45 protein-coding genes (2 of these 45 only partly in view) are annotated in these 57,671 nt (G+C 67.7%); 31 read left to right on the top strand and 14 right to left on the bottom strand.

All coding sequences use genetic code 11. From position 1 onward, the window contains the following. The 12 genes from ACZK5G_RS12415 to ACZK5G_RS12360 form a co-directional block, all read left to right on the top strand. On the top strand, positions 1-605 hold the 3' portion of the coding sequence (locus ACZK5G_RS12415) for a NarK family nitrate/nitrite MFS transporter (protein WP_478463528.1). It extends 814 nt beyond the left edge of the window; 605 of the gene's 1,419 nt are visible here — the last part of the coding sequence; its start codon lies off the left edge, out of view; its stop codon occupies positions 603-605. Between the two features lie 72 nt (positions 606-677). Further along, positions 678-4,421: a nitrate reductase subunit alpha gene (locus ACZK5G_RS12410; RefSeq protein WP_478463527.1), complete on the top strand. Its 3,744-nt coding sequence runs from the start codon at positions 678-680 to the stop codon at positions 4,419-4,421. Beyond that, complete coding sequence (narH, locus tag ACZK5G_RS12405) at positions 4,421-5,965, top strand: nitrate reductase subunit beta (protein ID WP_049401269.1); 1,545 nt, start codon at positions 4,421-4,423, stop codon at positions 5,963-5,965. Before ACZK5G_RS12410 ends, narH begins: the two co-directional genes overlap by 1 nt. Beyond that, positions 5,965-6,645 carry a nitrate reductase molybdenum cofactor assembly chaperone gene (narJ, locus tag ACZK5G_RS12400; protein ID WP_478463525.1) on the top strand — a complete coding sequence of 227 codons (681 nt, stop codon included), beginning with the start codon at positions 5,965-5,967 and terminating at the stop codon, positions 6,643-6,645. The genes narH and narJ overlap by 1 nt, the downstream gene beginning before the upstream one ends. Further along, complete coding sequence (gene narI, locus ACZK5G_RS12395; protein ID WP_010485313.1) at positions 6,642-7,349, top strand: respiratory nitrate reductase subunit gamma; 708 nt, start codon at positions 6,642-6,644, stop codon at positions 7,347-7,349. The genes narJ and narI overlap by 4 nt, the downstream gene beginning before the upstream one ends. A 3-nt stretch (positions 7,350-7,352) precedes the next feature. After that, a complete protein-coding gene (locus ACZK5G_RS12390) occupies positions 7,353-8,252 on the top strand; it encodes a peptidylprolyl isomerase (protein WP_478463523.1) in 900 nt (299 codons plus the stop codon). A 23-nt stretch (positions 8,253-8,275) separates the two neighbouring features. After that, positions 8,276-9,607 carry an MFS transporter gene (locus ACZK5G_RS12385; protein ID WP_014037437.1) on the top strand — a complete coding sequence of 444 codons (1,332 nt, stop codon included), beginning with the start codon at positions 8,276-8,278 and terminating at the stop codon, positions 9,605-9,607. A 194-nt stretch (positions 9,608-9,801) separates the two neighbouring features. Further along, positions 9,802-11,016, top strand: coding sequence for a coproporphyrinogen III oxidase (locus ACZK5G_RS12380; protein WP_478463521.1), 1,215 nt, complete (start codon positions 9,802-9,804; stop codon positions 11,014-11,016). An 11-nt stretch (positions 11,017-11,027) separates the two neighbouring features. Beyond that, positions 11,028-11,804 carry a helix-turn-helix domain-containing protein gene (locus ACZK5G_RS12375; protein WP_285303378.1) on the top strand — a complete coding sequence of 259 codons (777 nt, stop codon included), beginning with the start codon at positions 11,028-11,030 and terminating at the stop codon, positions 11,802-11,804. A 19-nt stretch (positions 11,805-11,823) separates the two neighbouring features. Then, on the top strand, positions 11,824-12,567 hold the full coding sequence (modA, locus tag ACZK5G_RS12370; protein ID WP_049423005.1) for a molybdate ABC transporter substrate-binding protein: 744 nt from the start codon (positions 11,824-11,826) through the stop codon (positions 12,565-12,567). A gap of 3 nt (positions 12,568-12,570) precedes the next feature. Then, entirely contained in the window at positions 12,571-13,254 is a 684-nt protein-coding gene (modB, locus tag ACZK5G_RS12365; protein ID WP_006371078.1) for a molybdate ABC transporter permease subunit, read from the top strand. Beyond that, entirely contained in the window at positions 13,244-13,912 is a 669-nt protein-coding gene (locus ACZK5G_RS12360) for a sulfate/molybdate ABC transporter ATP-binding protein (protein ID WP_478463518.1), read from the top strand. The genes modB and ACZK5G_RS12360 overlap by 11 nt, the downstream gene beginning before the upstream one ends. 332 nt (positions 13,913-14,244) lie before the next feature. Here the strand turns inward: ACZK5G_RS12360 and ACZK5G_RS12355 are convergent, their stop codons facing one another. Genes ACZK5G_RS12355 through ACZK5G_RS12330 form a run of 6 tightly spaced genes read right to left on the bottom strand, consistent with a single transcriptional unit; the run spans position 14,245 to position 20,392 of the window. Then, positions 14,245-15,045 carry a class I SAM-dependent methyltransferase gene (locus ACZK5G_RS12355; RefSeq protein WP_478463517.1) on the bottom strand — a complete coding sequence of 267 codons (801 nt, stop codon included), beginning with the start codon at positions 15,043-15,045 and terminating at the stop codon, positions 14,245-14,247. Further along, the gene (locus ACZK5G_RS12350) at positions 15,042-15,818 is read right to left on the bottom strand and encodes an ABC transporter ATP-binding protein (RefSeq protein WP_478463515.1); all 777 of its coding nucleotides are present in this window, start codon (positions 15,816-15,818) and stop codon (positions 15,042-15,044) included. Before ACZK5G_RS12350 ends, ACZK5G_RS12355 begins: the two co-directional genes overlap by 4 nt. Next, positions 15,815-16,828: a FecCD family ABC transporter permease gene (locus ACZK5G_RS12345; RefSeq protein ID WP_478455564.1), complete on the bottom strand. Its 1,014-nt coding sequence runs from the start codon at positions 16,826-16,828 to the stop codon at positions 15,815-15,817. Before ACZK5G_RS12345 ends, ACZK5G_RS12350 begins: the two co-directional genes overlap by 4 nt. A 2-nt stretch (positions 16,829-16,830) precedes the next feature. Beyond that, complete coding sequence (locus tag ACZK5G_RS12340; protein ID WP_248857791.1) at positions 16,831-17,868, bottom strand: ABC transporter substrate-binding protein; 1,038 nt, start codon at positions 17,866-17,868, stop codon at positions 16,831-16,833. Beyond that, positions 17,865-18,407: a DUF2478 domain-containing protein gene (locus tag ACZK5G_RS12335; protein ID WP_248857790.1), complete on the bottom strand. Its 543-nt coding sequence runs from the start codon at positions 18,405-18,407 to the stop codon at positions 17,865-17,867. The genes ACZK5G_RS12340 and ACZK5G_RS12335 overlap by 4 nt, the downstream gene beginning before the upstream one ends. Before the next feature lie 2 nt (positions 18,408-18,409). Next, a complete protein-coding gene (locus ACZK5G_RS12330) occupies positions 18,410-20,392 on the bottom strand; it encodes a TonB-dependent receptor plug domain-containing protein (RefSeq protein WP_478463514.1) in 1,983 nt (660 codons plus the stop codon). Between the two features lie 182 nt (positions 20,393-20,574). Between ACZK5G_RS12330 and ACZK5G_RS12325 the strand changes: the two genes are divergently transcribed. Continuing rightward, entirely contained in the window at positions 20,575-21,381 is an 807-nt protein-coding gene (locus tag ACZK5G_RS12325) for a TOBE domain-containing protein (protein ID WP_180848229.1), read from the top strand. Positions 21,382-21,732: 351 nt separating this feature from the next. On the opposite strand, the gene ACZK5G_RS12320 is transcribed toward ACZK5G_RS12325, so the two are convergent. From ACZK5G_RS12320 to ACZK5G_RS12305, 4 genes are all read right to left on the bottom strand, one after another. Then, positions 21,733-23,262: a diflavin oxidoreductase gene (locus ACZK5G_RS12320; RefSeq protein WP_478463512.1), complete on the bottom strand. Its 1,530-nt coding sequence runs from the start codon at positions 23,260-23,262 to the stop codon at positions 21,733-21,735. Continuing rightward, positions 23,259-23,687 (bottom strand): PAS domain-containing protein, encoded by a 429-nt coding sequence (locus ACZK5G_RS12315; protein WP_032128130.1) that lies wholly within the window; start codon positions 23,685-23,687, stop codon positions 23,259-23,261. The genes ACZK5G_RS12320 and ACZK5G_RS12315 overlap by 4 nt, the downstream gene beginning before the upstream one ends. A 228-nt stretch (positions 23,688-23,915) precedes the next feature. Further along, positions 23,916-24,230: an AzlD family protein gene (locus tag ACZK5G_RS12310; RefSeq protein ID WP_032128129.1), complete on the bottom strand. Its 315-nt coding sequence runs from the start codon at positions 24,228-24,230 to the stop codon at positions 23,916-23,918. Continuing rightward, positions 24,227-24,958 (bottom strand): AzlC family ABC transporter permease, encoded by a 732-nt coding sequence (locus tag ACZK5G_RS12305; RefSeq protein WP_014037422.1) that lies wholly within the window; start codon positions 24,956-24,958, stop codon positions 24,227-24,229. The genes ACZK5G_RS12310 and ACZK5G_RS12305 overlap by 4 nt, the downstream gene beginning before the upstream one ends. Before the next feature lie 129 nt (positions 24,959-25,087). On the opposite strand from ACZK5G_RS12305, the gene ACZK5G_RS12300 reads away from it, so the two are divergent. From ACZK5G_RS12300 to ACZK5G_RS12230, 15 genes are all read left to right on the top strand, one after another. Continuing rightward, complete coding sequence (locus ACZK5G_RS12300; protein WP_005409896.1) at positions 25,088-25,552, top strand: Lrp/AsnC family transcriptional regulator; 465 nt, start codon at positions 25,088-25,090, stop codon at positions 25,550-25,552. 693 nt (positions 25,553-26,245) lie between these two features. Continuing rightward, positions 26,246-26,926: a TonB-dependent receptor gene (locus ACZK5G_RS12295; protein ID WP_478463511.1), complete on the top strand. Its 681-nt coding sequence runs from the start codon at positions 26,246-26,248 to the stop codon at positions 26,924-26,926. Between the two features lie 16 nt (positions 26,927-26,942). Continuing rightward, entirely contained in the window at positions 26,943-27,473 is a 531-nt protein-coding gene (locus tag ACZK5G_RS12290; protein WP_032128154.1) for an RNA polymerase sigma factor, read from the top strand. A gap of 69 nt (positions 27,474-27,542) precedes the next feature. Continuing rightward, positions 27,543-28,523, top strand: a complete 981-nt coding sequence (locus ACZK5G_RS12285) for a FecR family protein (RefSeq protein WP_478463509.1) — start codon at positions 27,543-27,545, stop codon at positions 28,521-28,523. A 58-nt stretch (positions 28,524-28,581) separates the two neighbouring features. Beyond that, positions 28,582-29,133, top strand: coding sequence for a hypothetical protein (locus ACZK5G_RS12280; protein WP_032128125.1), 552 nt, complete (start codon positions 28,582-28,584; stop codon positions 29,131-29,133). Positions 29,134-29,253: 120 nt separating this feature from the next. Then, positions 29,254-29,838, top strand: coding sequence for a hypothetical protein (locus tag ACZK5G_RS12275; protein ID WP_478463508.1), 585 nt, complete (start codon positions 29,254-29,256; stop codon positions 29,836-29,838). Positions 29,839-29,895: 57 nt separating this feature from the next. Then, positions 29,896-30,333 (top strand): type II secretion system major pseudopilin GspG, encoded by a 438-nt coding sequence (gspG, locus tag ACZK5G_RS12270; protein ID WP_110712520.1) that lies wholly within the window; start codon positions 29,896-29,898, stop codon positions 30,331-30,333. A 9-nt stretch (positions 30,334-30,342) separates the two neighbouring features. Then, on the top strand, positions 30,343-31,248 hold the full coding sequence (gspK, locus tag ACZK5G_RS12265) for a type II secretion system minor pseudopilin GspK (protein WP_478463507.1): 906 nt from the start codon (positions 30,343-30,345) through the stop codon (positions 31,246-31,248). Beyond that, entirely contained in the window at positions 31,245-32,408 is a 1,164-nt protein-coding gene (gene gspL / locus ACZK5G_RS12260; RefSeq protein ID WP_478463506.1) for a type II secretion system protein GspL, read from the top strand. The genes gspK and gspL overlap by 4 nt, the downstream gene beginning before the upstream one ends. Continuing rightward, positions 32,405-32,932, top strand: a complete 528-nt coding sequence (gene gspM, locus ACZK5G_RS12255) for a type II secretion system protein GspM (protein WP_201116371.1) — start codon at positions 32,405-32,407, stop codon at positions 32,930-32,932. Before gspL ends, gspM begins: the two co-directional genes overlap by 4 nt. Then, positions 32,929-35,310, top strand: coding sequence for a type II secretion system secretin GspD (gspD, locus tag ACZK5G_RS12250; protein WP_478463505.1), 2,382 nt, complete (start codon positions 32,929-32,931; stop codon positions 35,308-35,310). The genes gspM and gspD overlap by 4 nt, the downstream gene beginning before the upstream one ends. Next, positions 35,307-36,740 (top strand): type II secretion system ATPase GspE, encoded by a 1,434-nt coding sequence (gene gspE, locus ACZK5G_RS12245; protein ID WP_478058307.1) that lies wholly within the window; start codon positions 35,307-35,309, stop codon positions 36,738-36,740. Before gspD ends, gspE begins: the two co-directional genes overlap by 4 nt. A 7-nt stretch (positions 36,741-36,747) precedes the next feature. After that, positions 36,748-37,947: a type II secretion system inner membrane protein GspF gene (gspF, locus tag ACZK5G_RS12240; protein ID WP_012511252.1), complete on the top strand. Its 1,200-nt coding sequence runs from the start codon at positions 36,748-36,750 to the stop codon at positions 37,945-37,947. Positions 37,948-38,164: 217 nt separating this feature from the next. Then, positions 38,165-39,334: a substrate-binding domain-containing protein gene (locus ACZK5G_RS12235; protein WP_180847664.1), complete on the top strand. Its 1,170-nt coding sequence runs from the start codon at positions 38,165-38,167 to the stop codon at positions 39,332-39,334. Between the two features lie 186 nt (positions 39,335-39,520). Then, complete coding sequence (locus tag ACZK5G_RS12230) at positions 39,521-51,895, top strand: filamentous haemagglutinin family protein (RefSeq protein WP_478463503.1); 12,375 nt, start codon at positions 39,521-39,523, stop codon at positions 51,893-51,895. Positions 51,896-52,275: 380 nt separating this feature from the next. On the opposite strand, the gene ACZK5G_RS12225 is transcribed toward ACZK5G_RS12230, so the two are convergent. Genes ACZK5G_RS12225 through gspH form a run of 3 tightly spaced genes read right to left on the bottom strand, consistent with a single transcriptional unit; the run spans position 52,276 to position 53,692 of the window. Beyond that, on the bottom strand, positions 52,276-52,890 hold the full coding sequence (locus ACZK5G_RS12225; protein ID WP_478463502.1) for a prepilin-type N-terminal cleavage/methylation domain-containing protein: 615 nt from the start codon (positions 52,888-52,890) through the stop codon (positions 52,276-52,278). Continuing rightward, a complete protein-coding gene (gene gspI, locus ACZK5G_RS12220) occupies positions 52,887-53,237 on the bottom strand; it encodes a type II secretion system minor pseudopilin GspI (protein ID WP_285303020.1) in 351 nt (116 codons plus the stop codon). The genes ACZK5G_RS12225 and gspI overlap by 4 nt, the downstream gene beginning before the upstream one ends. Positions 53,238-53,245: 8 nt before the next feature. Beyond that, positions 53,246-53,692 carry a type II secretion system minor pseudopilin GspH gene (gspH, locus tag ACZK5G_RS12215; RefSeq protein WP_478463500.1) on the bottom strand — a complete coding sequence of 149 codons (447 nt, stop codon included), beginning with the start codon at positions 53,690-53,692 and terminating at the stop codon, positions 53,246-53,248. A gap of 116 nt (positions 53,693-53,808) precedes the next feature. Between gspH and ACZK5G_RS12210 the strand changes: the two genes are divergently transcribed. Continuing rightward, on the top strand, positions 53,809-54,261 hold the full coding sequence (locus ACZK5G_RS12210; RefSeq protein WP_478463498.1) for a hypothetical protein: 453 nt from the start codon (positions 53,809-53,811) through the stop codon (positions 54,259-54,261). Positions 54,262-54,391: 130 nt separating this feature from the next. On the opposite strand, the gene ACZK5G_RS12205 is transcribed toward ACZK5G_RS12210, so the two are convergent. Beyond that, positions 54,392-54,727: a hypothetical protein gene (locus ACZK5G_RS12205; protein ID WP_049399766.1), complete on the bottom strand. Its 336-nt coding sequence runs from the start codon at positions 54,725-54,727 to the stop codon at positions 54,392-54,394. 201 nt (positions 54,728-54,928) lie between these two features. Here ACZK5G_RS12205 and ACZK5G_RS12200 point away from each other — a divergent pair, with 201 nt between their 5' ends. Beyond that, positions 54,929-56,545, top strand: coding sequence for a ShlB/FhaC/HecB family hemolysin secretion/activation protein (locus tag ACZK5G_RS12200; RefSeq protein ID WP_478463497.1), 1,617 nt, complete (start codon positions 54,929-54,931; stop codon positions 56,543-56,545). A 38-nt stretch (positions 56,546-56,583) separates the two neighbouring features. Beyond that, on the top strand, positions 56,584-57,671 hold the 5' portion of the coding sequence (locus tag ACZK5G_RS12195) for a DUF2341 domain-containing protein (RefSeq protein ID WP_478463495.1). 697 nt of this gene lie beyond the right edge of the window; only the first 1,088 of its 1,785 coding nucleotides appear in the window; it begins with the start codon at positions 56,584-56,586; its stop codon lies off the right edge, out of view.

The following is a 57,671-nucleotide window of genomic DNA, read 5'->3' as shown; positions in this document are numbered from 1 at the left end:
TCGGCTCCTACATCGGTTTCTCGGCCGGCTTCCCGATGCTGGTGAAGAGCCAGTTCCCGGATGTGAACCCGCTGGCCTACGCCTTCATCGGCCCGCTGCTCGGTGCACTGATGCGCTCGGTGGGTGGCAGCATGGCCGACCGCTGGGGCGGCGCACGCCTGACTTTCTGGGTGTTCGCGCTGATGATCGCCGCCGTGTTCGGCGTACTGCACTTCCTGCCCAGTCACGGCCAGGGCGGCAACTTCCATGGCTTCCTGCTCAGCTTCATGGCGCTGTTCGTGCTCAGTGGCATCGGCAACGGCACCACCTTCCGCATGATTCCGGTGATCTTCCGCACCCTGCATGAGCGCTGGTCGGCCAACGACAACGCCGAGGGCAAGGCCACGGCCGCGCACCAGGCCAGCATCGAATCGGCCGCGGTGGTCGGCTTCTCCGGTGCGATCGGCGCCTACGGCGGTTTCTTCATTCCCAAGAGCTACGGCTCGTCCATTACGTTGACCGGCAGCCCCGACATGGCGCTGTACGGATTCGTTGTTTTCTATGTCACCTGCCTGGCCGTGACCTGGTGGTGGTACTACCGGCGCGGTGCCGAGACACCCTGCTGACGACATGAAAACGCACCGCAGCCAGATGACACACACAGCCACGATGCCGATGTCCGCAAAGGGAGATCCCCGATGAGTTATTTCCTCGATCGCTTGCAGTTCTTCAAGCGTGACCCCCAGACCTTTGCCGATGGCCATGGATTTGCCAAGAGCGAGGGCCGCGACTGGGAAAACAGTTACCGCGCACGCTGGCAGTACGACAAGATCGTACGATCCACCCACGGCGTGAACTGCACCGGCTCCTGCAGCTGGAAGATCTACGTCAAGAACGGCCTGGTCACCTGGGAAACCCAGCAGACCGATTACCCGCGCACGCGCCCGGACCTGCCCAACCATGAACCGCGTGGCTGCCCGCGTGGCGCCAGCTATTCCTGGTACCTGTACAGCGCCAACCGTCTGAAGTACCCGCTGATCCGCGGCACGCTGCTGCGCCTGTGGCGCGAAGCGCGCAAGAGCAAGGCCCCGGTCGATGCCTGGGCCAGTATCGTCGAGGACAAGGAGAAGGCGCGTTCGTACAAGACCCGCCGCGGCATGGGCGGCTTCGTGCGCCTGCAGTGGGAAGAGGCCAACGAGATCATCGCCGCCTCCAACCTGTACACGGTGAAGCAGTATGGCCCGGACCGCGTGGTCGGCTTCTCGCCGATTCCGGCGATGTCGATGGTGTCCTATGCAGCCGGTGCGCGTTACCTGTCGCTGCTGGGCGGCGCCTGCCTGTCCTTCTATGACTGGTACTGCGATCTGCCGCCGGCCTCGCCGCAGATCTGGGGCGAGCAGACCGACGTGCCCGAATCGGCCGACTGGTACAACAGCCGCTACATCATCGCCTGGGGCTCGAACGTGCCGCAGACGCGCACGCCCGATGCGCACTTCTTCACCGAGGCGCGCTACAACGGCACCAAGACGGTGGCGATCTGCCCGGACTATTCCGAGCTGGCCAAGCTGACCGACCACTGGCTGCACCCCAAGCAGGGCACCGACGCGGCACTGGCCTTTGCCTTCGGTCATGTGATCCTGCGCGAGTTTCATGTGGATTCGCCCTCGCAGTATTTCCAGGACTACTGCCGCCAGTACTCGGACATGCCGATGCTGGTGCGCCTGCAGCGTCGCGACGATGGCCGCCTGGTGGCGGGTCGCTTCCTGCGTGCCAGTGAGCTGGGCGGGCTGGGTGAAGCCAACAACCCGGACTGGAAGACCTTGGCCTACGACGAGAACAGTGGCCAGATCGTGGTGCCCAATGGCTCCATCGGTTTCCGCTGGGGTGAGAAGGGCCGCTGGAACATCGAAGAGAAGGCCAGCAACGGCGCCGACACACGCCTGCGCCTGAGCTTGTCCGACGCCAACGACGGCATCGAGGCGGTGAGCTTCCCGTACTTCGGTGGCATTGAAAGCGATGGCTGGACCGCTGCACCGGCCGAAGAAGTACTGGACCGCAACATTCCGGTGCGCCGGCTGGCCACGGCCGACGGCGGCGAGACGCTGGTGGCCACGGTCTACGACCTGCTGCTGGCCCAGTACGGCGTGGACCGTGGCTTTGGCGGCGGCAACGTGGCATCGAGCTTCGATGACATGGTGCCGGGCACGCCGGCGTGGCAGGAGCGCATCACCGGCGTGTCGCGCGCCGAGGTGATCGAGATCGCCCGCGAGTTCGCGCGTACCGCCGACAAGACCCATGGCCGTTCGATGATCATCGTCGGCGCGGGCATGAACCACTGGTTCCACAACGACATGAACTACCGCGGCCTGATCAACATGTTGATCATGTGCGGCTGCGTGGGCCAGACCGGTGGCGGCTGGGCGCATTACGTGGGCCAGGAAAAGCTGCGCCCGCAGACCGGCTGGCAGCCGCTCGCGTTCGGCCTGGACTGGAGCAAGCCGCCGCGCCACATGAACGGTACGTCGTTCTTCTACTTCAACACCGGGCAGTGGCGCTACGAGAAGCTGCAGGTGGACGAGCTGCTGTCGCCGCTGGCCGATGCCCGCAAGTACGGCGGCAGCCTGGCCGACCTGAACCTGCGCGCGGTGCGCATGGGCTGGCTGCCGAGCACCCCGCAGCTGGACCGCAACCCGCTGCAGCTGGTACGCGAGGCCGAAGCGGCCGGCGTGGCCCCGGCGGACTACGCGCTGGGCAAGTTCAAGGACGGCTCGCTGGACTTCGCCTTCGCCGACCCGGACGCCAGCCAGAACCACCCGCGCATGATGTTCATCTGGCGCTCGAACCTGCTCGGTTCCTCGGGCAAGGGCCACGAGTACATGCTGCGGCACCTGCTGGGTACGCGCCACGGCCTGCAGGGCAAGGACCTGGGCGAAATGGGCGCAGTGAAGCCGCAGGAGGTGAAGTGGCGCGACGAGGCGCCGGAAGGCAAGCTGGACCTGCTGGTCACGCTCGACTTCCGCATGTGCACCACCGCGCTGTACTCGGACATCGTGCTGCCGACGGCCACCTGGTACGAGAAGGACGACCTCAACACCTCGGACATGCACCCCTTCATCCACCCGCTGTCGAAGGCGGTGGACCCGGCCTGGGAATCGCGCAGCGACTGGGAGATCTTCAAGGAAGTTGCCCGCACCGTAAGCGAAATGGCGCCCGGTGTGCTGGGCGTGGAGAAGGACCTGGTGCTGGTGCCGACCCTGCACGACACCCCCAACGAGCTGGGCATGCCGTTCGGCGTGGCCGACTGGAAGAAGGGCGAGTGCGAGGCCATTCCGGGCCAGACCATGCCGTCGATGACGGTGGTGGAGCGTGACTACCCGAACCTGTACCGCAAGTTCACCTCGCTCGGCCCGCTGCTGGACAAGCAGGGCAACGGCGGCAAGGGCATGAGCTGGGACACGAAGCACGAAGTCGAATTCCTCGGCAAACTCAACCACACCGTGCACGACGAGGGCGTGAGCCAGGGCCGTCCGGCCATTTCGACCGCGATCGACGCGGCCGAGGTGATCCTGCACCTGGCACCGGAAACCAACGGCCACGTGGCAGTGAAGGCGTGGGAATCGCTGGGCACGTTCACCGGCCGCGAGCACACCCACCTGGCGGTGGGCAAGGAGCACGAGGCGATCCGCTTCCGTGACATCCAGGCGCAGCCGCGCAAGATCATCTCCTCGCCGATCTGGTCGGGCCTGGAGGACGACAACGTCAGCTACAACGCTGGCTACACCAACGTGCACGAGCTGATTCCGTGGCGCACGGTGACAGGTCGCCAGCAGTTCTACCAGGACCACGAGTGGATGATCGACTTCGGCGAGGCCTTCATGGGCTACCGGCCGCCGGTCAACACGCGCACGGTGGAGCCGCTGCTGAACCAGCGCCCGAACGGCAACAAGGAGATCGTGCTGAACTGGATCACGCCACACCAGAAGTGGGGTATTCACAGCACCTACAGCGACAACCTGATCATGCAGACGCTGTCGCGCGGTGGCCCGATCGTGTGGATCAGCGAGGACGACGCACGCAGCGCCGGCATCGTCGACAACGACTGGATCGAGCTGTTCAACGTCAACGGTGCGATCGCCGCGCGTGCGGTGGTCAGCCAGCGCGTGATGCCGGGGATGGCGATGATGTACCACGCCCAGGAACGCATCATTAACGTGCCGGGCTCGGAGATTTCCGGGACCCGTGGCGGCATCCACAACTCGGTGACCCGCATCGTGCTCAAGCCCACACACATGATCGGCGGCTACGCGCAGCTGGCGTACGGCTTCAACTACTACGGCACGTGCGGCACCAACCGCGACGAGTTCGTGATCGTGCGCAAGATGGACAAGGTGGATTGGCTGGATGGTGAAAGCGTTCCTGCAATGGCCAAGGAGGTGGTGTGATGAAGGTCCGTGCACAGATCGCGATGGTGCTGAACCTGGACAAGTGCATCGGCTGCCATACCTGCTCGATCACCTGCAAGAACGTCTGGACCTCGCGCGAGGGCGTCGAGTACGCCTGGTTCAACAACGTGGAAACCAAGCCGGGCATCGGTTACCCGAAGGAATGGGAAAACCAGGACAAGTGGAACGGCGGCTGGGTGCGCACCCGCGCCGGCAAGCTGGTGCCGCGTGCCGGTGGCCGCTGGCGCATGCTGGCCAAGATCTTCGCCAATCCGGATCTGCCGCAGATCGACGACTACTACGAGCCGTTCGATTTCGACTACCAGAACCTGCACACCGCCAAGGACAGCCAGCACCAGCCCACCGCGCGGCCGCGTTCGCTGATCAGTGGCGAGCGCATGCAGAAGATCGAGTGGGGCCCGAACTGGGAGGAGATCCTCGGTTCTGAGTTCAGCAAGCGCTCGCGCGACTACAACTTCGACCAGGTGCAGAAGGAGATCTACGGCGCCTTCGAGAAGACCTTCATGATGTACCTGCCGCGCCTGTGCGAGCACTGCCTGAACCCTGCGTGCGTATCGGCCTGCCCGTCGGGTGCGATCTACAAGCGCGAGGAAGACGGCATCGTGCTGATCGACCAGGACAAGTGCCGCGGCTGGCGCATGTGCGTGTCGGCGTGCCCGTACAAGAAGATCTACTACAACTGGAAGAGCGGCAAGTCGGAGAAGTGCATCTTCTGCTACCCGCGCATCGAGATGGGTGAGCCGACCGTGTGTTCGGAAACCTGCGTGGGCCGCATCCGCTACCTGGGCGTGATGCTGTACGACGCCGACCGGATCGCTGAGGCCGCCTCGGTGGCCGCCGAGAAGGACCTGTACCAGGCCCACCTGGATATCTTCCTGGACCCGAATGACCCGGCGGTGATCGCCGCCGCGCGCGCCGAGGGCATCCCGGACAGCTGGCTGGATGCGGCCAAGCAGTCGCCGGTGTACAAGCTGGCGATCGACTGGAAGCTGGCGCTGCCACTGCACCCGGAATACCGCACGCTGCCGATGGTCTGGTACGTACCGCCGCTGTCGCCGATCCAGTCCGCCGCCGAACGTGGCCGCGTGGGCATGAGCGGTGAGCTGCCGGACGTGGCCTCGCTGCGCATCCCGATGCGCTACCTGGCCAACCTGCTGACGGCCGGTGACGAGGCGCCGGTGGTGCGTGCGCTGGAACGGCTGATGGCCATGCGTGCCTGGCGCCGTGCCAAGAACGTGGACGGCGTGGAAGACACCGCAGTGCTGGAGCAGACCGGGCTGAGCATCGCCCAGGTGGAAGAGATGTATCGCTACCTGGCCATCGCCAACTACGAGGACCGTTTCGTGATTCCGACCGGCCACCGCGAGTATGCCAACGATGCCTTCGGCGAGCGCGGCGGCTGCGGCTTCACCTTCGGCAACGGCTGCAACGGTGACAGCCCGGCCGATCTGTTCGGCCAGCGCAAGAGCACCACCTTCGTGGTGGACAAGGGTCCGAACCATCGCCGCAAGGAGGTGGTGTGATGAGCGTACTCAAGCTGATTGGTGTGCTGCTGGATTACCCCCGCGAAGAACTGTGGCAGCACGGCGAGGAACTGCTCGCCGCCTGCGACGACCCGGCGCTGAACACCGCCCGCCGCCAGCAGCTGCGCAGCTTCGTGCAGCAGCTGCTGGCTACCGACGCGCTGGATGCGCAGGCGGCGTGGCTGGCCAGTTTCGACCGCGGCCGTTCGATGAGCCTGCTGCTGTTCGAACACATTCATGGCGAGTCGCGCGACCGCGGCCAGGCCATGGTCGATCTGGTCGAGACCTACCGCCGCAACGGCTTTGAACTGGATGCACGCGAGCTGCCGGACTACCTGCCATTGCTGCTGGAGTTCCTGGCCCATCGCCCCGGCAGCGAGGCCCGCGAGTGGCTGCATCACATCGGCCATATCGCCGGGATGCTGGCAGCGCGTGCCGCCGAGCGTGAGCTGCCGCACCGGGTGCTGTTCGAGATCCTGGTCGAAGCCGGTGACGGCAAGGCCGATCTGCAGGCGCTGCGCCAGCGTGCCAGCGAGGAAGTCCGCGACGATACCGACGAGGCCATGGACCGCTTGTGGGAGGAGGAGGCGGTGCGTTTCGGCGCCGAAGCCCCCGCCGAAGACTGCAAGCCGCCCGTGCGTTCGCCGGCCCGTCCTTCGCATCGAGAGGTCCAGCCATGAGTTACTCCCTGCATCAATTCGCCTTCCAGTACTACCCGTACATCGCCGTGGCGGTGCTGCTGATCGGCAGCTGGGCCCGCTACGACAAGGCCATGTATACCTGGCGCACCGGCTCCAGCCAGATGCTGTCGGACAAGGGCATGCGGATCGGCAGCAACTGCTTCCACATCGGCATCCTGGCCATCCTCGGTGGCCATCTGGTCGGCCTGCTGACCCCGCATGCGGTGTACGAGCACTTCATCACCTCGTCGCAGAAGCAGATGCTGGCGATGGTGGTCGGTGGTGTGTTCGGCGCGCTGTGCTTCATCGGCATCAGCATCCTGTTGGTACGCCGCTTGTTCAATGCGCGGGTACGGGCCACCGGCAGTTTCGGTGACACCCTGGTGCTGGTGCTGCTGTTCGCACAGTTGTGCCTGGGCCTGTACAGCATCCGCATCTCGTCCGGCCACCTCGACGGTGGAGTGATGGTGCAGCTGGCCGAATGGGCGCAGCACATCGTGACCTTCCGCGCCGGTGCCGCCGACTACATCGAGGGCGTCAGCTGGGTCTACAAGATGCACATCTTCCTGGGCCTGACCCTGTTTCTGATCGCGCCGTTCACCCGCCTGGTGCACGTGTGGAGCATTCCGATCAGCTATCTGTGGCGGCCCTACCAGGTGGTGCGCCGCCGCCAGGCCACGCTGCGCTACGGTCCGCGGGAGTAAACCATGGGCAGCCTGCCGAAATTCCTGCCGATCACCGTGATCGACTCCGCCGCACCGGTGCCTGCCGAGGCGCATTCGCATCACCACGACGCGGCAGAGCAGGGGCCGCGCTCGCTCGGGCAGCCGGCACCGTCCCGGCTGTTCGTGGACGAGACCGCGATCAGCGAGGCCGATATCGCCCGCGAGATGCAGCACCATCGGGCGATGCGCCCGGAACAGTCGCGTGCCGAGGCGGCCCGGGCGCTGGTGGTGCGCGAGCTGCTGCGGCTTGAAGCGCAGCGGCTGGGCCTGCAGGTGCCGCAGGGCAGCCAGGTGAGTGACGAGGAAGTGCTGATCCAGCAATTGCTGGAAGACGCAATCGAAGACCGCGTGCCGACCGATGAGGACTGCCGCCGCTACTTCGAGCAGAATCCGGAGCGCTTCCGCTCGCCCGATCGCGTGCGCCTGCGCCATATCCTGCTGGCCGCGCCGGCCGACGACGTGGCCGGGCGCTTCGCCGCACGCACCGAAGGCGAGCGGCTGGTCGGACTGCTGAAGGAATCACCGCACCTGTTCGCCGATTTTGCCCTCCGCCATTCGCGCTGCCCCTCCAGCAGCGAGGGCGGCGACCTGGGCTGGTTGCAGCGCGGGCAGACCACGCCGGAGTTCGACCGCCAGGTGTTCCGCCTGCGCGAGGGCCTGGCGGGATTCCCGGTGGAATCGCGCTGGGGCTACCACGTGGTCTGCGTCGATGCTCGCGAGGAAGGCCAGCCACAGCCGTTCGAGGCGGTGCTGCCACAGCTGCGTGATTACCTGGAGCTGCAGGTGCGGCAGCGCGAGGTGCAGGCCTACCTGCTGCAGCTGCAGGAACGCTACCCGGTGCGCGGGCTGGACGAGATCGACGCCGAAGCGGATATCGGCTGACCCCCATTGAACGAGGAGACCCCATGAACCAGGCTCTTGCCCCCGCCAGTGCCGGGCAGCAGCAGCGTGCGCTGTGGCTGAGCACGTTCGCCTTCACCGTGTGCTTCGCGGTGTGGATGATCTTTTCAATCATCGGTATCCAGATCAGCCAACAGCTCGGTTTGAATGACACCCAGTTCGGCCTGTTGATCGCCACGCCGGTACTGACCGGTTCGGTCAGCCGCGTCTTCCTCGGCATCTGGTCCGACCAGTTCGGTGGCCGCAAGGTGATGGTGCTGGTGATGCTGTGTGGCGCCGTGGCCACCTGGATGCTGACCTATGCGCAGACCTACACCCAGTTCCTGATCGCCGCGCTGTGCGTGGGCATCGCCGGCGGCAACTTCTCGGTGGGCGTGGCCTACGTGTCGAAGTGGTTCCCGGCCAGCAAGCAGGGCACCGCGCTGGGCATCTTCGGTGCCGGCAACATCGGCTCGGCGGTGACCAAGCTGTTGGCGCCGCTGGTGATGGTGGCCGCGGGTTGGACCATGGTTGCCAAGGTCTGGGCGGTCGCGCTGGCCGTCACTGCGGTGCTGTTCTTCCTCTTCAGCAAGGAAGACCCGTCGCTGGAGCAGCGCCGCCGCGAGGGCGTGAAGCCGGTTCCGTTCGCCGAGCAGATGGCGCCGCTGAAGAACCTGCAGGTGTGGCGGTTCTCGCTGTACTACTTCTTCGTGTTCGGCGGTTTCGTGGCGCTGGCGCTGTGGCTGCCGCACTATCTGGTGGGCGCCTACGGCATGGACGTGGGGCACGCCGGCATGCTGGCGGCGTGCTACTCGATCCCGGCCAGCCTGTTCCGCGTGGTCGGTGGCTGGATGTCGGACCGGATGGGCGCGCGCCGGGTGATGTACTGGACCTTCGGTGTGTCGGCCATCTGCACCTTCCTGCTGGCCTACCCGGATACCGAGTACGTGGTGAAGGGCATCCACGGCCCGATCCACTTCCATCTGGCCATCGGCGTGGTGATGTTCACCGTGCTGGTATTCGTGCTGGGCTTCTTCATGTCGCTGGGCAAGGCGGCGGTCTACAAGCACATTCCGGTGTACTACCCGCAGCACGTGGGTGCGGTGGGCGGTGTGGTCGGCATGATCGGCGGCCTGGGTGGCTTCATCCTGCCGATCGTGTTCGGCGCATTGAACGATGCCGTGGGCATCTGGAGCAGCTGTTTCATGCTGCTGTTCGTGCTGGTGGCGGCTGCACTGGCGTGGATGCACTTTGCGATCCGTCGCATGGAACGCCGTCACTTCCCGCAGATCGACCGCGAGACCGACCTGCCCGAAGCCATTGATGCGGCCGCCGCCGAGCGGGTGCGCGGTAGGTGAATGGGGTTGCCGGCCAGCGGCCGGCACTACCGGAACGGTGCGCGGTGGGTGGAGGGGGTTGCCGGCCAGCGGCCGGCACTACCGGGTAGCGGGCGAAAGGGTAGTGCCGGCCGCTGGCCGGCATGAACCCACCGATGCGCCACGCTTGATTTCAATCAGGGCCACGCGAAGAGGAACGCCCGAAGATGTGTGCCATGAGCTTCCACGTCGATGAGAGTGAGGACACTGCGCTGCAGGCGGCATTGCTGCGGCAACCCCGGTATGTGCTGTTTCCGGCGGCTGACCAGTTCAGCACCGGGTTTGGCGAAAGCGGCTGGCGTGCCGCCGTGCGTGCCAGCAACGAGCACCTGATCCCGCGTGGCTTGACGCTCGGCTTCCAGGCCGGTCGTGGCGGGCGCGATGTGCCGCCGCAGGCGTATCTGGACACCTTGCTGCTGGCCCTGCAGCTGCAGGCCGATGCCCTGGCCGAGGACCGCGAAGTGGTGGCGATGGTGTTGCAGCTGGGATTGGCGGAGACATTGCCGCCGCCGCAGCTGGGCCAGCTGCTGGACGCCGTGCCGCAGCACCTGCGCACGGTGGCGCGGCCGCAGGTGGAAGTGCGGCTGGACGCCGGCAGCGCGCTCTCACCGGCGCAGCTGCGCGCGGTGGGTTGCACCCGCCTGAACGTGATCGACCGTGCCGATGCGCCGGGGCCGACCCTGCTGGCACAGGCGCGGCAGGTCGGCTTCACTGCGCGCTACTACCAGCTGCGCGTGCCCGCCAGTGAGGACACCGGTTTCATCGAGCGTCTGCATGAGGTGCTGGCCGAAGCACCCGAGCGCATCCTGTTGCCAGCGCCGTGCGCATTGCCACGGGATCCCTCGGCGGCCCACTGGCTGCAGGCCTGGCGCCTGCTGCGCGCAGCAGGCTACGAACCGATCGGTGGTGACCACTACCAGCGCGGCGACCTGCCGAACCCGCATGGCCCGGGCGATGGCCAGCGTCATTGTGACCTGGCCGGCGTGCCACGCCGCGACCGCAGCGATTTCATCGGGCTTGGCCTGTCCGCCTGCAGCCAGATCGGCGAGGTGTTCTACCGCCTGGAGGACGAGCTGGGCGAATGGCGGGCGCGATTGCAGTCCGGTCACATGGGCGTGGCCGCGGGCCTGATCCTGTCCGAGGACGAGCGGATGGCGGCCGAGGTGGCACAGAGCATCGCCTGCGACCATGCCCTCGATGCGGCCGCCTTCGAGTGGCGTAATGATGAACCCTTCGAGGAATGCTTCGCCGAACAGCTGCCGGCGCTGTCGCCGTTGCTGGCGCGCGGCTGGGCGCAGTGGGATGCACGCGTGCTGCGGCTGGCCGAAGAAGGGCGGTTGCTGTGGCGTATGATGGCCGCATGCTTCCGGCCGGCGGCCGCCATCGCTTGAGTCCTGCCCCGATGTCTTCAACTCCGCCTTCCCAGGGCCGCCTCGGCCGGGCCACGCCGAACCCCGCCGCCGCCGATGATGGCGACGCGCTGCACTTCTGCAGCACCTGTGCGTTTTCCGATGCCTGCATGTCGCAGGGTTATGACAAGACCGCGCTGGGCGACCTGCACGTGCTGGTCGACCACGTCGGCCCGTTCCATGCGGGTGACTACATCTTCCGCGCCGGTGAATCGTTCGATTCGATTGCTGCAGTGCGCGCCGGCATGGTCAAGACCTTCGTTGACGACAGCCAGGGCAACGAGCAGGTGCTGGGCTTCAGCCTGCCGGGCGAGGTGATCGGCCTGAACGCGATCCACGGGTCGCGCTTCCCCTGCAATGCGGTGGCGCTGGACACCGTGCACCTGTGCCGCATCTCGTTCCCCAAGCTGAGCCTGCTGGCCACGCGCATGCCGGGGCTGCAGGCCAAGCTGTTCAGCCTGCTCAGTGCGGAGATCGGCAAGGTCGCCACGCTTGCTGCCAACCACCGTACCGAAGAGCGCATGGCTGCGTTCCTGCTCGACATGTCCGAGCGTTACGCGCGGCGTGGTTTTTCCGCCACGCGCTTCAACCTGACGATGGCGCGTACCGAGATTGCCAACTACCTGCGGATGGCGCCGGAAACCGCCAGCCGCGTGCTGCGTCGCCTGAGCGATGATGGGATCATCGCGGTGAAACAGCGTGAGATCCTGCTGCTGCAGCCCGAGCGCCTGGCGGTGCTGGCGGTGGCCGACGAATCCGATCCGAACTGAACCTGGCCGGGAGCCGACGATGAAACGCGCTGGACTGTTGTTGCTGGGACTGCTGGCCACGCTGCCGGCCTGGGCCGCCGAGCTGACGGTGTCGGCGGCATCGAGCCTGACCGAGAGCTTCCGTGAACTCGGCACCGCCTATGAGAAGGCACACCCGGGAACCAAGGTCGATTTCAACTTCGCCGCGTCCGGCGTACTGCTGCAGCAGATCAGCCGCGGCGCGCCGGTGGATGTGTTCGCGTCGGCCGATGAAACCACGATGGACCAGGCCCAGCAGCAGGACCTGCTGGCGGCCGGCACCCGCGAGGTGTTCGCGGTGAACGCGCTGTGGGTGGTGGTGCCGCCGCAGGCCAAGGCTGCGCCGCGTACCTTGAAGGACCTGGCCGGTGCCGGTGTGCAGCGCATCGCACTGGGCAACCCGGACAGCGTGCCGGTCGGCCGCTATGCCAAGGGCGCGCTGGAAGCAGCGGGCCTGTGGCCGTCGGTGCAGGGAAAGACCATCACCACGCAGAACGTGCGCCAGTCGCTGGATTACGTGGCGCGCGGTGAAGTGGACGCCGGCTTCGTCTATGCCACCGATGCGCAGGCAATGCCCGACCGCGTGCGCCGCGCTTTCGCGGTGCCGGTGGCGGGGCGCATTGCCTATCCGCTGGCGGTGACCAAGGCCAGTACGCAACCGGCTGAAGCCAAGCGCTTCACCGCCTTCGTGCGTTCGGCACAGGGCCAGGCGATCCTGGCCAGGCACGGGTTCGGCAAGCCCTGAGGCATGGATCTCGACTGGAGCGCACTGGGGTTGTCGCTGAAGGTGGCCGGTTGGGCCACCGCGATCAATCTGGTGCTGGGCGTGGCACTGGGCGCGCTGCTGGCGCGTCGGCGCTTTCCCGGCCGTGAGCTGCTGGATTCGCTGCTGACCCTGCCAATGGTGTTGCCGCCGACGGTGCTGGGCTATTACCTGCTGGTGCTGATCGGCCGTAACGGACCGATCGGTGCGTGGTTGCAGTCGTGGTTCGGCATCAACCTGGTGTTTACCTGGCAGGCGGCAGTGATCGCTGCGGCGGTGGCCTCGCTGCCGCTGGTGTTCAAGCCGGCACGCGCGGCGTTCGAGGAAGTGGACGGACAGCTGGAGCAGGCCGCACGCACGCTTGGTGTGTCCGAAGCGGCGGTGTTCTTCCGCATCACGCTGCCGCTGGCCTGGCGCGGCATCCTCGCCGGCCTGCTGCTGGCGTTTGCACGTGCGATGGGCGAGTTCGGCGCCACTTTGATGGTGGCGGGCAGCATTCCGGGCCGCACGCAGACGCTGTCGATCGCCATCTACGAGGCGGTGCAGGCTGGGCAGGACGGCAAGGCCAATGCGCTGGTGATCCTGACCTCGGTGGTCTGCATCGTGATCCTGCTGCTGGCCGCACGGCTGGTGGGCGGGCGTCGCCGGGAGCTGCGTGATGTGGCTTGACCTGCAGGTGCAGCGTCGGCTGCAGGCGGCCGGCCAGGATTTCGTGTTGGACGTATCGCTGCAGTGCACGCAGCGGCAGGTGGTGCTGTTCGGGCCCTCGGGCGCGGGAAAGAGCCTGACGCTGAAGGCGGTGGCCGGGCTGCTGCGGCCGGGCCAAGGTCATGTGCGGCTGCAGGGGCAGACCCTGTTCGATGCGGTCACCGGTGTGGATCTGCCGCCGCAGCGCCGCCGGCTGGGCTACGTGTTCCAGGATTACGCGCTGTTCCCGCACCTGAGCGTACGCCAGAACGTGGCGTTCGGTCTGCAGAAGGGGTGGTTGAATCCGAGGGCTGGCCAGCGCTTCGATGCGGTGGAGCAGTGGCTGCACGCATTCCGCATCGACACGGTCGGTGATCTTCTACCGTCGCAGGTCTCCGGTGGCCAGCGCCAGCGCACTGCACTGGCACGCGCCCTGGTGACACAGCCGCAGGCGCTGCTGCTGGATGAGCCGTTCTCCGCGTTGGACCATGATCTGCGCCAGCACCTGCGCCAGGAGCTGGAGACCGTGCTGGACAAGACTGGTATTCCGTTGCTGTTGATCAGCCACGATCCGCAGGATGTAGCCATGTTCGGCCAGCAGGTGGCACGCGTCGTCGACGGCCGCATCGTCGGCGATTGACCCGTGCTGGGCGCACTGGCGATGGTGGGTTACATCTGATGGTAGTGCCGGCCGCTGGCCGGCAACCATGGAATCCGGAGCAGCCGGCCAGCGGCCGGCTCTACCGGTTCAGGAGTTCCGCGACGCACGGGCAATGGATGGCCATATCTGATGGTAGTGCCGGCCGCTGGCCGGCAGCCATGGAATCCGGAGCAGCCGGCCAGCGGCCGGCTCTACCGGTTCAGGGGTTCCGCGACGCTCAGGCGATGAATGGTTGCATCTGATGGTAGTGCCGGCCGCTGGCCGGCAACCATGGAATCCGGAGCAGCCGGCCAGCGGCCGGCTCTACCGGTTCAACCGTTCGTCGCCCACTGGATGAACGCCCAGCGTCGCGTCGGCGCCATGCCGAAACGATGCTGGGGTGAGCGGGCATGCCATGCGCGCACGCGTGCTTCCTCATCCGCATCCAGCGCACCGAACAGTTCCACTGCCTGGCGCACCAGGCCATCGGCATCCTGTGCGACATCACGCACTGATTCGGGCAGGTAGTCGACCTGCGGCTCGCGCCCCATGTCCAGCAGCATGTTGATCGGGTAGCGATGGTCGGGCATCGGCACCCAGTCACGGCCAAGCAACTCGGCCAGCTCCGGTACGCCGGCACGAGGGCCGGTGGCGAAAGTAATACAGGCGCGCTGGCGGGCGTGCGCATCCAGCCTGCGCAGCGCAGCCTCCAGATCCGGCACCATCAACGAGCGCGAGGCAATGGCCAGATCGCAACGTGGCACGTCGTGCCAGTCGTCGGTCCACGACAGCGCCCACGGCGTGATGTTGGGAATGCCGTCGCGGGTGATCGCGGCGCGCAGGCCGTCGAGCATGCCGGTGCTGTAGTCGAGCGCGTGCACGTGGCCGACCTGCGTGGCGATTGGCAGGCTGAGCAGGCCGGGGCCGCAGCCCACGTCCAGCACCGTGGCTATGCCACTGAGATCAAGGCGGGCGAGGAGCGCCTCACTGTAGTCGTCGTGGCGGCGCTTCCAGCTGGACTGTGCGGCCCGTGCATCCCAGGCACTGGCCGGCTTGGCCTGGAAGCCGCAGGCCTGCAGGTGTTGGAGGTAGCGTGTGCTGTGGTCGATCGGGGTCGGTAGGGGTGTACTCATAGTGGCGTTCCAGAAGCGGGCAGGGCGGCGGCTACGCGTGCGGCATCGACGCCATACAGGGTGGCGAGGCGTTCGGGCGTTGCGACCTCACGGGCAGGACCGAGCGCCTGCAGGCTGCCGGTGGACATCAACGCGATGCGGTCGGCCACCTGCAGCGCGTGCTGCGGTTGATGGGTGGACAGCAGCACGCCGATGCCACGGTCGGCCAGGCGGCGCACGGTGTCGAGGATGCGCAGCTGGTTGCCAAAGTCGAGGCTCGCGGTGGGCTCATCCATCACCAGCAGTTGCGCCTGCTGGGCCAGTGCGCGCGCAATCAGCACCAGCTGGCGCTCACCACCACTGAGCGTAGTGACGGTGCGTTCGGGCAGCGCCTGCAGGCCCAGTTCGCACAGGCAGTCATCGGCGATGGCCTCGTCGGTGCGGCCAGGTGCGGACAGCAGGCCCAGGTGCGCGGCGCGGCCCATGGCCACCACCTCGCGCACGCGCCAGGCGAAGGGCAGTGGCGCGGCCTGCGGCACGTACGCCATGCGGCGGGCACGGGCGGCGCGATCATGCGCGCGCAGCGGCGTGCCCTGCAGGTCCACTTCGCCGCGTACGGCAGGCAGCAGGCCGAGCAGGGTGCGGAACAGGGTGGTCTTGCCACAGCCGTTCGGACCAAGCAGGCACAGCACCTCGCCGGGCTGCACAGACAGTGCAAACTGCGCGCCCAGTGCCACGCCGGCATGGCCGATGACCAGACCACGGGCTTCCAGAAGCGGGGCCGCCGCATTCATGGGCGACGCTCGCTGCGTGCCAGCACCAGCAGGAAACACGGCACGCCGACGAAGGCGGTGAGGATGCCGAGTGGCAGTTCGATCGGCGCCAGGGTGCGCGCCAGCGTATCGGCGGCAAGCAGGAAGCTGGCGCCAAGCAGCAGGCTGGCCGGCAGCAGGCGGCGGAAATCAGCACCGACCAGCAGCCGCGCGATATGCGGAACCACCAACCCGACCCAGCCGATGATGCCGGCGAGTGACACCGCTGCCGCCGTGCACAGCGTGGCGGCGGCAATCAGCGTCCAGCGCAGCGGGGTGACCGCCACGCCCAGTGCGCTGGCCTCCTCGTCGCCGAGGCCCAGCAGGTTCACCCGCCAGCGCAACAGCACCAGCGGCAACAGCCCGATCAGCAGCAATGGCGCGGTGACCTTGAGGTCGTCGATCACCACCGCGTTCAAGCCACCCAGCAGCCAGAAGGTGATCGACGGCAGCTGCGTGTACGGATCGGCCAGCAGCTTCAGCAGCGAGATGCCGGCGCCGAGCAGCGCCGACACCGCGACGCCGGCCAGCACCAGCACCAGGACCGGATCGTGCCGCCGCACCAGCGCTGCCACCAGGCAGACCAGGCCCACGGCCCCAAGCCCACCGGCGAAGGCGATGCCCTGCACCAGCAGCATCGGCAGGCCGAGGAACAGCCCCAGCGACGCACCGAGGCCCGCGCCGGCCGAGACGCCGAGGATGTCCGGCGACACCAGCGGATTGCGGAACATGGCCTGGTAGGCGGCACCGGCTGCCGACAGTACCGCGCCGATCAGCATGGCCGCGAGCACGCGTGGCAGGCGGATGTGCCAGAGCGCGGCCTGCACTGCGGGCGCGCTGGGTTCGCCGATGCCGAACAGCTGCCAGCCGATGGCCTGCAACAGCGCCGCCGGGCGCACCGGAAACTGGCCGACCGAGAACGCCAGCAACAGCATTGCCAGCAACAGGCTCCAGCCACCGGCATGCCAGGTCCAACGTGGAAGCGTTCGCATGTTCAGGCGTTCGCATCCAGGCTGCGTGCAAGCGCGGCGGGCAGTGGCTGGCCCCACAGCAGCTGATGCAGCGTGCCGATGCGGTCACGCAGCGCGGCCGGGGCCAGCGCGGGGACTGCGCCCGGATGCAGCCTGGACAGCAGCCAGGGCAGGCCGGGCAGGCGGTTGACACCGGGCGGACCATCCAGCCATCCGAATGGCAATACCGGTGCGCAGTGCAGGCGGCGCTCGCGCACGGCACGCAGGGCGCGCCAGCGCGGGTCCTGTGCCGCCTGCGCGGCGAAGCCAGCATCCTGGGTCAGGATCACGTCCGGATCCCAGGCCAGCAGTTGTTCGAACGACACCCGGGCAAGGCCCCCGGCGCCGGCACTGGCAGCCACGTTGCGGCCGCCACAGAACTCGATGACTTCGGTGTTGATCGAGCCGGACAGACCGCTTTCCAGGCCATCGCTGCCACGCCCGTAGTACACGGTGGGCCGCGTCGCAGCGGGACGCGTCGCCAGCACCTCGTGCACCAGTGCCAACTGCGCCTCCGCCGCCTGCGCCAGTGCTTCGCCACGTGCGGCAACGCCCAGCAGCCGGCCGACGTGGCGCAGCTGCGCCGGATGATCGGGCAGACGGCCGGCAATCAGCTCGAACGGAATCGCGGTCTGCTTCCAGACCCGCTCGGCCGAGTCGCGGTAATTGGCATCGAAGTCACCGGCATCCAGTACCAGGTCCGGCTGCATCGCAAGCAGGCGTTCAAGGCTGACCGTGCTGCCGCGCCCGCCCAGGCGACCGACCACCGGCAGCGTGCGCAGCGACGCCGGCAGCTGCGCCAGGGCTTCGGGCGATACCTTCATCGGCCAACCGAGCAGACGTTCGGGTGCCACGGCGGCGAGCAGTACCGCAGCCGGCGGACCGGCCGCGAACACGCGCTTGGGCGTGGCCTTGGGCGCACCCAGCCGCAGCACGCGCTGCGCCGGCATCGCCAGCAACTTGGCATTGACGACCAGCAACGGTGCCAGCGCGAATGCCTGCAGCAGGGCGCGCCGCCTCATGCGGCGGCCTCCGGCGCGGTCCGGCAGGCATCCCACCAGGCCTGCAACGCCGCGTCATCGGCGGGCAGCTCGACGGCCATGCCGCCGGTGAACTGGCGCCACGCTTCGAGGTAGGGCAGCTTCACCGCGGTCAACAACGGGATGCCGGCCAGCATCAGCGCCAGCAGCTCATCGGCCATGCCGCCGCCTTCCGATTCCAGCGTGCCGAAACGGTTGGCGATGACCAGCGCGGCGTGGTCCTGCAACGCGCGGCGCAGCACCACGCTGGCATCGGCGATGCCGCCCGGGTCCAGGTTGCAGCCACAGGAGGCCGGGCCCAGCGCCTGGCTGATCGGGAAGCGTGAGCCGGGATCGGTCACGTCCATCAGTGCCATGCGCTTGTTGCCGTTGGCGATGGGTTCGTGCGGCAGGTGCACCAGCCCGCGCACGCGGTGGCCGGCGGCCAGCTGGCGTGCGGCGAACGCGGCCAGAAGGGCATCGGGCTCGCCGCTGTGGTCATGCACGATCGCGGCAATGCGCGGGGCCTGTATGGCGGTCATGCTCAGAACCTCCAGTTGGCGTTGGCAAACCAGGTGCGGCCCGGCATCGGGTAGCCGTCGGCCAGTTCGTACCATTTGTCACCGATGTTGCGCACGCCGAGGTCGAAATCCCAGGCCTCGCGCGGGCTCCAGCTGGCCTTGAAGCCGGTGATGCCATAGCCGGGCAGGTCACGTACCGGGCGTGCGGCATCGGCGTAGCTGACCTTGCGGCCCTGTTCGGCTTCCAGCGTGGCCTGCAGCTTCAACTGCGGCAGAAGCTGCCAGCCCAGCGCCATGAACAGCCGTTGGCGCGGACTGTCGAGCAGGGCCACGCGGCGGTCTTCCAGGTTGGTGCGGCGCAGCCAGGTGTAGCTGGTCTGCAGGTCCCAGTCGTCGCCGATGCGCTGGCGCAGGCCCAGTTCCACGCCCTGGTGGCGGGCCTTGCCGATGTTCTGCGCCTGGTTGCAGGTGCTGCCACCACATTCGCGCGAGGCCACCACGGCATTCTGGATCAGGTCATCGATGCGGCTCTGGAAGAGGGCGGCCTGCAGTTGGCCACCGTCCCACCAGCGGCCACGCAGGCCGATTTCGAAATGCGTGGCATGTTCGGCCTTCAGGTCCGGATTGGGCAGCGCCGCACCCATGCGCGCCGAGTAGCGGTCCTTGATGGTCGGGAAACGCGTGCGCCGCGCGGCGCTTGCGTACCACTGCTGGTCCGGCGCCAGCTGCTGCACGTACTCCAGCACGGCGTTGGTGGCATCGGTGCTGCCGGTCGGCCAGAAGTACACGCGCTTGGCGTCGCGGCGGTCATGGCCGATACCCACGCGCAGGTGCGAGGTGTCGGTCAGCGCGATGCGGTCCTCGATCGCCACCGAAGTGGTGACATCACGGAAGTCCTTGGTCGGCGAGTGCGGGTTGCGCTCGCTGTGCTGGTCTTCCTTGTAGTGGATCGCGAACTGCAGTTCCTGGCGCGGCAGCGCCGTCGTGGCCAAGGTCACCGAGCCGCCCACGGTGCGGTCATCGTAGATGCTGGGGAAGCTGCTGTTGTCCATCGCCACCTGGTAGCTGCCGTCGGTGTAGGCGTCCAGGCCGTTGCCATAGGTATCGCGGTAGACGCGGGTGCGCAGCGTGGTGTGCTCACCCAGGCGGGTGTTGCCGATGAAGTACAGGCTGTCCTTGTCCCACCACGGCCAGCGCCAGTAGCGGATGCCGCTGCGCGCGGTGCCGGTGTAGACCGGGTTGTCCTTCTCGCCGTCCTGGCGCGCGTAGCCGATTGCGTACTCGTCGCCCTCGCGCGGGGTGTAGCCCAGCTTGAACGACAGGCGATGGTCGTCGCGCGAGGCGTTGCGCCGGTCCTTGCCGGTGTCGGTGGGTACGCGCTTGTAGTCGACGAAGCCCTTCGGCAGCGGGAACTCATCGGCCTTCAGGATCGACGCACCGAGCTGGAAGTACCAGTCGCCACGACGCCCGCCGAGGTTGACCGCCGCCTTGCGCTCGCCGCCATCGGCGATGCCCAGCCGCACGTCGCCTTCCAGCGGGCGCTCGGGGCGGCGGCTGACCAGGTTGATCGCACCGCCGAGGATGTTCGGTCCGTACAACAGCGAGGCGCCGCCGCTGGCGACCTGGATCTCGGCCAGGTCGAAGGTGGTGAAGCGGCCGAAGTCCACGTAGCCGTCATAGGGCACGTACAGCGGGATGCCGTCGAGGAACACCGGCACCTGGCGCGCATCGAAGCCGCGCAGGTAGACCATGTCCTCGTTGCGCGAGTTGCGCGCCAGGCTCACGCCCGGCAATACGCTGACCGCATCACCGACCGTGTTGCGGTCGAGCTGCTGGATGCGTTCGGCGTCGAGGCTGCGTTCGGCCACGGTGGGCGACGTGCCGCGCTCGGCATGCACGTCGATCGTGCCCAGGGTGAACACCGGCGGCGAGGCCGTGTCGGCCGCGGTGGCGGCAAGCGGGAGCAGCAGGGCGGACAGGGGTAGAACGAAACGACAGGTACGCATCCTCGCGAGTCCTCGGGTTCGTTATATCCAAGATGATATAACGGTTGGCAGGGGTCAACTTGATGACCGACCCGGGGATTCTCGGCGCTGGCCGGCACGGCCACCTTGATCGATATCAAGCACGGTGCAGGGCGGTCACGCCGTACACTGGCCGCTCGCGCGAACGCAGGGATCGAAGCACGATGAGTGAGGCCGAGCCGCCGTTGGAGCTGCAGGGCAACCTGTGGCTGAGCATTGCCGGGCAGAGCGTGGGTGGCCGCGGACGCTTCGCGCTGCTGGGCCTGATCGATGCGTGTGGCTCGATCAGCCAGGCCGCCAAGCGCATGGGCATGACCTACAAGAACGCCTGGGACGCGGTGGACGCGATGAACACCGCGGCCGGCGAACCGCTGGTCGCGCGCAGCGTGGGCGGCCGTGGTGGTGGCGGTGCGCGACTGACCGAGCGCGGCCACCAGCTGATCGCGCGGTTCGAGGAGGTCGAGCGCGCGCACCGTACGTTCCTGCAGTCGCTGCAGGCCACCCCCGGGCTGGACGAGGATCTGGCCCTGATCCGGAGAATCGGCATGATCACCAGTGCACGCAACCAGTTCCACGGCCGGGTCAGCGCGCTGGCCACCGGCGCGGTGAATGATGAAGTGCAGATCGAAGTGGCACCGGGCCTGGCGCTGGTGGCCACCATCACCCATGGCAGCGTGGAATCGCTGGGGCTGGCGGTGGGCGTGCCGGCCTATGCGCTGGTGAAAGCCTCGTCGGTGATCGTGGCGCAGGGCGAGGGCGCGCGCTACTCGGCGCGCAACCAGTTCACCGGCACGGTGGAGCGGATCACCGAGGGCGCGGTGAATGACGAGGTGGTTGTGGACATCGGCCATGGCTGCAGCGTGGTGGCGGTGATCACCCGCGCCAGTACCGCAGCGCTGGAATTGCGCGAAGGCAGCACGGCAACAGTACTGTTCAAGGCGTCGAGCGTGATCGTGGGCGTGCCGATGTAGAGCGGTCTGGTAGTGCCGGCCGCTGGCCGGCAGCTTCATGGTGCGAAGCGCAGCCGGCCAGCGGCCGGCTCTACCGATCCAGGGTTCGTGCGGTCCAGTGGTGATGGATCAATACAACTCGCAGTGCGTGCGGCCTTCGCCCCGCAGCGCGTCCCAGTGCCCCTCGCCACTGGCGGTGATCACCCGCGCCAGTACCGCAGCGCTGTTCAAGGCGTCGAGCGTGATTTTGGGCGTGCCGATGTAGAGCGGTCTGGTAGTGCCGGCCGCTGGCCGGCAGCTTCATGGTGCGAAGCGCAGCCGGCCAGCGGCCGGCTCTACCAATCCAGCGTTCGGGCAATCCAGTGGAATGGATCAATACAACTCGCAGTGCGTGCGGCCTTCGCCCCGCAGCGCGTCCCAGTGCCCTTCGCCACTGATGGCATCGATGGCCTCGCGCACCGCGCTTTCCAGGTGGCTCTTGTTGCCGCACAGGTACAGATGCCCACCGCGGGCCAGTACATCGCGCACGTCATCGCCGCGCTGCTGCAGCACATGCTGCACATAGACCTTTTCGGCGCCGTCGCGCGAGAATGCAGTATGCAGGCCGGCCAGCACGCCTCGCGTGTGCCAGTCCTGCAGCTGTTCGCGGTACAGGTAATCGTGCTGGCTGTGCTTCTCGCCGAACACCAGGTGCACTTCGCGCGCGCAGGCGCTGGCCTGCAGCTCCTGCATCAGCCCCATCAACGGTGCGATGCCGGTGCCGGTGCCGACCAGCAACAGGGGGGCTTCGCCGGTATCGGGCAGATGGAAGCCGGGGTTGGAGCGGCAGTACACACGGGCATGGTCGCCACCGTGCAGCAGGCTGCCGGTGGCTGTGCCAACGCGCTCGCGGCCGCGCAGGGTGTAGCGTACTTCGCGCACGCACAGGCTCAGCTGGTCGTTGCAGGGGTGCGAGGCAATCGAATAGGCGCGCGGCAGGCGCGGTGACAGCAGCTCGTGCAGGCGGGCCAGCGGCACGCTGTCCGGGGTAGCGTGGTCCTGCAGCACGTCCAGCAGGTCCAGCCCGTGCAGGTAGGCTTCCAGCTCGCGTTTCTGGCTGACCTTCAGCAGGCCCTTCAGCAGCTCGCTGCCGCCGAGCCTGGCCAGTTCGCGCAGCACGCTCTTGCTCAGCAGGCGCAGCTCGCGGTCATGCAGGGCGGCCACGGCGGCGGTGTCGCCATACCAGGCGGCCAATGCCTGCAGCAGGGCAGGGTCGTTCTCGGGCACCACGTGCAGGGTGTCACCGGCGCGATACGCCATGCCACTGCCGGCGATATCCAGCTGCAGGTGCCAGGCGGCCGGGTCGCTGCTGTTCAAGCGGCGGCGTTCGAGAATGGGGGCGGCAAAGGCATTGTCTTCGCCATAGGCGGTGACCTGAAGGCGCAGGTCGTGGCCAGCGTTCACGTCGCCGTCCAGCACCTGGCCCAGCACCGGCTGCCATTGCTGGAAGAACTGCTCATAGCCCAGGTCGGCATCCACGCGGTGCAGCAGCGGCTGCGCCTGGCGCTCGCTCAGCGCGGCATCCAGCGCCTTGGTGAAGCCACAGAAGCTCGGGTAGCCGGTGTCACCGAGGCCGAATACTGCATAGCGCAGGCCGCTCAGCGTTGGGGTCTGGCGCAGCGTTTCGAAGAACCGCTCGCCGTTGGCCGGCGGTTCGCCATCGCCGAACGAGCTGGAGATCGCCAGCAGCACGTCGCCGTGGCCGAGGCTGGCCACGTCGATGTCATTGAATGCAAGCACCTGCGGCGCGTGCGGCTGCAGGTCCGCGCCCAGGCGCTGGGCCAGGGCGCGGGCATTGCCCGACTCGGACGCGAAACCCACCAGCAGGCGGCTGAAGGGCGTACTGGTCGGGAGGGCGTTCACGCGGCCTCGTAGAAGTCGTCGAACTTTTCCTTGCTGAACTCGACCAGGTCGTAGTTCTGCATCAGATCGTTCACCACGCGGCGGATGCTGATGTACGAGGTGATGTTGCCCTCGGCGTCGAACAGCGGCTGCACGGTGGTGTCGACCACGTAGAGCACGCCGCCCTTGCCGAGGTTGGGCACGATGCCGGTCCAGGTCTTGCCGGCCTTGATGGTGTCCCACATGTCCTTGTAGACGGCCTTGGGCACGTCCGGGTGGCGCACGATGCTGTGCGGCTGGCCGATCAGTTCCTCGCGGGCGAAGCCGGTGAGCGTGCAGAACAGGTCGTTGGCGTAGGTGATGTTGCCCTGCAGGTCGGTGGTGGAGATCACCATGACGTTCTGCATGGCGTTCAGCAGCTGGGCGTTGTCGGGGGTGTAGCTCATCGCAGGGTCCTTGTGGATGCCGGTAACGCCGGCGTGTTCGGGTCCTGCATAGAAATACGCCCGCACGGCGGCGGGCGGTTTGACATTGATCAAGTGGATGGCGGGATCGACTGCGACCGGGTGTCGCAGGGAGAATCTCTGTAGAGCTGAGCCCATGCGCGGCTCATGCGGCAAGCGGGAATGCCAGCAGTCGAGCATGGGCTCGGCTCTACAGGAACGGCGAGCGCGTCAGCCCATCAGATAGCGCAGTACACCCGCCGAGACCACGCCGATCAGCACGGTCGGCAGCATCGACAGCCGCGTGGCGGCCAGCAGGGTGATCGCCAGCGCGGCGAGGTCGGCGGGCTTGTCGGCGACGAAGTCGGGCGCGATCACCGAGATCAGCACGCAGCCCGGCGCGGCTTCCATCACCGTTACCGCGCGCTTGCTCAGTGTGCGGTTGCGCAGCGCGAGGAAGCCGATGATGCGGGTCAGGTAGGTGGCAGCGGCCATCAGCACGATGGTCAGCACCGAGGTCCAGTGGATCAGTCCGTTGAAGATCATGCCGCGTCCTCCGCCAGCAGCCAGGCTGCGGCCAGGCCGGCCAGCGCGCCGCTGGCCACGTACCAGGCGCCGGGAACCAGCAGGTAGGTGGCCGCGGCCACCACCAGGCTGACCAGCCACGGACGCGCTGCTTTCATGCCCTGCCACATGCCGCGCAGCAGCACCAGGAACACGGCCGGGAAGGCCATGTCGAAGCCGTAGGCGTGGATGTCGCCCAGCATCGGCCCAACGATCGCGCCCAGCGCGGTGCAGGCGACCCAGACCGTATACAGGCCTGCCGACACGCCCAGGTAATAGGCCAGGCTGAAGCCGAGCGCGCGGCGGCGCGCATCGGCCACGCCCATCGCCCAGCTCTCGTCGCACATGAAGAACAGCGCCGGCAGCACGCGGCGGCGCGGCAGGTGCTGCAGCAGCGGGGCCAGGCTGGCGCCCATCAGCAGGTGGCGGCTGTTGACCAGCGCGGTGATCGCCACGATCAGCGCGATATGCGGCGGCGAGGTCCACAGTTCGACGGCGGCGAACTCCGAGCCGCCGGCGAAGTTGAGGCCGGTCATCAGCGGCACTTCCAGGGCGCTCAGGCCTTTCTGCGCGGCCTGAGCGCCGAGCACCAGGGCGAACGGAATGAAGCCGATCATCACCGGCACGGCGGCGCGCAGGCCGCGCAGGAATTCGGCACGCGGCGCGGTATCGCAGGTGTCGGGCAGGGGGAGGGTGGTACGGGCGTCCATGGAACGGCACAACGAGGTGGGGGGGGGGGCCATGCTAGCGGTCCAATCGCGAAATCGGGTTGCGTTGATGCCATTCGATTCGGGAATATTGAGATTCCATGCGGCCAAGGTCGCCAAAGGTGAAATTCCATGCAGTACCAGCTCGACAACCTCGATCGCCGCATCCTCGATGCCCTGCAGCGTGATGGTCGCCTGCAGAACCTGGAGTTGGCCCGGCAGGTGGGCCTTTCGCCCTCGGCCTGCCTGCGGCGGGTGCGGCTGCTGGAGGAGGGCGGCTACATCGACCGCTACGTTGCCCTGCTGAATGAGGCCAAGGTGGGCCGTGGCTTCACGGTGTTCGTGCGGGTCTGGCTCCGCGGGCAGGACGAGGACACCACCAATCACTTCATCAACAGCATCAAGTCTTTCCCGGAAGTGCTTGAATGCCATCTGATGGCGGGCGACTGCGACTTCCTGCTGCGGGTGGCGGTGGCGGACCTGGATGCTTACCGGCAGTTCCAGATGCAGCACCTGAACCGGATTGCCGGGGTGCAGAACACCAAGACCGAGATTCCGATGCAGCGGATCAAGCAGACGACCCAGTTGCCGCTTTGAGGGATGGGGGTTCCGGCCGGGTTGCACCCGGCACCCGCGGTAGTGCCGGCCGCTGGCCGGCAACGTCAGGAGCAACAGCAACGGCAGGCCTACTGAGGGATGGCGGGGTGGGTCCGGTTGCAGGGGACGCTGCAAGTCCCCCTCCGGGGCCCGGCCCAGCCGCTGGCGGCTGTGCGTTCGGGCGCTTGCGAAGCAGTGCTTCGCAAGCAAAGCGCCCTCACCCATGTAAGCTCGGTCGCCGCTTGCTCGTGTGCGCAGTCCTGCGCACACGGCAAGACCGGGGTTGGGCGTCCTGCCCAACCCGCCGGGCGCATGCGCCCGACCCATGCGGCTCACGCCCCCGCAACCGGACCTACCCCGCCTTCGACAGATTTCCGCGATTTGTCGGAACGGCATGAGCCGCTCTTGGTGGGTGTCGACCTTGGTCGACACGTTTTGGTCGGCACGGGGTCGGATCCCGTTGCTGCGCAACGGGCTCTGACCCCACGCCTGGAGGACATGGTCTGTTCGATTCGTTGATGCCTGATCCGTGACTGGCTCCAGGAAGGCTGGCCCGACGGTTGGCCGTGGGCAGCGGTCATCGCAATGACATCTGGCCCCGGTACGGTTTGAGCCCGCTTGCTGGTCGCGCGCGGGCCGGGGTTCCGGTCGTGGCGCGCGTCCACTGCAGCTGCTGTCGCTGCCGAGGGTCATGTGTTCTACGTCAGGGGGCTGAATGGACACCATGCGGTCAGAACTTGGAAGGTGGCCATCGCCGCATGGCTGCTGCTGTCCTTTGCCGCTGTGGCGCAGGACGGTGTTCATGCCTACGACATCCCTGCGCAGCCGCTGGAGCAGGCGGTCGAGCGCTTCAGCGTCATCAGCGGGTGGTCGGTGATGTACCCGGGCGATCTTGCCGCCGGCCGTAGCAGCCATGCGCTGCGCGCCAGCCTTGCGCCGCTGCCTGCCTTGCAGATGCTGCTGCAGGATTCCGGTATCGAGGCCGAGGTGATCGGCGAGCAGCGTGTGGTGCTGCGCCGGGGCACGCCTGCGGCAGCCGAACCCGGTATTGGCGCCGAGCTCCCGGATGCCGAGCGTCGGCGCCGCTATGGCGGCCTGCAGCAGCGGCTGCGTGCGGCGTTCTGTGACGACCCCGAGATCGCGCCCGGCCGCTATGCCGCAACGCTGCGCTTCCGCGTCGACGGCGAGGGCCGGGTGCAGCAGCCCGAGCTGCTGTCGGGCAGCGGAAGTGCCCGCCGCGATGCGCGCCTGCTTCAGGCGCTGCAGGGCCTGGTGCTGGCGCGCGATGCCGCTGCGCTGCCGCAGCCGGTGACCCTGCAGATCCGACCTTCCGGCACCGACCACGACTGTGGCCGGCGCTCGCCCCTTCCATGACTTCAAGGATTCGAACATGAGCAACGGTACGGCTGGGGCAGTTGACCTGATGGACCACCTTCTGGGGGCCTACGACGAGCTGAAGCGCCGGCTGGTGCGCAAGCTGGGCTCGGAGGAGCTGGCCGGCGATGCGCTGCAGGACACCTGGATGCGCCTGAGTGCGCGCCGTGACCGCCTGGATGCGGTGCAGAACCCCGCGGCCTACCTGCTGCGCATGGCGATGAACACGGTGATCGACCGCCAGCGTGCCGACCACCGCCTGCTGAGCCTGGAAGAGGTGGATACGCTGATGGAGATGGCCGACCCGGCACCGGGCCCGGCGCAGGCGGCCGAACTGGATTTCGCGCTGGAAGACATGGTCGGCCTGCTGCAGCGCATGCCCGAGCGCCGACGCCGCATCCTGCTGGCGATCCGGGTCGATGGCCTGCAGCAGCGCGACGTCGCCGACCAGCTGGGCGTGTCGCTGCGGCTTGTGCAGCGCGAGCTGAAAGCGGCCCAGGACTACCTGGCCGAGCGCAGCGGACAGGGGCGTCAGGTGCGGTTCTGAGCGACGGCATCCGTCTACACTTTGACGCCGAGCAGAACCCCGCAGCGTGCGGGTCCGGCATGAGCCCCCATGGATCCTGACGATCGCCCGCAACGCCCGCTGGATGCCGTCGAGCGTCAGGCTCACGCGTGGGTGGTGCGGCTGACCTCGGGCGAGGCCACCGCCGCCGATGGGCGCAGGTTCCGCGAGTGGTGCGAGGCTGACCCGCGTCATCGCGAAGCATTCGGCCGTGCGCGCCGGCAATGGGAGCGGGTACGCCTGGCCGGCGAACAGCTGCCCGCCGCTGCGCGCCAGCCGGTCGCGCCGACGCCGTCCCAGCGCTGGAGCCGGCGCGCCTTCCTGGGCGCCGCGATTGCCGCACCGGCCAGTCTGGTGGTGGTGGCGGCGATCCGCCCGCCGTTGGGGCTGTGGCCCTCGGTGACGGCGATGGCGGCCGATTTCCACACCGGCACCGGTGAACGGCTGCAGATCGCGCCCTTGCCGCAGCTGAAGATCGAACTGGATACACAGAGCAGCCTGCGCCGTCGTTCGGACACGCTAGGCGAAGGCTTCGAGCTGGTGCAGGGCCAGGCCGCGATCGAAACCCAGGCAGGCCTGCGCCTCGCCCTGTTCGCGGGGCCGGGCTGCGTGATCGCCGATGAAGGTGCGGTGCGCCTGGACGTCCGCAACACTCACGGCCAGGTACGGGTGACCTGCCTGCAGGGCAGCGCCCGCATCGAGCACCCGCAGGGCCGCCTGCAGCTGCAGGCGGGCCAGCAGACCCAATACGACGAGCGCCTCAGTGGCGTGGTGGCCGAAGCCCTGGCCTCGGAAGTGAGCGCCTGGACCGAGGGTATGCTGGTGTTCCGTCGCGCTCCATTGCGCGAGGTGGTGGATGAAATCAACCGCTACCGCCGCGGCAAGGTGCTGCTGGGCGAATCGGCGTTGGCGCGGGCCCCGGTCAGCGGTCGCTTCCGCATCGATGATCCGGACGCGGCGCTGGAGCAGCTGCGACTGACGATGTCGCTGGATCTGCGTCGCTTTCCGGGTGGCATTGCCGTCCTTGGTTAGATGAAGACGCTGGCCGTGCGCGCCGTGCAGGGCTGTTGCAAGCAAGGAGACGCCAAGGATGCGCAACGAGACCATCGGTGTGCTGGATCTGCGCCGCAACCTGTCGGCGTTGCTGGAAACCACGCAGCGACGGCCCTTGATGGTGCATCGCTACGGCTCGCCATGGGTGTGCGTGGTGTCCGACGCGCAGTGGCAGCAACAGGCCGTGCTGCTGGACTTCGATCCGCAGTCGCACCCGTTGGCGATGCTGCTGCGGCTGCAGCAGCAGGTGCTGCCCCTCGCTGAGGCCGGCACGCTGCCGCCTGCGGCGATGGCGCGCGTGCTGCTGCTGATGGGCATGCACGGCATCGACGATCTCGTGCAACTGCACGAGCAGGTACAGCATCATCGTCTTTGGCACTGGTTCGTGGCCGGCAGCCATGGCGTGATGGATGGCTGGCAGCTGCCAGCGCTGCGTGTTGCGATGGCGTCATGGTGCGATGACGTGGATATGTCCAATGCGCTGGCAACGTTCGCCGCACGCAGCGATGTGGCGATACTGGCGCGCCGTTGCGGGGGCGAAGCGCCGCGACTGGAGCGCGAAGCCTGCAGGCAGATGACGCTGCGATGACGTAGCTGATGAAGCGCCACGCAGCGCACAGAGACGCATTCGCGTTGTCGCTTCACCTGCCTTGCTGACGTCTTCTCCAGAGTACGACGCACCACGCGTCGCGGAGCACGGGCGGCGCCGATGGCAGACAGTCGCAGGATCAGCATGCTGGAGCTGGATCGTCACCTGAGCCAGTCGCTGGAACAGGCACGGCATACGCCCGTGAACGTGCAGCGCTATGGGCACTCGTGGGTCTGGGTACTGTCCAGTGACGCCTGGGCCGATGCGGCGCGCTGGGCGGCACTGGACAGCAGCGCGCATCCGCTGGCGGCGTTGCGGCGCGCCCTCGATCTGCAGCTGCGGCCCTGGCCCGAAGCGGCCATGAACGCGCTGCCGCTTGATGCAGGCGATGTGCGGCTGCTGCAACGTGCGGCGCTGCTGGTGGTCGTGCGTGATCTCAACAGTGCGCAACGCGTGTACGACGATCTGCGCTACCACCAGGCCTACCGGATGTTCATCGGCCTCGACCATGGCACCGCGTGGTCACCGATGCAGTGCGTGCGCCTGCTGCAGGCCTGCGCGCACCCGTTGCTGCGCGGCTGCATCGACGATGCGCTGGCCAGCGTGCCGCAGCACTTGTTCGAGTCTGCATGTGTACCTGCGGCACGTGCTGCGCCTGCACAGGCACACGCGCAGCGAATAGCAGGCGGATGTTTATCGTACTGACACATGCACCGCTGACCATGGCGCAGCGGTCTCTTCCAGGATGACGAGGGCGGAACAATGGCAAGGCAGGTGGGTGGTCGCAGGGCTCGGCAGCAGGGCTTCAGCCTGATCGAGATCATGGTGGTGGTGGTGATCATCGGCATTCTCGCGGCATTGATCGTGCCGCGGTTGATGGACCGTCCCGACCAGGCGCGCGTGGTGGCGGCGCGCCAGGACATCGCGGCGCTGATGCAGGCATTGAAGTTGTTCAAGCTGGACAACGGTCGCTATCCCAGCGCCGAACAGGGCCTGCAGGCGCTGGTGAAGCCGCCGCAGGGCGGCGGTGCGATGCCGGTGACGCCGTATCTGGATCGCCTGCCGAATGACCCATGGGGCCATCCGTACCAGTACCAGATTCCCGGAACCCATGGCGACATCGATGTGTTCTCGCTGGGTGCGGACAGCAAGCCCGGTGGCGACGCCGGGAACGCGGACATCGGCTCCTGGCAGCTGTGAGGCGTGCAGATGACAGCCCGGACGCGTTCGGTCCCGTGCACCCGCCAGCGCGGCATGGCGGTGATCGTCGCCCTGCTGGTGGTGGCATTGGTGGCGGTGATTGCCACTGCACTGCTGACCCGGCAGTCGGCACAGCTGCGTGCGCTGCGTGGCGACCAGCTGCGTGCGCAGGTGCGCATGGCGGTCGATGCCACCCTGGAGCGCGCGGCGCAGCAGCTGCGTGACGATGTAAAGGAGCAGTTGACCACGGTGCGCAGCGGCCGTTGGGCGCGTCCACTGACGCTGCAGGCGCCGCTGCCGGTGCAGTTGCAGCTGGTCGATGCACAGTCCATGTTCAACCTGCGCAACCTGCTGGCCTATGGCAAGCCGGACCTGGAGGCACGGCGCGCGTTCATCGCGCTGTGTGCCGGGCAGGGCCTGGGGCAGGGTGCCTGTGCATCTGCTGCCGATCACATCCAGGCGAGGCTGCGTGATGGCGACCTGCAGGCGCAGGCGCCGTTGCCGCGTGAATCGGTGATCGAGCAGGCCCTGGCGGGCGCCGACCCAGTGGCGGTGCAGGCACTGGCACGGCGCACCGTGGTGCTGCCGGCCCAGACCCTGGTCAATGCCAACACCAGTGACATCAGCGTGTTGCAGGCGGTCACTCCCGGCGTGGAGCCGGGGCGCCTGCAGGCGCTGCTCGGTGAGCGCGACGGTGGCCACTGGCTGCTCAACCGCGGCGATATCGCCAATCGACTGCAACTGAGCAACGCGCAGATGGCCGTGGTGCCGCTTGGCATTCATAGCGAGTGGTTCCTTGCCGTCGGCCAGGTACAGGCCGATGGCAATGCGGTCGACTTCCGGGCCCTGATCTGGCGCGAGTACCGCGATGACAGTGTGCGCGTGCAGCGTGTGTGGACGAGGATTGGAGCATGAGCGTGCAGCTGAGGGTGCGCCTGCCGGCGCTGGAACACCTGCGCGCCGACAGTACGGTCGAGTGGGCGCAGATGCACAAGGGTGGGGTGCTGGCCCATGGCCGCGAGGGCTTGGCCGTGCTCGGGCAACGTCATCCGCAGGCCGAGGTGCTGGCCTGTCTCGATCCGCAGGACCTGATCCTGCTGGAACTGCAGCTGCCGCCACTGTCGGGCCGCAGGCTGCAGGCCGCACTGCAGGGCGAAGTAGAGGCGATGCTGCTGGATGACCTGCAGGAGGTCGCGTTGGCACACGGTGCGCAGGCGGCGGACGGCACGGTTCCGGTGGCCTGGCTCGGCCAGCAGGCAGTCCTGCAGGCGCAGCAGCTGCTGGCCTCGTGCGCACTGCAGCTTCAGGCGCTGTATCCGACGCCGCTGCTGCTGCCGTGGCAGAACGGCCAGGCAACGCTGCAGGCTGCCGGCGAGCATCTACTGGTGCGCTGCGGGCGCGATCGGGGTTTTGTGCAGTGGTGCCGTGGGCGCGACACAGCGGCGGTGCTGCAGTCGCTCGCGGCGCGTCTTCAGCAATCCGGCGTGCAGGCCGTGCAGTGGATCGACAGCGTGCCGTCGGTGTGGCCGGAGAACCTGCCGGCCACCGTGGTCGCGCATGAACGGCAGGCGTGCGGACCCGTGCCAGCGTGGTCGTTGCCACTGCCGGGTCGCAGCAGGCAGGCACCACGCGTGGCGATCGGCCTCGCATTGGCGGCGGTGTTGCTGGCTGCGCTTGGGCTGCAGCTGCAGGTCTCGCGCTGGCGCAGCGAGGGCGAGGCGTTGCAGCAGGACATGGCGCGGCAGTTCAGCTCGCACTTTCCGGAGATCACCGATGTGGTGGACCCGGTGCTGCAGGCGCGGCGCGCGCTGGCCGTGCCGTTGCCGGCGCCGCCGTTGCCATCGGTGCAGCGGCAGGTCGCAACGACGCTGCAGGCGATTCCGGAGTTGGGCGGCCAGGTGCGCGGCCTGCGCTATCAATCCGGCCAGCTGGAACTGGAGCTGGACGCCGATGCGCAGGCGGTAGCCGATGACGCACAGCGGCTGGAGCAGTGGCAGCAGGCGGCGCAGGCGCAGGGCCTGCAGCTGGCGCGCGAGGCCGGTGGACGCCTGCGCGTGAGCGGGGGCGGACAGTGACCGCCAGAGCCGTGCGCCTGGGCGAGGGTCTGGCCGGCCTGCAGCAGCGCTGGCAGCACCTGCCGCCGCGCGACCGCTGGATGCTGGGGGTGATGGTGCTGGCGCTGCTGGCAGCGGGGCTGTGGTCATTCTGGCTGGAGCCGCTGCTGAAACAGCGTGCGCACTGGCAGGCTGAGCTGCCGCGGCTGCAGGCGCAGGCGCGCGCACTGGCGCCGCTGCTGCGTGCACGCGAACGCCAGCAGCAGGTGCAGGGGCAGCGCCCGACGCTGGCCGCGCTGCGTAATGGAATCAAGTCCGCCGGCCTCGCCGATGGACTGCATGTCGAAGCACGCGACGGGCGTTGGCACCTGCAGGTGCAGGCCGTACCTGCTGACGCACTGTGGAACTGGCTGCTGCCCGTGCTGGCCGATCCGGCCATCGAACTGCAGCAGCTGCAACTGACACGCACAGGGGATGCGAACATGCCGGCGGCACGGATATCCGGAAACATCGTGATGGCACTCACTGCGGGTGGCCATTCATGAGGGCGATGCGCAGCCTTGCCTGCAGCACTGTACTGGCCCTGATCGTGGGTGGCGCTCACGTTGTTGCACCGGCACAGGCGCAGGACGCCCCCGATGAACCGGTGCAGTTGAACCTGGTGGAGACCGATATCGGCGGCGTACTGCGCATGGCGGCGCGCTTCACCGGTCGCCAGTTCCTGGTCGACCCGCGGGTGACCGGCAAGATGACCGTGGTCTCTGATGGCCCGGTCAGCCGTACCCAGGCGTACCAGTTGCTGCTGGGCGCACTGCGCATGCGTGGCTTTGCCGTGGTCGAGAACGGCGGTGTCAGCCGGGTGGTGCCGCAGGCCGAGGCCAAGCTGCTCGGTGGCCGTGTGGGCGCGGGCGGGGCCGGCGGCGAGGTGGCCACGCGCACCTTCGCGCTGCGCTACGAGAACGCAGCCGCGCTGGTGGCGGTGCTGCGGCCGATGATCAGCCCGGACAATCCGATCACCGCCAACCCGGGCAACAACACCCTGGTGATCACCGACTATGCCGACAACCTGGAGCGCATCGCGCGGGTGATCGCCAGCGTCGATACACCGGCCGGCATGGACACCGATGTGGTGAAGCTGCAGCAGGGTATTGCCGTTGACGTGGCAGCGATGGTCGCGCCGCTGCTGGATGCGCAGGGCGCCGAGCCCAGCCAGAAGGTGGTGGTGATGGCCGACCCCCGCAGCAACAGCGTGCTGCTGCGCTCCAGCAGCCCCGGCCGTACCCGCCTGGCGCGGCAGCTGGTGGAGAAGCTGGACAAGGCGCAGGACGAGTCCGGCAACCTGCATGTGGTCTACCTGCGCAATGCCCAGGCCAATCAGCTCGCCGGCGTGCTGCGCGGCGTGGTGGCCGGGCAGAGCGATGCACCGGCAATGGGCAGCAACGAAGGCATCACGCCACTGCCGGGTGACGCCAACCGCGCCACACCGTCGCAGCCGTCTCAGCCACAGCAGGCCAAGACCGGTGGCAATGCGCTGGAGTCGCAGCGGCTGGACCCGAACCGCCGCGACCCGATCGACGCCGGAAGCACTGGCTTCAGCCAGAATGGCATTTCGGTGCAGGCGGACGTGGCCACCAACACGCTGCTGATCTCGGCCCCCGAGCCGGTGTACCGCAACCTGCGGCGCGTGATCGACCAGCTCGACCAGCGCCGTGCACAGGTACTGGTGGAAAGCCTGATCGTGGAGGTGAACCAGACCGACGCGGCCGAACTGGGCGTGCAGTGGATGCTGGGCAATGGCCGCACCTTCGGCGGCACCCACTTCGGCGGCACCACCGGTGGCAGCGGGCTGAACACCACCGCACGCACCACCCTGGACGTGCTGCCCAAGGATGGCCTGAAGATCGGCGTCATCGACGGCACCATCAACCTGCCCGGCGTCGGCCAGATCCTCAACATGAAGGCGTTGGCCAACGCGCTGCAGAGCAAGGCCGGTGCCAACATCCTGTCCACGCCGAACCTGATGACGCTGGACAACGAAGCGGCCAGCATCATGGTCGGGCAGACCGTGCCGTTCGTCAGCGGCCGCTACGTGACCGACGGTGGTGGCGGCAGCAACAACCCGTTCCAGACCATCGTGCGCGAGGACGTGGGCCTGAAGCTGCGGGTGCGCCCGCAGATCTCCGAGGGCGGCACGGTGAAGCTGGACATCTACCAGGAAGTCAGCAGCATCGACGCGCAGAGCGCGAACAGCACGGCCGGCATCATCACCAACAAGCGCGCCCTGGATACCAGCGTGCTGCTGGACGATGGCCAGATCATGGTGTTGGGTGGCCTGCTGGAAGACAGTGTGAGCCACGGCCGTGATGCGGTGCCGGGGCTGGGAAAGATCCCGGTGCTGGGCGCCTTGTTCCGCAGTGATACCCGCAAGCGCGCCAAGACCAACCTGATGGTGTTCCTGCGCCCGCACGTGGTGCGCGATCCGGCCGCCGGCCAGCGCCTGACCCGCGACCGCTACGACTACATGCGCAACGCGCAGGCCGGTGCGCAGCCGGTGCAGAGCTGGGCGCTGCCGGCGCTGTCGGCACCGCAGCTGCCACCGCAGGACCTGTCTGTACTCGGCCAGGGCAATGCACGCGATGGCCAGGGCCAGCCGCTGCAGAACAGCAGCCTGGCGGCGCTGTACCCGTCCGGTGACGGCGATGCGCAGCTGGTGCAGTTCGCGCAGGGGCTGGACCCCGCGCGTGCCAGCCAAGGCGTGGCGCAGGTGCGGGCACTGGGCCTGCAGGCGTATGCCGAGGCGACGCCCGGCGAGAGCGGGCAACGCCTGCGCGTGCGATTGCCGCGCGATCCGGCGACGCTGGACCCGGCGCTGCAGCAGCTGCGCGGGCTGGGCTACACGCCGGAACTGGTGATCGGGCCGTGAGCGCCGCCGCGCCGCTGCCGTACGCCTGGGTGCGCAGCCATGGCGTGATGCTGTCCGAAGTTGGCGGCGAGTCGGTGCTGCTGGGCACTGCCGAAACCGCGGCGTGGGCCGTGGCCGAACTGCGCCGTCGGCATGGTCCGCTGCCGTTCCAGGCCCTGGATGCGGCGACCTGGCAGCAGCGGTTGGGTGAGCAGTACCGTGACGGCGGCGATGCCGCTGCCGTGGTCGGGGCTGCTGAAAGTGAAGTGGATCTGGACCGGCTGATGCAGGACATGCCGGAGGTCACCGATCTGCTGGATGCGCAGGACGATGCGCCGGTGATCCGCATGATCAACGCGCTGCTGGCACAGGCCGCACGCGATGGCGCCAGCGATCTGCACATCGAACCATTCGAGACCCATTCGGTGGTGCGCTACCGGGTGGACGGCACCCTGCGCGATATGGTGCAGCCACGGCGCGCATTGCATGCGGCGCTGGTGTCGCGCATCAAGATCATGGCCCACCTGGACATTGCCGAGAAGCGGCTGCCGCAGGACGGGCGCATCGCGATCCGCGTGGGTGGGCGTCCGCTGGACATCCGTGTCTCCACGGTGCCGACCGGGCATGGCGAGCGTGCTGTGCTGCGCCTGCTGGAGAAGGATGCCGGCCGTCTGCAGCTGCAGCGGCTGGGCATGGCCGATGACACCCTGGCGACGTTCACCGGATTGATCCGGCAGCCGCACGGCATCGTGCTGGTCACCGGCCCGACCGGCAGCGGCAAGACCACCTCGTTGTATGCGGCGCTGGGCCAGCTCGACAGCAGCACCAGCAACATCCTCACCGTGGAGGACCCGGTGGAGTATGACTTCGCCGGCATCGGCCAGATCCAGGTCAACGCGCGCATCGGCATGAGTTTCGGTACCGCGTTGCGTGCGATCCTGCGCCAGGATCCGGACACCATCATGATCGGTGAGATCCGCGATCTCGAGACCGCGCAGATTGCCGTGCAGTCGTCGCTGACCGGCCATGGCGTGCTGGCCTCGCTGCACACCAATGATGCGATCTCGGCGGTGACCCGTCTGGCCGACATGGGCGTGGAACCGTTCCTGCTGGCCTCGTCGCTGCGCGGCGTGCTGGCGCAGCGGCTGGTGCGGCGGCTGTGCACGCAGTGCCGGCGCGCCGAGGTGGACGACGATGGCCGTACCGTGTGGCGTGCGGTCGGCTGCGCGGCCTGTGCCAACAGCGGCTACCGGGGGCGTACCGGCATCCACGAGCTGTTCGTGGTGGACGATCGCGTGCGTGCGCTGATCCATGAAGGGCAGGGTGAACCTGCGCTGCGCGAGGCGGCGCGGCGTGCCGGCATGCGGACCTTGCGCCAGGACGGCCAGCGTTGGGTCGACAGCGGGGTGACCACGCTGGAAGAGATCCTGCGCGTCACCGGCGACGACTGAGGCCTGCATGGCACTGTTCGACTACCAGGCTGCCAACGCGCAGGGCCGCATCGAGAAGGGTCAGCTGGACGCCGACAGCCCGCGCGGCGCACGCCAGCTGCTGCGCGGTCGCGGGCTGACACCCGTGCAGGTCAGCGCGGCGCGCGGTGCGGGCAGTGGCTGGGGCGCCCGCCGGCTGTCTGCCAGCGAGCTGGCCTGGGCCACGCGCCAGCTGGCCAGCCTGCTGGCCGCGAGCCTGCCGTTGGAAGCCGCATTGACTGCGGTGATCGAACAGGCCGAGCGCCCGCATGTGGCCCAGGCACTCACCGCCGTACGCGCCGACGTGCGTGCCGGCCAGCGCCTGACCGTTGCGCTGGCCGCGCGGCCGCGCGATTTCCCGCCGATCTATCGGGCGCTGGTGGGCGCAGGTGAAGACTCCGGTGACCTGGCGCGGGTGATGGAGCGCCTTGCCGACTACATCGAAGAACGCAACGCGCTGCAGGCCAAAGTACTGACCGCCTTCATCTACCCCGCGGCGATCAGCCTGGTGTCGGTGGCGATCGTGATCTTCCTGCTCAGCTACGTAGTGCCGCAGGTGGTGACCGCGTTCGTGCAGGCGCGGCAGACGCTGCCGATGCTGACCCAGGTGATGCTGGCCGCCAGCGCGTTCGTGCGCAGCTGGGGCGTGTGGGCAGGGCTCGGCATCGCTGCGTTGGTGGTGGCATGGCGGTTGGCCCTGCGCAAGCCCGAGCTGCGCCTGCGGTGGGACGCGATGCTGCTGCGGGTGCCGATGGTCGGGCGTTTCGTGCTGGGCGTGAACAGTGCGCGCTTTGCCTCGACGCTGGCGATCCTGCTGGATGCCGGTGTGCCACTGCTGCGTGCCTTGGAGGCGGCGCGGCAGACGCTTGGCAATGCGCTGCTGGCGCGCTGTGCCGATGATGTGTCCGCGCGCGTGCGCGAAGGTGCGGCGTTGGGTGCTGCGTTGAAGGTGCAGAAGGTGTATCCGCCTATCCTGGTGCACCTGGTGGCCAGCGGTGAGAAGACCGGCTCGCTGGCACCGCTGCTGGATCGTGCTGCACAGACGATCTCGCGCGAGATCGAACGTCGCGCGATGGCACTGACCGCGCTGCTGGAACCGACCATGATCCTGGTGATGGGCGGCGTGGTGCTGACGATCGTGCTGGCCGTGCTGATGCCGATCATGGAAATGAATCAATTGGTCCAGTGATGCGCAACGCGCATCACGGCACGCTTTCGATTCTCCACACAATCCTCCACACCTTTTTTCGATCTTCCACAGGTTTCTTAAGCGGCCTGTCATCGGCGCGGACCAGCATAGCCACGTCGCCGCAGAGTGGGCTGGGAGGCCCTCGGCGGCAGCAGGCGTGTAGTGACCGTTCCTCCCTTGGTGTTTCCCTTCGCCGTAAACCCTTCAGGAGAAGATCATGAACAAGTACAAGACTCTGGCCGCGCTGGTTGCTACCGCGCTGCTCGCCACCGCCGGTGCCGCTTCGGCCCAGCAATCGCTCATCAACGGTGGCGGCGCCTCGCTGCCGGCCGACCTGTACAAGGGCCAGGCCGACAGCATCCTGCCGGCCAACTTCAGCTACGCCGTGACCGGCTCGGGCACCGGCAAGAAGGCGTTCCTCGAGAACACCATCGGCCTGTTCATCACCAACGGCACCGGCAACGTGCATTTCGCTGGCAGCGACTCGGTCCTGAGCAGCACCGAGATCACCAACTACAACAACTCGGCGCTGGCCTCCACGCTCGGCCCGGTGCTGCAGCTGCCGTCGGTCGCCACCTCGGTCACCGTGCCGTACAACAAGGCCGGTGGTGATCTGAACCTGGACGTGGCCAAGATCTGCGGCGTGTTCTCGGGCAAGATCAACGACTGGTCGCAGCTGGACAGCGCCCGCAGCGGCGCCATCAAGGTCATCTACCGCGGCGAAAGCAGCGGCACCAGCGAGCTGCTGACCCGCTTCCTGACCGCCGCCTGTGCCACCGAAGACCTGAGCGCCACCCGTCTGGTCGGCGGCAAGTTCCAGGTCAAGTCGACCTTCGCCGATCTGTTCACCCGCGATGCGCAGAACAACCTGCCGGCCTTCCTGGAAGCGGCTCCGGCCACTGGCGGCACCTCGCTGTACAACCGTGTCTACCAGGTTGCCGGCGCCATCGGCTATGTCGGCCCGGACGTGATCCCGAACCTGCAGGATGCGACCAAGATTGCCAAGGTGAAGGGCTTCTCGCCGGATGAAGTGAGCGTTGCCGCTACCCTGAATACCGTCGCCCCGCCGACCGGTGCCGACATTGCCAACCCGGCCAAGTGGGTGCCGGTGTTCACCAACCCGACCGCCGGCTACCCGATCGCCGGTTACACCAACCTGGTGTTCGCACAGTGCTACCGCACCCTGCCGCAGCGCCAGGCTGTCCGCAACTTCCTGGAAAAGCACTACAACCTGGGCGTGGATGGCAACAACGATGCTGCCGTGCGTGCGCACGGTTTCATCCCGCTGACCCAAACCTGGCGTGAAGCCGTTGCCAACAACCTGATCTCGGCCACCCCGGCCACCGGTCTGGGCAACGCCAGCACCTGCGCCGGCATCGGCCGTTGATCCACCGTACCTGCTGAACAGGGCGCCGACCGCGAGGTCGGCGCCTTTTTTTGTGGTCGCGCCGAATGTGAAGAAGCTGTCGTTTTTCCGGCGCGGACAACGTCTATCTGATAGTGCCCGGCGATGCCTGCGGGCAGTCGAATCTCTCCTATGCCGCAGACCGTCCGTCGGTCGCTCGAGGTCCTGATGTCGCACCTGCACACGCCTGTTCCGCACACTGCGCCGCACCGCCATCCGATGGCCTGGGCCATCGCGCTTGCGCTGGGCGCCACGCCCATGCTGCCTGCGCAGGCGCAGCAGGCATTTTCGCCGGGCTGGTTCGCCGAGCGCGGTGCAGCGCAGGGCGCAGCCGCGCAGAGTGGGCGCATGCCCAACGGCGTGCCGATCCAGTTCCAGCTGCCGGCCCAGCAGCAGGACGCCGCCCGGCAGAAGCTGCAGCAGTCGATCGACAATCTGGGCACCGCCGCGCAGGCCATTGCGCTGCAGCAGCGCTTGCAGGAGCAGGCGCGCACGCAGCAGCGCGCCGCCGGGTTCGTGATTGCTGACGGCCTCGGCAAGGACGGCCTGAAGGTTGATGAGAATCCGCTGACCCGTGGCTGGGTGAATGCGCGCGAAGCGATCCAGTCGCAGGGCAGCGACGGCAAGGTGCAGGTCAGCATCGAGCAGACCGCCGACCGCGCGATCCTGAACTGGGAAACCTTCAACATCGGCGGCAACACCACGCTCGATTTCAAACAGAATGCGGACTGGGCGGTGCTGAACCGGGTCAACGATCCGAGCGCACGTCCCAGCCAGATCCTGGGCCAGCTGAAGGCCAACGGCACCGTGTTCGTGGTCAACCGCAACGGTGTTGTGTTCGGCAACAACAGCCAGGTCAACGTGGGTAATCTGGTCGCGGCAGCGACACGGATCAGCGATGGCCAGTTCCGTGACAACGGCCTGTACAGTGCCGACAACAACACCGCTGCGCTTACCGATGCCTTCGGCAAGGTTCTGGTTGAGCAGGGTGCACGCATCACCACGCAGGCGCCTGCCTCGGCAACCCGCGCCGGTGGTTATGTGCTGCTGGCCGGCCACACCGTGGAGAATGCAGGGCAGATTGAAACGCGCAAGGGCCAGACGCAGTTGGCCGCTGGTGACGCGTTCGTGATACGACGTGGTGTGGGTACCGCGCAGAACACCGCATCGACCACAGCCGGCAACGAGATCGCGCCACGCATCGCGGCCGGCAGCAATGCCGGCAGCGTGCGCAACAGCGGCCTGATCCAGGCGCGCGAGGGCGACATCACGCTGGCCGGGCGCAGGGTGGAACAGGCCGGCGTAGCCGTGGCCACTACCACGCTGGACCAGCGCGGCACGGTGCACCTGCTCAACGCCATCAGCGACCGTGCCGGTACGGTCACCCTGGCCAGCGGCGCGACCACGGCGGTGCTGATCGAAGACGATGGCAAGAACACGGCCCTGGACAGCCGCCGTGATGCGTTGGTCAAGGCTTCGGCCGAGCAGGACCTGCTGCGCGGCGCCAGCAGCACAGGCACATTCGACAATCTCTCGCGCATGCAGGACCGGCGTGACCAGTCACGCGTGGAGATTGTGTCCGGCGGCGACGTGAATTTCCAGGACGGTTCGCTGACCGTGGCCACCGGCGGTCAGGTGGTAGCGGAAGCCGCACGCCGGACTTACGCCGGCAATGCCGCGCGCATTGATGTGTCCGGTGCGGTGGGCGTGCGGGTTGCGATGGAGAGCAACAACGTCCAGGTGAAGGTGCAGGGCAACGAACTGCGTGATTCGCCCGACAACCGCGACAGCGGCAAGCTGATCAGCAGCGAGGTCTGGATCGATCGCCGCCAGCTGCAGCACGTGGCCGCAGGCACCGGTGGCAACACCGCCGAGCGCTGGTATGCCGGTGGTGGCCTGCTGGAAGTCGGGGGGTATCTCGACAACCAGGGCCATTCGATCGGCGAATGGGCCGCGCAGGGCGGTACCGTGCAATTGTCCGGCAGCGAAGTGGTCACCCATGCCGGCTCGAGGATCAACCTGGCTGGCGGCAGCCTGGATGTGCAGAGCGGTGCCATCAAGCAGAGCTGGTTGCGTGGCACCGACGGTCAGCTGTACCGGCTGGATGATGCGCCGGCCGAGATGCGGTACGACGGCTTGTATCGGGGCTTTGAAGTAAAGCAGGAGCGCTGGGGAGCCACCGATGTGTTCCGCAATCCGCTGATCGGTGCCGAACAGCGGGTGGAGAACGGCTACACCGTGGGCCGCGACGCGGGCCGTCTGCTGGTCTCCGCGCCCAGTGCGGTACTGCAGGGTCAGGTGGCGACCGATACTTTCCAGGGTGCGCAGCAATCGAAGACACCCGATGCTGCGCGCGACGGCTACGCGCAGGCGCAGACCGCCGTAGCGCGCAATGCCCAGCTGTGGCTTGGGCGCTACGACGGCAACGGCAGAAACGCGGTGTTCGACACACAGGTGCGGATCGTCGATGGCGGGCTGCCTGCCGCCGACGTGTCCCTGCAGGCGCCGCTGCAACAGGAACAGCGCAATACGCTGTGGCTGGATGCCAACCAGCTCAGCGCGCAGCAGTGGGGACGCATCGATCTGGCCAGCGGTGGCAGCATCGCGGTGGAGGGTGCGCTGCGCCTGCAGGACGGTGGCCAGCTGGTGCTCACGGCCGCCGATGTACTGCTGGGGGGTGACATTCAGATCGCGGGTGGACAGGTGCAGGCGGGCAATGAACTGACCCGCGTGGGCGCTCCCGCCGCCTGGCTGCTGCAGGGCGGCCGTTCGCATGTGGCCCTGGCGGAGGGCACGCGCATCGATCTCAGTGGCCGCTGGGTGAATGCGTTGCTGGAACCGGCGTCCAGCCCGGGCATGGCGTGGACTGACGGCGGCAAGCTACGGCTGCAGAACAGCCATGATGTTGTGGTGCCGGGCAGCGACGTGCGCGTCGATGGCGGCGGTCGGGTTGATGAAAAGGGCAAGGTCACGATCGGCAAGGGCGGCGACGTCAGCCTGCAGGCAGCGAGCGTGGCCGACAGCAGTGGACGGGTCGGTCGCCTGCAGCTGTCCGGCGATGCACGCTTGAGCGCGCTCGGCGGCGGCAGCGGTACGCTGTCGTTGGGCGATGGTGGGCGTATCGTCATCGGCGGTCAGCCGGCCAACGGCGCACTCACCCTGCAGGAGACCCTGTTCAACAAGGGTTTCGCCAGCTATGACATCAATGGCCAGCAAGGTGTGGAAGTGGCGGACGGAGCCATCGTCGCCGTGCGCATGCCGGGCCTGCGCCTGGCCGAAGCAGCGATGCAGGCACGCGACCGGCACGATGCATTGCAGATCTGGTCGGCACCCCTTTACAGCGCGGATCCGATCACCGGCAGGTTCAGTCAGCGCAACGGCGCGAGCCTGACGCTGCGGTCACAGCAGGGTGAGGCCGGCGGCGATCTGCGTATCGGTCGCGACGCACTGGTTAGTGTGGACGCCGGCCAGTCGATCATCCTGCGCGCGGCCGGCAGCATCACGGTCGATGGCAGCCTGAAAGCGGCGGGTGGTCGCATCCGCCTGGACGATGTTCGCGAACCGACCAGCCTGTTCGACTCGCAGCGCAACGAGCGCACCTACCGCATCGGTGCGCAGGGTGTGCTCGACGTCAGTGGTGACACCTTCACTGCGAGCGATGCCGGTGGACGCCTGCGCGGGCAGGTGCGCAAGGGTGGCAGCATCGAGATTGGAGGCGCGCTCGACTGGGATGGCCAGGACAACGTGCCTGACCGGCCAGTGGATGCGTTCGTGGTTGTTGAGCGCGGTGCGAAACTGCTGGCCAACGGCAGTTCAGCGCAGCTGGACATCGATGGCGCTGGCCGCCAGGACGTGGCCAGCGATGGCGGCACCATCGTGGTGCGATCGGCCAACGCGCTGTACCTGCAGGGTGGCCTGCAGGCCGCAGCCGGCGGCGCCGGTGCGCAGGGTGGCACCCTGGGCATCGCCTTCGGTGGCAGCAGGCATGCGCGTGGTGCCACCGAGGAGGTGCTGGCACCGCGTGCCATCGTGCTCACCCAGGACGATCGAGAGCAGGCCGCGCCGGCCCAGCTGCAGTACGGGCACGCACGCCTGTCGGCGGCGCAGGTCGGTGCCGGTGGCTTCGACAATCTGTCGCTGTTCGGAAACGTGCGCGCCGAAGGTGATGTGGAACTGCGCCTCGGCCAGAGCCTGCGCTTCCACGGCCTGCAACAGGATGGGCTGGGCATGCTGCCGGGCGGCAGCGCTGGCGGCCTGCTGGCGCTGAGCGCGCCCTACGTGCGGCTCGCCCAGAGCAGCTGGTTGCCTCTGCAAGGCGAAGGCCGGGTCGATACCGCTGCCGTGGCGGTGGATACCGGTCGCCAGCACCGCTTCAGCGTGGACGCGGACCTGATCGACCTGCGCAATACCACCTGGCTGGCGGGGTTCGATGACGTGCAACTGCGCAGTCGCGGCGATCTGCGCTTCCTGGGCAGTGGCGCAGCGCTCGGCAGTACCGGCGCGCAGCTGATCGCGCCGCGCAGCCTGGACGTAACCGCAGCGCAGCTGTACCCGGTGGCCGATGCAGGCGGCGTGCTGGCGGCCGGTGTGTCGCAGCCGGGCAGTGCGATCAGCCGCTGGGATGATGCCGAAGGCATCGTGCGCATCCATGGTCTTGGCGGGGCGGTTCCAGCCCTGCCGTTGTCGGTGTCCGGCGGCCTGTCAGTGGTGGCAGCGACCATCGAGCAGGGCGGCATCCTCCGGGCGCCGTTGGGCGCCATAACCCTGGGTGGTACCGATGCCGACGGGCGCCTGGCCGGCTCGGTGACGCTGCTGCCCGGAAGCGTGACCTCCACCAGCGGCGCGGGTCTCAGTGTGCCGTTCGGTGGCACCGTCGATGGCGTGGACTGGCGCAGGGACGGCAGCGCCCAAGCCATACCGCCGGTAGGCGGTGCCGCGCCCGGCGCGGACCCCAAGGGCATCGCCATCATCAGCAGCCGTACCGAGGTGGCCGAAGGGGCGCTGCTGGATCTCTCCGGCGGCGGTGAGTTGACCGGTGCGGCCTTTGTCAGCGGGCGCGGTGGCTCGGTCGACATCCTGCGCCATGCATTGGCCGATGCCAATCCGCGCTATGGCTTCAGCGAATCGGCCAGTCCGGTGTATGCGATCCTGCCCGGCTACACCGGCAGTGCAGCGCCGCTGGGGTTGAGTGACGGCTCGCTGGACCCTGGCATTGGCCAGCAGATCACGATTCCCGCAGGCGTGCCTGGATTGCCGGCCGGCACCTACACCTTGTTGCCGGCCAGCTTCGCACTGCAGCAGGGCGCGTTCCGGGTGGAGCTGGGGCGCACCGGCGCGGTCGGCATCGGTGCACCGCTGGCCACCGGCACCGGCTCCTGGATGGTCGGCGGACACACGGGGTCGACGCTGGGTGGCCTGCGTTCGCCCTTGCTGACCGCGTTGCTGCTGACCCCGGCCGATACCGTTCGCCGGCATTCCAGCTACAACGAGACCAGCTACAACGCATTCGTGACCGCGTCGGCGCAACGGTTGGGCACGCCGCGCGGCTGGCAGACCGTCGATGCCGGCACGCTGCGCCTCGGGCTTGGCAATGGCGCCGGCAGGGACGGCACGCCGGCTTTCAGCTTCCAGGGCCAGACCCGGTTTGCGCCGGCAGCGGGCAGCGCGGGCGTTGGCGGTTCGGTGGAAGTGAACCTGGTCAACCGGCTGGGCGAACTGGAAGTGGTGGCGGCCGGTCGCACGCCCAGCTCCACCGGCAATGGCGCTACCATCGAGGCGGACGTGCTCAACGCGTTGCAGCCCTCACGCCTGGTGCTCAACGCACAGGTCCGCGCTACCAGCAACCAGCGCCTGCAGGTGGCCGGTGTCGGCCAGAACCTGGTGTTGCGGGACGGTGCGGTCCTGCGTGCGCCGGAGGTGATTCTGGGTGCGGTGGCCGGTGGCACGGGCGTGCGCGTGGAGGCAGGCGCAGGTATCGACACGCTCGGTCGCGGTGCCGCTTCGTTGCCCGCCGATGCCGGCTTCTACTACCAGGCCGAGGGCGGGGTGATGGTGGTGTCCAACGGGCGCACCGATCTGCTGGCCGCGCCCTTGCGCGAGGGAAGCGATCCGTCGCTGGTCAGCTTCGACATCGGCACCTGTGATCCGGGGCGTCAGTGTGCGGGCCAGGCACGACTGGTGTCGGAGGGGAGCATCAACGTCGCCACCAATGGCAGCCTGCAGCTGCGCGATGCGGCCAGCTACGGCACCCGCCAGCTCGGTGTCAGCGTGGCCGCGATCAATCTGGGCAGCGACGATGCCATAGCGCAGGCCGCTGCGGCCGCCGCGTTGCCGCCGGGCATGATGATGAACCAGCAGGTGCTGACCGCCTTGCTGCGCGGCAATACCGCCACCGGCGCACCGGCACTGGAGACGCTGAAGCTCTCGGCGGCCGAGTCGATCAATGTGTTCGGCAGTGTCGACCTCGATACGCGTGACAGCGCGACCGGCAAGTCGAGCCTTCGCAGCCTGGTGCTGGGCGCACCGGCCATCCATGGCTATGGCAACAGCGGCGATCGTGCGCGCATCTTCGCCGACAACCTCACCTGGGCCGGTGCACTTGCGGCGAGTGGGTTTGCGGATTCGAATGCCGCGCAGCCCGGCGGCGCGGCGATGGTCGACCGCCTTGGCAGTGGCCAGCTGGACATCATTGCCGATACCTTGCGGCTCGGCCCGGCGCCACAGTCGTGGCCCGCCTCGGAGGTCGTGGCCGGACGCCAGGTCCTCGGCTTCTCCGGGGTGAACCTGCGTGCCGCACAGCAGGTGGTCTTCGCCGGCAATGGTGCGTTGAATGTGCATCAGTTCCAGGGCGCCTACGACGCAGCCAAGGGCTGGACCTACAGTGGCGGCAACCTCGATATCCAGGCACCGCTGGTCACTGCCGAAGCAGGCGCGAAGCTGGCGGTGACTGCTGGTGGCACGCTGCGCGTGCACGGCGCGGGCGCCTCGACGGCGGCCGATGCGCTGGGCGCCGAATTGACGCTGGACGCCAACGACATCCTCCTCGATACCCGCATCGCCCTGGCCTCGGGCCGCCTGGCGGCCACGGCGGCCCGCTCGGTGCAGCTTGGCAGCAGCGCCAACCTCGATCTGGCCGGGCGCAAGGTCAGCCTGTTCGATGTCGATACCTACAGCGTCGGCGGTGACGTCACGCTGACCGCAACGGAAGGTGACGTGCGCAGCGATGCTGCATCGCGGGTCGATCTGTCGGCGCAGAACAACCGCGCGGGTCGTCTCACCGTGACCGCGCTGGGTACTGCCGGCGGGCATGTCGACCTGGCAGGGCGGCTGCTTGGCCAGGCCAGCGGCACGCTGGACGCAGGTGGCAGCCTGGTGCCGTATGAGAACGGTGAGCTGGTGGTGCGCGCACGTGAACTGACAGACTTCAGTGGCCTCAACCAGCGCCTCACCCGCGACGGTGTCACCGGGGCGCGCAGCTTCCAGATCAAGCAGGGCGACCTGCTGATCGGCGACGAAGTGAAAGCACGCAAGGTGGATATCAGCGTTGACGGCGGCGCGCTGCGGGTGCTCGGGCGCATCGACGCCAGCGGCGACCAGGTCGGCAGCATCCGCCTGGCAGCGCGCGATGGCCTGCAGGTGGACGGAAGCCTGGATGCCCACGGCACGGCACTGCGTGTGGACAGCTATGGCAAGATCATCGACAGCCCGAACCGTGCCATCGTCGAGCTGGAAAGCCGCGATGGACGCGTGCAGCTGGGATCGGCGGCGCGGATCGATCTACGCAGCGGCACCGGCGTTGCCGTCGGTACCGGAGCAGGGCAGAACGATGGACGCGCCCGCGGCACGTTCGTGCTGAACGTGCCGAGAGTGGGCAGCGACGATGCAGGCGTCGATAGCGCCAATGGCGTGCAGGTGCTCGGCGCGCGCGATATCTTCGTGACCGGCGTGCGCCGCTATGACGACGCACCCCTGGCTGACACGGCGGATGTGAACGGCCGACGCGGCCAGCTGGTTACCCAGTCGTGGCTGGATACGGTGGTTGACCCAGCCAACACTGCATGGATGAATGCCGCGCTGGGCAATGCCGGGCTGTCGGCACGGCTGGCCACACTGGGGACCGTGCGCCTGCGTCCCGGCGTGGATGTCGTCGGCGCGATCTCGTCCAGCAACCCGCATGGTGATCTGACCGTCAGCGGCGATATCGATCTTTCCGGCTATCGCTACGGCCCGCAGGCCAATCGACAGGACCCCGCGCGACGCGGCTTCGGGGAAGCGGGTGCGTTGCGCCTGCGCGCAGCCGGCGACCTGTTCATCCATGGCAGCATCAACGACGGCTTTGCGCCGCCACCTGCCAGCCCGGATGATCGCGGTTGGCAGCTGGTGCCTGGACAGAGTTTCGGTGCCGGCATTACACCGTTCGGCAGTGACATCCTGGTGCCCAATGACAACGTCGTACTGGAGGCCGGCACGCGCTTCCCGGCGGGTGCCGTGCTGAACTACGCGATCGCGGTTCGCGATGCGGTCCTGCCTGCCGGCACCACGTTGCCGGTGGAGATGACGCTGGGGCAGGCACTTACGTTGCCGGCAGGCTACGTGCTGCCGGCCGCGGTTACGCTGGCCGATGGTCAGGTGCGTGCCGCAGGCAGCGTGCTGGCGCAGGCGCTGCAACTGCCCGCCGGCTCGCGCCTGGGCGCGGGCTTCCAGCTGCGCAGCGAGGCCAGCGTAAGGGCCACGACCTGGCCGGCCGGCGCGCGATTGCCGACGGAGCTGCGACTGGCGGCGCGCACACCGCTGGCACGAGGTTCGCTGATTCCGGCAATGACCACGCTGGAGCTGGCCGGCGGTCAACCGATCGACCTGCGCCCGGTGGGCAGCGATGGTCGACAGGGACGCAACTGGGCGTTGGCGCAGATGTTGCCCGAGGGCACCACCTCGTGGGATCTCACCGCCGTTGCGGGCGCCGATACCGAGGCAGCCGACCCGCGTGCGCGGCGCAATGGAAGCGGCGATCTGGTGCTGGCCGACACCCACTACGGCGTTGTGCGTGCGGCGACCATGGTCTCCACGTTCGTGCGCGAACAGCGGGTGACCGCCCTGGGTGCGCAGCGCGAAGGTGTGGATGCAAGCTGGGTCGGCAAACCGGTGAAGGCGCTGGCCGAGCATCTGGGCAAGCCTGAGTCTGCGATCTGCGCGACTGGCAGCAGCTGCGAGGCGGCACCTTACTTGTTCACGGCGCAAGGTGCCGATGAAATGGGCGATCCGTCGCTGGTCGGCATGCCCGTGAAGGAAATTGCCGAGATGTTCGGGATGACCGAAGAGGAGCTGTGCGGTTCGGTCAGTTCGGGCATCTGCGTGATGCCCGGCGAGATGCGTGATGTGGCGACCGTGGGTCAACCGAAACATGGCACGCCGCTGTGGAGCGTGCTGCGCACCGGCAGTGGCGACCTGCAGTTGATGGCCGGCCGCGATCTGTCGATGCGCTCGGTGTACGGCGTCTATACTGCGGGAACGCCGACCGCGCTGGGTAATGGCCTCGATGCCCGTTTCCAGTCCGAGCGCGCGTCGCCGTCCGGACGCGAGGCACTGCTCGGGTTGCAGCAGTCCAGCGGTGACTATGACGCGGCACTTGCCGCCTATCGCGCGTGGTATCCGGATCACGGCGGCAACCTGAGCATCGCGGCCGGCCGCGACGTGACCGGGGCAACATGGGGTGCGCTGTCGTCGTCCGGCTCGGCGGCGGGTGACCTGGCCAACCACGCCAGCAGCGCGGTTGCCAACTGGCTGTGGCGCCAGGGCACAGGTGCGGTTGCGGGCGTCGAGCAGCAGCCTGTCGCCTGGTGGATCAACTTCGGCACTTACGCCAATGTGTCCACGTTCTCCAACCCCAGTCCACGCATGGTCGGCTTCACCGGCTTTGGTACGTTGGGTGGCGGCAATCTGGAGATTGATGCGGGCAGGCATGCCGGTGTGACCGATGCCAAGGGTGACGCGCTGAAGAACACAAGCAGCACCCGTTTCTCCACCGCGATCAACGCAGCCGTGGGCTCGACCGGACGTGTTGATGATGGGCGGCTGGTGCTGACAGGTGGTGGCGATCTGAGCCTGCGCGCCAGCGGTGCACTCAACCCGAACCTGATGGCCACTACGATCAATCACGTCAGCAACGAGCAGGACCTGGAACTCAATGGCACATTCACGAACCTGCGCGGCAGCCTGAGTCTTGAGGCCTCCCGCATTGGCGGCAGTGCCGTCGGCATCTCCCAGTACACTGATCCCAGCAGTGGCCTGCGCCCCAGCGATCCGTTCCGCGCTTTCGGTGGCAAGGCGATGGGTGGTCCGGTGCTGGTGCTGGGCGACGCCGTGGCAAACCTGCACGCCCGGGGCGACGTCATCCTGGGCGGCGTCGCCGATGCCGGCCGTGTGGTGCAATTCAATGCGCCGCAGGTGGCGCTGGCGGGAGGCGGTCTTGCGGCGGGTACTACCGGCTTCTCGCTGTGGACCGCGGCCACGGCAGTAAATCTGGTTTCGTTCGGCGGCGACGCCACCCCGCTGACAGCGCATGCCAGCACCCCGGGGCAGAATCTGCGATCGGAATCCACCGGCGACAATTTCGCCTACTGGATCTATCCCTCCAGGCTGCAGGTGCAGGCCACCAGCGGCGACATCAAGTTGGGCGAAGGCGGTGAGAACAACGTACTGCTTACCGCTCCTTCCCCTACGGGCAGCATGCAGTTGCTGGCGGGCGATTCGATCATCGCCGGCGATCGGTCTCCGTACATCAGCAGCTCCGGTGCGGACACGCGCCTGCCATCCCCGTTCGATCCGGTGTTCACCGCACGGGACGCGAAGGGCACCGAATTGCTCAGCAATATCTCGCCCGATGGCATCAATGCTCGGGTACCCACATGGGGCGATACGACACCGCTGTTCGCCTTTGGGCCGAACCGTCCCATGCTGGCGGTGGCACGCACTGCCGGGGGCACGCCGAACCGCTTCTACGCAGGCTCGGGCGACATCATCGGTCTACGCACGGGCGAACGATGGATGCTGAACGCCGCCAGTGGCAGCAGCCGCACCGTTCGCGAGTGGATTGACGTGGCTGCGCCGGTGCAGCTGCGTGCAGGTCAGGACATCCTGTCCAGCACCGTCCTTGCGTTGAACAACAGTGCCAGCGATGTCACGGTGCTGCAGGCCGGGCGTGACATCGTGCATGCCAACGTCACCGTATACGGCAGCGGCAACGTCGATGTCAGCGCCGGCCGCCAGCTGCGCCAGGAAGACCGCGGCAGCATCGTCAGCCGCGGCGGCCTTGTGCAGGGCGACACGCGCCCGGGTGCCAGCATCGCGATGACCGCCGGCAACCAGCAGGTCGACTTCGGCGCCGTGCGTGCACGCTACCTGGATGCGACCCGGCTGGCCGATCCTGCGCAGACACTGGCGTCGCAGCCGGGCAAGGTGGTCAAGGTCTATGACAAGGAACTGAAGCAGTGGCTGCTGGAGCGTTTCAACATCAGCGCTGACGGCGCGCAGGCACTGGCCCTGTTCGACACACTGCCACAGGAGCAGCAGCGCATCTTCCTGCGCCAGGTCTACTACGCCGAACTGCGCGAGGGCGGCCGCGAGTACACCGATGCGGATGGCCCGCGCGTGGGCTCCTACCTGCGCGGCCGCGAGGCCATCGCCACCTTGATGCCGGACAAGGATGCAGCGGGCACGACGATCCAGCGCACCGGCGATATCGTGATGTATGGCGGCGCCGGCGTGCGTACCGAGGCCGGTGGCACAATCGAGTTGATGGCGCCGGGTGGGCAGATCGTGGTGGGTGTGGTTGGCGAGGCGCCACCGGCAAGCGCGGGCCTGGTGACCCAGGGGCAGGGCGACATCCGGCTGTTCAGCCAGGACAGCGTGCTGTTGGGCCTGTCGCGGGTGATGACCACCTTTGGCGGTGACATCCTGGCCTGGTCCGAACAGGGCGACATCAATGCGGGCCGTGGCTCGCGCACCACGCTGGTGTATACCCCGCCACGCCGCCTGTACGACCGTTGGGGCAACGTCAGTCTGTCACCGCTCGCACCGGTCAGTGGTGCCGGCTTCGCTACGCTGGACCCGATTCCCGAAGTGCCGCCGGGCGACGTCGACCTGATCGCGCCGCTGGGCACCATCGACGCGGGCGAAGCAGGCATACGAGTCTCGGGCAACATCAACCTGGCAGCGCTGCAGGTGCTCAACGCCGCCAACATCCAGGTGCAGGGCGAGAGCAAGGGCCTGCCGGTGTTGGCCACGGTGAACGTCAATGCGCTGGCGTCGGCCAGTGCTGCAGCGAACAGTGCCAGCCAGGCCGCACAGGACGTGATGCGCAAGAGCCAGGACGACGCACGGCGCAACCAGCCGTCAGTGATCAGCGTGCAGATTCTCGGCTTCGGCAGCGGCACCAGCAGCATTGCGCCGCCGGCGCGCGGCACGACCGCCAACAGCGGCTACGACGCCAACAGCGCCTTCCAGTTCCCGCAGGCAAGCCGCGACGAAGGCACGCAGCGCCGATAGGCATAGCACGCCCCGGTAGGTGCCGACCTTGGTCGGCACGCATTGCCCGATGCAGCGCATCGGGCTGCAGCATCGGGCCAGCCGCCAGGGAACGGTGGCGGCCCCAGCCAGGACGGCACGGAGGGCAGGGAGCGGCCATCAGCGGTGAGGACCACCGACACAGCGCCGCCGGGTGCAGGAGAGCACCCGGCGGCAGGAGGGACGCGCGCATGTGTCACGGTAGATGCCGACCTTGGTCGGCAGTAGATCCTCGCCATGCGTGGATGCCCGGACAGCCTCAGTGCCGACCAAAGGTCGGCACCCACCAGAGCAGGCGTGGCAGCAGGAGCCGCCCGGCCGTAGGTCCACGCCATGCGTGGATGCGCTACCACGACCGAATCCTACAACTCCAGCACCCGCCGGTAACTCAACGGCCCACGCCCATCGCGCAGTCCCAACCGCAGTTCAAATCCGGTGGCCGGCAATACCTCGCCCTCGCTCGGCAACACGGCCCATCCCGTTCCAGGCTGCCACGCCCGCACCTCGAACCGCTGCACATCGCGCGCCACCGCAATGCCCTTCGACGGATCCGGTGCGGGCAGGGGATACCGGTCCGTAGCCGCACCACTGGCCCGCCACAGCGTGCTGCCCTGCCGCCACCAGCGCACCCGCTGCCAGTGCAGCCCATCACTGCCGACACTGCGGGTGATCTCCAGCGCGAAGCTGCCATCCGGGTGCCGCTCGCTCACCAGCGACGGGGGCAGCAATCGCTGCGGACGATCTGCCGGGCGCACCGCGCCATTCATCAGCGCATCGTCGGCACGCATTTCAATATCGCGCTGGAACTGCTGCAGCACGCGCAGCGCCGTCGTGGTCTCGGCATCGGCCTGGCGCAGGCGCTGGTCGCTGTTGGCCACGCTGTCCAGCGCACGCCAGCAGATCAGCGCCAGCACGCCCATGATGGTGATCGCGATCATCACCTCGATCAGGGTGAAGCCACGCACGGCGCGCCTCATTGCGCCGCCGTCCACGGCAGCTGCATCCGGGCCAGCGACTGCCGCGGTGCATCTTCGGCCACCACGGTCAATTCCAGTTGCGGCTGCCCGTCGCTGCCGGTGCCCAGATGCTGCAGGACCAGGAAGCTGCCGCGTCCCTGCACACAGCGCTGCCGGGCATCCTGCGGCGGCTGCCCGGCGAGGCGCAGCTCCTGCCAGCGGTCCTGCGCGCACAACAGCGCCAGGCGACGGTCGCGCAGCCGTGACTGATCGTCGGTCGCCACTGCCACCGAGCGCATCACCGCAGCCAGCGCAATCGAAACGATCGCCAGTGCGATCAGCACTTCGATCAGGGTGAATCCGCGCATATTCCGCTTCACTGCACGACCTGCAACTGTCCGCTGCCATCATCACGAAGACGCAGTGCGCGGCCGTCCAGCGACAGTCCAAGCTCCCAGGCGGTACCGATCCACTCCGGGCTCAGCTCGATGGCGTTGGTGGGCTGCACCACGATGCCTGCAGCCTGCCACTTCTGTGGACGCAGCAGATCATCGCGTTCAACGGTGACCCAGCGGCTGCCTTCGAGGCGGCTGAAACGATAGCCGGCTGCGTCGGCCTGCCAACGCAGGGGGCGGCCATCGATGCGGGCCTCGTCGCGCGCCACCTGCAGGCGCTGCGCCAGTCGTTCGCCTTCCTGCCGCAGCTGCCGGCCCGGGTCGAGCAGGCTGCCCAGGCCCAGGCCGATGCCCGCTGTGCAGATGCCGATGATCACCAGCACCACCATCAGTTCCAGCAGGGTGAACCCACGTGGCACACGCTGCATCGACGTTGCCTCCTGTCCCTTGCCGATGCGTGCCAGCGTAGGCCCGCATGATGAAACAAAAGCGTCAGCCACAGCTGCTAGCGTAGGCGGACACGAACGTGGCGGTGGTGCGGAACATGGATGGCAGGCGCTGGGATCGCAATCGCATACTGACCCTGCTGGCGGCGACGCTGCTGCTGGCCGTGGTGACCTATTGGGGTGTCACTCTGTCTGCGGTGGCGCCAGCGGCCGCGGCCAGCGAGGCGAAAGCCGAGGCACCGGTACGGCCGATGTTCGATGCAGTGGCCAGCCTGCCGCTGGTGCGCCTGCTGTCGCCCGGTGCGGTGCAGACCGAGGTGGTGGTGCTGGGCGTGATGGCCGGTGACCATGCGCCATTGGCCCTGCTCTCGGTGGATGGACGCCCGGCGGAAGCGTATTCGCCCGGCCAACGACTCGGACCCTGCACGGTGCTGGCCAGCATCAGTGCCAGCGCGGTGGAACTGAACCAGGCTGGGCAATCGCGCAGCTTGCCGGTGCCTGAGCTGCCGCCGGTGCCGACCGATGGCATCGTGCCGGGCGGGTCCCTGTAGAGCCGAGCCCGCGCTCGGCTGCGTCTGGAAGAACAGTCGAGCAAGGCTCGACTCTACAAAATCCAGTGGAGCATGGCTCGACTCTACAAAATTCTGCCGAGCGCGGGCCCGGCTCCACAGCTGCGCAGGCTCAGCGCGCCGGACGCTGCGGTTCCACCGAACGACCAAAGGCATCGCCCATGCGCTGTCGTGTGCCTTCCAGGTTGTACTGCATCAGCTGGTTGCCCGGCTGCCGCATCAGGCGTTCGGCTTCAGGCAGCGCCGGTGACTTCGCCGATTTCGGCGCCGGGGCCAGTTTGCGTTGCAGGCACTCCCAGGCGGGGATGCGCTCGCCGTTGACCTGTACTTCGATGCAGGGTGCGGCATCGTCCTGCTTCTTCGCCTCTCCGGCCCAGGCCGATGGCAACGCCAGCAACAAGGCAAGGGCGAGGGCAGGGCGAAGGCCCGCCTTCAACGACTCACTCATCTTGAATCTCCTGCGAAAACCGACGCTCAGCAATGAAGACGTATGGCGAAGACAGTGTCCGCCTGCAACTGTTCCGGCGCTGTCAAAAGATGACAGCACTGTCACAAAACTATTGGCGGTTTTGACGCGACGTACACGTCCTGTTGATAGACCCACGCGCCGCTCCCTGGCCACTCCCTTCGATACGACGCGATGCCTTCGATGACTCCTGTTCCGTGCCGAGCCGTCCGCCTTCCGCTGCGCCTGCATCCGCTGGTGCTGGCTCTGGCCGCGATGCCGCTGCCATTGTTCGCGCAGGACGCGGCGCCTGCGCCCAGCGTGAACATCAATGAATACATCGTGCGCGGCAACACCGTGCTCGATCCGCGCCAGATCGAACGTGCGGTGGAGCCGTTCCTCGGCCCGGGCAAGACCCTGGCCGATGTCGAGAAGGCGCGCGATGCCGTCAATGCGCTGTACCAGCAGGCAGGCTACCAGTCGGTCTACGTCGAGCTGCCCGAGCAGCAGGTCAGTGGTGGCGTGGTGCTGCTGAAGGTGCAGCAGACGCCGATCGGGCAGCTGCGGGTCGTAGGCACGAAGCACGAATCGCCCGAACGCATCCGCGAACGCGTGCCGGCACTTGCCGAGGGCAAGGTTCCGGACTTCGACCAGGCGCAGAAGGAACTGACCGCGCTGAATGAAGGCGGACGTCGCCAGGTGATGCCGCTGGTGCGAGAGGGCCAGGTGCCGGGCACGATGGATGTGGACCTGCAGGTCGAGGAGAAGTCGCCGTGGCGTGCCAGCGCGGCGCTCAACAACGACCACAGCGCCGATACCGAGAAGCTGCGCCTGAGTGCATCGCTGGCCTACGACAACCTGTGGAAGCGCGGCCATAGCGCCAACATCGGCGTGTACCTGGCGCCGGAAGATACCAAGCAGGCCAAGGTGTTCTCGGCCTCGTACATGATGCCGTTCGAGGGCACGCCGTGGAGCCTGGAAGCGTCCGGCTACAAGTCCGACAGCCGCGTGCTGAACGCGGGCGGACAGGTCGGTACCGGCACCGGAACCAATGTGATCGGCAACGGCCATTCGATCGGTCTCAAGCTCAACTATCGACTGGCCGGCAGCAGCCAGTGGTGGCGCCAGCTCAGCCTCGGCGTGGACTTCAAGGACACCGAGGAAGACACGCAGATGGGCAAGGAAAGCCTGAAAACGCCGCTGAAGTACGCGCCGATCACCCTGGCGTTTGTCGGTGTGCGCCAGGGCGAGCAGGATCAGTTGAGCATCAATACCCAGCTGGTCGCCGGCACCCGCCGCCTGTTCGGCTATGGCAGCGATGCCATCGGCTTCGGGCAGAAGCGCTACTGGGCCGATCCGAGTTTCGTGGCCTTCAAGGCCGATGTGGCCAACACACACACCTTCGGCAGCGATTGGCAGTGGTACGCGCGCGGCTCGCTGCAGGTGACCGACGCACCGCTGGTGTCGGCCGAGCAGTTCGCCGCCGGTGGCATGTACACCGTGCGCGGCTATCTGTCGGCCGAGGCGATCGGCGACTACGGCGGCCTGGCCAGCCTGGAATGGCGTACCCCGGCGTGGTCGCTGTGGAGCGGCACGGATCTGCGCGTCTACAGCTTTGCCGACGCCGCCTACCTGCGCCTGCGCCAGCCGCTGCCCGAACAGCGTGACAAGTACAACCTGGCCTCGGTCGGCCTGGGCGCGCAGCTGCGCCTGGGTGAGCACCTGCAGCTGCGCCTGGACTACGCCTGGCCCTATGCCGATGGCCCGGTCACGCGCAAGGACGACCCACGCCTGCATTTCAACATCAGCACCAGTTACTGACCCTTCCCTTGAACATGCGTTCTCCGGAGACCCTTCGCATGGACCGTTTGCTTTCCCGAGTGTTGTTGCTGCTGGCCGCGCTGGTTGCGCTGCCTGCTGCTGCGGCCGATGCCAATTGGTGGCAGGCCGAATGGAAGTACCGCAAGCCGATCACCGTCGACGCCGGCCCGCAGGGCGCGGGCCTGGCCGGTGACCCGGGCCGCACGCCGCTGCTGCTGCGCCTGCATACCGGCAACTTCGGTTTCGACGGTACCCAGGACGCGGGCAATGACCTGCGTTTCGTCTCGGGTGATGGCCGCACTGTGCTGGCCCACCAGATCGAACAGTTCGATCCCAAGTTGGGCCTGGCCCTGGTCTGGGTGGACGTGCCAGCGGTCAGCGCCGCCGCGCCGCAGACGATCTGGATGTACTACGGCAATGAGAAGGCACCGGCCAGCGGCAACGGCCAGCAGGTGTTCGATCCGGACTACACGCTGGTCTACCACTTTGCCGAGGCCAATGCACCGGCGCGCGACACCACCGCTTACGGCAACAACGCCGGTGCCGTCGTGCCGCCGTCCGAGGGCGCGGTGATCGGTCGTGGCGTGCAGCTGGGTGCGGGCCCACTGCCACTGCCCGCCAGCGCGTCGCTGGCCCAGGAAGCGGGTGCGCCGCTCACCGTTTCGGCCTGGATCAAGCCGGGCGGCAACACTGCCGCGCAGGCGATCTACGCCCGTCGTGATGGCACGTCCGAGCTGGTGCTGGGTATCGAAAACCGGGTGCCGTTCGTGCAGCTCAACGGCCAGCGCAGTACGCCTGCGCAGCCGATTCCGGAAGGGCAGTGGGCGCACGTGGCGCTGACGGCGGAGAAGGGTGCGTTGCAGCTGTACCTCAACGGCCGTGTGGTGGCCCAGCTGAGCGGCGAGCTGCCGGCGCTGGGCACCGCGCCGGTGGTCGGCGCCGATGCCCCGGGCGCGGCGCAGCCGCTGGCCAACTTCGAAGGCGCTCTGGATGAGCTGCGCATCTCGCGGGTTGCACGTCCGGCCGCGCTGCTACTGGCCGATGCCACCGCTCAGGGCGCCGACTCGCGCCTGATCAGCTACGGCGCCGACGAGCAATCCGCCGGGCAGAGTCACTTCGGCTTCAT

The sequence above is a fragment of the Stenotrophomonas sp. 62841_Sma genome (genome assembly GCF_056482945.1).
This window is presented reverse-complemented; position numbering and strand designations above follow the sequence as displayed.

Excerpts from the sequence above, each read along its gene's own strand:
- ACZK5G_RS12290 (WP_032128154.1), top strand. The coding sequence starts at position 26,943 with ATGAGCAACGGTACGGCTGGGGCAGTTGACCTGATGGACCACCTTCTG.
- ACZK5G_RS12310 (WP_032128129.1), bottom strand. The coding sequence starts at position 24,230 with ATGATCTTCAACGGACTGATCCACTGGACCTCGGTGCTGACCATCGTG.
- ACZK5G_RS12200 (WP_478463497.1), top strand. The coding sequence starts at position 54,929 with ATGACTCCTGTTCCGTGCCGAGCCGTCCGCCTTCCGCTGCGCCTGCAT.
- ACZK5G_RS12305 (WP_014037422.1), bottom strand. The coding sequence starts at position 24,958 with ATGGACGCCCGTACCACCCTCCCCCTGCCCGACACCTGCGATACCGCG.
- ACZK5G_RS12335 (WP_248857790.1), bottom strand. The coding sequence starts at position 18,407 with ATGACCGCCATACAGGCCCCGCGCATTGCCGCGATCGTGCATGACCAC.
- ACZK5G_RS12315 (WP_032128130.1), bottom strand. The coding sequence starts at position 23,687 with ATGAGCTACACCCCCGACAACGCCCAGCTGCTGAACGCCATGCAGAAC.
- narH (WP_049401269.1), top strand. The coding sequence starts at position 4,421 with ATGAAGGTCCGTGCACAGATCGCGATGGTGCTGAACCTGGACAAGTGC.
- gspD (WP_478463505.1), top strand. The coding sequence starts at position 32,929 with ATGAGGGCGATGCGCAGCCTTGCCTGCAGCACTGTACTGGCCCTGATC.
- ACZK5G_RS12385 (WP_014037437.1), top strand. The coding sequence starts at position 8,276 with ATGAACCAGGCTCTTGCCCCCGCCAGTGCCGGGCAGCAGCAGCGTGCG.
- ACZK5G_RS12340 (WP_248857791.1), bottom strand. The coding sequence starts at position 17,868 with ATGAGGCGGCGCGCCCTGCTGCAGGCATTCGCGCTGGCACCGTTGCTG.
- ACZK5G_RS12330 (WP_478463514.1), bottom strand. The coding sequence starts at position 20,392 with ATGCGTACCTGTCGTTTCGTTCTACCCCTGTCCGCCCTGCTGCTCCCG.
- ACZK5G_RS12225 (WP_478463502.1), bottom strand. The coding sequence starts at position 52,890 with ATGAGGCGCGCCGTGCGTGGCTTCACCCTGATCGAGGTGATGATCGCG.
- ACZK5G_RS12235 (WP_180847664.1), top strand. The coding sequence starts at position 38,165 with ATGAACAAGTACAAGACTCTGGCCGCGCTGGTTGCTACCGCGCTGCTC.
- ACZK5G_RS12360 (WP_478463518.1), top strand. The coding sequence starts at position 13,244 with ATGTGGCTTGACCTGCAGGTGCAGCGTCGGCTGCAGGCGGCCGGCCAG.
- gspI (WP_285303020.1), bottom strand. The coding sequence starts at position 53,237 with ATGCGCGGATTCACCCTGATCGAAGTGCTGATCGCACTGGCGATCGTT.
- modA (WP_049423005.1), top strand. The coding sequence starts at position 11,824 with ATGAAACGCGCTGGACTGTTGTTGCTGGGACTGCTGGCCACGCTGCCG.
- gspF (WP_012511252.1), top strand. The coding sequence starts at position 36,748 with ATGGCACTGTTCGACTACCAGGCTGCCAACGCGCAGGGCCGCATCGAG.
- narI (WP_010485313.1), top strand. The coding sequence starts at position 6,642 with ATGAGTTACTCCCTGCATCAATTCGCCTTCCAGTACTACCCGTACATC.
- ACZK5G_RS12300 (WP_005409896.1), top strand. The coding sequence starts at position 25,088 with ATGCAGTACCAGCTCGACAACCTCGATCGCCGCATCCTCGATGCCCTG.
- ACZK5G_RS12380 (WP_478463521.1), top strand. The coding sequence starts at position 9,802 with ATGAGCTTCCACGTCGATGAGAGTGAGGACACTGCGCTGCAGGCGGCA.
- ACZK5G_RS12345 (WP_478455564.1), bottom strand. The coding sequence starts at position 16,828 with ATGCGAACGCTTCCACGTTGGACCTGGCATGCCGGTGGCTGGAGCCTG.
- ACZK5G_RS12355 (WP_478463517.1), bottom strand. The coding sequence starts at position 15,045 with ATGAGTACACCCCTACCGACCCCGATCGACCACAGCACACGCTACCTC.
- gspL (WP_478463506.1), top strand. The coding sequence starts at position 31,245 with ATGAGCGTGCAGCTGAGGGTGCGCCTGCCGGCGCTGGAACACCTGCGC.
- narJ (WP_478463525.1), top strand. The coding sequence starts at position 5,965 with ATGAGCGTACTCAAGCTGATTGGTGTGCTGCTGGATTACCCCCGCGAA.
- gspG (WP_110712520.1), top strand. The coding sequence starts at position 29,896 with ATGGCAAGGCAGGTGGGTGGTCGCAGGGCTCGGCAGCAGGGCTTCAGC.
- ACZK5G_RS12210 (WP_478463498.1), top strand. The coding sequence starts at position 53,809 with ATGGATGGCAGGCGCTGGGATCGCAATCGCATACTGACCCTGCTGGCG.
- ACZK5G_RS12375 (WP_285303378.1), top strand. The coding sequence starts at position 11,028 with ATGTCTTCAACTCCGCCTTCCCAGGGCCGCCTCGGCCGGGCCACGCCG.
- ACZK5G_RS12285 (WP_478463509.1), top strand. The coding sequence starts at position 27,543 with ATGGATCCTGACGATCGCCCGCAACGCCCGCTGGATGCCGTCGAGCGT.
- ACZK5G_RS12205 (WP_049399766.1), bottom strand. The coding sequence starts at position 54,727 with ATGAGTGAGTCGTTGAAGGCGGGCCTTCGCCCTGCCCTCGCCCTTGCC.
- ACZK5G_RS12350 (WP_478463515.1), bottom strand. The coding sequence starts at position 15,818 with ATGAATGCGGCGGCCCCGCTTCTGGAAGCCCGTGGTCTGGTCATCGGC.
- ACZK5G_RS12230 (WP_478463503.1), top strand. The coding sequence starts at position 39,521 with ATGTCGCACCTGCACACGCCTGTTCCGCACACTGCGCCGCACCGCCAT.
- modB (WP_006371078.1), top strand. The coding sequence starts at position 12,571 with ATGGATCTCGACTGGAGCGCACTGGGGTTGTCGCTGAAGGTGGCCGGT.
- ACZK5G_RS12410 (WP_478463527.1), top strand. The coding sequence starts at position 678 with ATGAGTTATTTCCTCGATCGCTTGCAGTTCTTCAAGCGTGACCCCCAG.
- ACZK5G_RS12325 (WP_180848229.1), top strand. The coding sequence starts at position 20,575 with ATGAGTGAGGCCGAGCCGCCGTTGGAGCTGCAGGGCAACCTGTGGCTG.
- ACZK5G_RS12280 (WP_032128125.1), top strand. The coding sequence starts at position 28,582 with ATGCGCAACGAGACCATCGGTGTGCTGGATCTGCGCCGCAACCTGTCG.
- ACZK5G_RS12390 (WP_478463523.1), top strand. The coding sequence starts at position 7,353 with ATGGGCAGCCTGCCGAAATTCCTGCCGATCACCGTGATCGACTCCGCC.
- gspH (WP_478463500.1), bottom strand. The coding sequence starts at position 53,692 with ATGCAGCGTGTGCCACGTGGGTTCACCCTGCTGGAACTGATGGTGGTG.
- ACZK5G_RS12275 (WP_478463508.1), top strand. The coding sequence starts at position 29,254 with ATGGCAGACAGTCGCAGGATCAGCATGCTGGAGCTGGATCGTCACCTG.
- gspK (WP_478463507.1), top strand. The coding sequence starts at position 30,343 with ATGACAGCCCGGACGCGTTCGGTCCCGTGCACCCGCCAGCGCGGCATG.